52 protein-coding genes, 1 rRNA gene and 1 riboswitch (1 of these 54 running past the window's edge) are annotated in these 57,671 nt (G+C 35.3%); of the genes, 44 read left to right on the top strand and 9 right to left on the bottom strand.

Going from position 1 to position 57,671, the window contains the following annotated elements:
- The 14 genes from BMZ76_RS06760 to metF form a co-directional block, all read left to right on the top strand.
- On the top strand, nt 1-2 hold a 2-nt sliver of the coding sequence (locus tag BMZ76_RS06760; protein WP_091204242.1) for an OsmC family protein. The gene continues 448 nt to the left of window position 1, outside the view; only 2 of the gene's 450 nt are visible here; its start codon lies off the left edge, out of view; only part of the stop codon is in view: it crosses the left edge, with 2 bases visible at nt 1-2.
- An 83-nt stretch (nt 3-85) separates the two neighbouring features.
- On the top strand, nt 86-1,258 hold the full coding sequence (locus tag BMZ76_RS06755) for a trans-sulfuration enzyme family protein (RefSeq protein WP_091204241.1): 1,173 nt from the start codon (nt 86-88) through the stop codon (nt 1,256-1,258).
- Nucleotides 1,259-1,451: 193 nt separating this feature from the next.
- The gene (locus BMZ76_RS06750; RefSeq protein ID WP_091204240.1) at nt 1,452-1,862 is read left to right on the top strand and encodes an RrF2 family transcriptional regulator; all 411 of its coding nucleotides are present in this window, start codon (nt 1,452-1,454) and stop codon (nt 1,860-1,862) included.
- A gap of 116 nt (nt 1,863-1,978) precedes the next feature.
- A complete protein-coding gene (locus BMZ76_RS06745) occupies nt 1,979-2,881 on the top strand; it encodes a sulfite exporter TauE/SafE family protein (RefSeq protein WP_091204239.1) in 903 nt (300 codons plus the stop codon).
- Between the two features lie 14 nt (nt 2,882-2,895).
- Complete coding sequence (locus BMZ76_RS06740; RefSeq protein WP_091204237.1) at nt 2,896-3,600, top strand: phosphoadenylyl-sulfate reductase; 705 nt, start codon at nt 2,896-2,898, stop codon at nt 3,598-3,600.
- A 71-nt stretch (nt 3,601-3,671) separates the two neighbouring features.
- Nucleotides 3,672-4,571, top strand: a complete 900-nt coding sequence (cysD, locus tag BMZ76_RS06735; RefSeq protein WP_091204449.1) for a sulfate adenylyltransferase subunit CysD — start codon at nt 3,672-3,674, stop codon at nt 4,569-4,571.
- A 179-nt stretch (nt 4,572-4,750) separates the two neighbouring features.
- A complete protein-coding gene (locus tag BMZ76_RS06730) occupies nt 4,751-5,995 on the top strand; it encodes a sulfate adenylyltransferase subunit 1 (RefSeq protein ID WP_091204235.1) in 1,245 nt (414 codons plus the stop codon).
- Nucleotides 5,996-6,024: 29 nt separating this feature from the next.
- Entirely contained in the window at nt 6,025-8,115 is a 2,091-nt protein-coding gene (locus BMZ76_RS06725; RefSeq protein ID WP_091204447.1) for a HEPN domain-containing protein, read from the top strand.
- Nucleotides 8,108-8,881: a uroporphyrinogen-III C-methyltransferase gene (gene cobA / locus BMZ76_RS06720; RefSeq protein ID WP_091204233.1), complete on the top strand. Its 774-nt coding sequence runs from the start codon at nt 8,108-8,110 to the stop codon at nt 8,879-8,881. The genes BMZ76_RS06725 and cobA overlap by 8 nt, the downstream gene beginning before the upstream one ends.
- Nucleotides 8,882-8,883: 2 nt before the next feature.
- Entirely contained in the window at nt 8,884-9,465 is a 582-nt protein-coding gene (locus BMZ76_RS06715; protein WP_091204230.1) for a precorrin-2 dehydrogenase/sirohydrochlorin ferrochelatase family protein, read from the top strand.
- A gap of 107 nt (nt 9,466-9,572) precedes the next feature.
- Nucleotides 9,573-10,625: an NAD(P)/FAD-dependent oxidoreductase gene (locus tag BMZ76_RS06710; RefSeq protein WP_091204228.1), complete on the top strand. Its 1,053-nt coding sequence runs from the start codon at nt 9,573-9,575 to the stop codon at nt 10,623-10,625.
- 92 nt (nt 10,626-10,717) lie between these two features.
- A riboswitch (SAM riboswitch) is annotated at nt 10,718-10,837 on the top strand.
- Nucleotides 10,838-11,102: 265 nt separating this feature from the next.
- On the top strand, nt 11,103-12,104 hold the full coding sequence (locus BMZ76_RS06705) for a homocysteine S-methyltransferase family protein (protein WP_091204225.1): 1,002 nt from the start codon (nt 11,103-11,105) through the stop codon (nt 12,102-12,104).
- Between the two features lie 350 nt (nt 12,105-12,454).
- A complete protein-coding gene (gene metH, locus BMZ76_RS06700) occupies nt 12,455-15,130 on the top strand; it encodes a methionine synthase (RefSeq protein ID WP_091204223.1) in 2,676 nt (891 codons plus the stop codon).
- Between the two features lie 81 nt (nt 15,131-15,211).
- Nucleotides 15,212-16,168: a methylenetetrahydrofolate reductase [NAD(P)H] gene (metF, locus tag BMZ76_RS06695; protein ID WP_091204221.1), complete on the top strand. Its 957-nt coding sequence runs from the start codon at nt 15,212-15,214 to the stop codon at nt 16,166-16,168.
- A 260-nt stretch (nt 16,169-16,428) separates the two neighbouring features.
- Here the strand turns inward: metF and gldA are convergent, their stop codons facing one another.
- Nucleotides 16,429-17,328, bottom strand: a complete 900-nt coding sequence (gene gldA / locus BMZ76_RS06690; RefSeq protein ID WP_091204220.1) for a gliding motility-associated ABC transporter ATP-binding subunit GldA — start codon at nt 17,326-17,328, stop codon at nt 16,429-16,431.
- A gap of 145 nt (nt 17,329-17,473) precedes the next feature.
- Between gldA and BMZ76_RS06685 the strand changes: the two genes are divergently transcribed.
- The 15 genes from BMZ76_RS06685 to queA all read left to right on the top strand — a co-directional run bounded on the left by BMZ76_RS06685 (nt 17,474) and on the right by queA (nt 33,652).
- Nucleotides 17,474-18,727: a dicarboxylate/amino acid:cation symporter gene (locus BMZ76_RS06685; protein WP_091204445.1), complete on the top strand. Its 1,254-nt coding sequence runs from the start codon at nt 17,474-17,476 to the stop codon at nt 18,725-18,727.
- A gap of 390 nt (nt 18,728-19,117) precedes the next feature.
- Complete coding sequence (locus BMZ76_RS06680; RefSeq protein ID WP_091204217.1) at nt 19,118-19,945, top strand: prephenate dehydratase; 828 nt, start codon at nt 19,118-19,120, stop codon at nt 19,943-19,945.
- Nucleotides 19,946-19,995: 50 nt separating this feature from the next.
- Nucleotides 19,996-21,144, top strand: a complete 1,149-nt coding sequence (locus BMZ76_RS06675; RefSeq protein ID WP_091204215.1) for a pyridoxal phosphate-dependent aminotransferase — start codon at nt 19,996-19,998, stop codon at nt 21,142-21,144.
- A gap of 165 nt (nt 21,145-21,309) precedes the next feature.
- The gene (locus BMZ76_RS06670) at nt 21,310-22,167 is read left to right on the top strand and encodes a prephenate dehydrogenase (protein WP_091204213.1); all 858 of its coding nucleotides are present in this window, start codon (nt 21,310-21,312) and stop codon (nt 22,165-22,167) included.
- A gap of 61 nt (nt 22,168-22,228) precedes the next feature.
- Complete coding sequence (locus tag BMZ76_RS06665; protein WP_091204211.1) at nt 22,229-23,311, top strand: bifunctional 3-deoxy-7-phosphoheptulonate synthase/chorismate mutase type II; 1,083 nt, start codon at nt 22,229-22,231, stop codon at nt 23,309-23,311.
- A gap of 116 nt (nt 23,312-23,427) precedes the next feature.
- Nucleotides 23,428-24,405, top strand: a complete 978-nt coding sequence (gene rsgA, locus BMZ76_RS06660; protein ID WP_091204210.1) for a ribosome small subunit-dependent GTPase A — start codon at nt 23,428-23,430, stop codon at nt 24,403-24,405.
- Between the two features lie 30 nt (nt 24,406-24,435).
- A complete protein-coding gene (locus BMZ76_RS06655; protein WP_091204209.1) occupies nt 24,436-24,795 on the top strand; it encodes a four helix bundle protein in 360 nt (119 codons plus the stop codon).
- A 49-nt stretch (nt 24,796-24,844) separates the two neighbouring features.
- Complete coding sequence (dtd, locus tag BMZ76_RS06650; protein WP_091204207.1) at nt 24,845-25,297, top strand: D-aminoacyl-tRNA deacylase; 453 nt, start codon at nt 24,845-24,847, stop codon at nt 25,295-25,297.
- A gap of 125 nt (nt 25,298-25,422) precedes the next feature.
- On the top strand, nt 25,423-26,016 hold the full coding sequence (locus tag BMZ76_RS06645) for a Panacea domain-containing protein (protein WP_091204205.1): 594 nt from the start codon (nt 25,423-25,425) through the stop codon (nt 26,014-26,016).
- A 108-nt stretch (nt 26,017-26,124) separates the two neighbouring features.
- On the top strand, nt 26,125-26,451 hold the full coding sequence (locus BMZ76_RS06640) for a hypothetical protein (protein WP_091204203.1): 327 nt from the start codon (nt 26,125-26,127) through the stop codon (nt 26,449-26,451).
- Between the two features lie 65 nt (nt 26,452-26,516).
- Nucleotides 26,517-29,777, top strand: a complete 3,261-nt coding sequence (locus BMZ76_RS06635) for a type ISP restriction/modification enzyme (RefSeq protein ID WP_091204201.1) — start codon at nt 26,517-26,519, stop codon at nt 29,775-29,777.
- Nucleotides 29,778-29,779: 2 nt separating this feature from the next.
- The gene (locus BMZ76_RS06630) at nt 29,780-30,769 is read left to right on the top strand and encodes a virulence RhuM family protein (protein ID WP_091204199.1); all 990 of its coding nucleotides are present in this window, start codon (nt 29,780-29,782) and stop codon (nt 30,767-30,769) included.
- Nucleotides 30,766-31,092, top strand: coding sequence for a nucleotide pyrophosphohydrolase (locus BMZ76_RS06625; RefSeq protein ID WP_035668323.1), 327 nt, complete (start codon nt 30,766-30,768; stop codon nt 31,090-31,092). Before BMZ76_RS06630 ends, BMZ76_RS06625 begins: the two co-directional genes overlap by 4 nt.
- Before the next feature lie 113 nt (nt 31,093-31,205).
- Nucleotides 31,206-32,438, top strand: coding sequence for a 3-phosphoshikimate 1-carboxyvinyltransferase (gene aroA / locus BMZ76_RS06620; protein ID WP_091204196.1), 1,233 nt, complete (start codon nt 31,206-31,208; stop codon nt 32,436-32,438).
- A gap of 164 nt (nt 32,439-32,602) precedes the next feature.
- Nucleotides 32,603-33,652: a tRNA preQ1(34) S-adenosylmethionine ribosyltransferase-isomerase QueA gene (gene queA / locus BMZ76_RS06615; protein ID WP_091204194.1), complete on the top strand. Its 1,050-nt coding sequence runs from the start codon at nt 32,603-32,605 to the stop codon at nt 33,650-33,652.
- Nucleotides 33,653-34,004: 352 nt separating this feature from the next.
- Here queA and BMZ76_RS06610 read toward each other — a convergent pair whose 3' ends face one another.
- Nucleotides 34,005-34,739, bottom strand: coding sequence for an SIMPL domain-containing protein (locus BMZ76_RS06610; protein ID WP_091204191.1), 735 nt, complete (start codon nt 34,737-34,739; stop codon nt 34,005-34,007).
- Between the two features lie 182 nt (nt 34,740-34,921).
- Here BMZ76_RS06610 and kynU point away from each other — a divergent pair, with 182 nt between their 5' ends.
- Nucleotides 34,922-36,208, top strand: a complete 1,287-nt coding sequence (gene kynU / locus BMZ76_RS06605; protein ID WP_091204188.1) for a kynureninase — start codon at nt 34,922-34,924, stop codon at nt 36,206-36,208.
- Nucleotides 36,209-36,298: 90 nt separating this feature from the next.
- Nucleotides 36,299-36,733, top strand: coding sequence for a YMGG-like glycine zipper-containing protein (locus tag BMZ76_RS06600; protein WP_091204185.1), 435 nt, complete (start codon nt 36,299-36,301; stop codon nt 36,731-36,733).
- Nucleotides 36,734-36,811: 78 nt separating this feature from the next.
- Here BMZ76_RS06600 and BMZ76_RS06595 read toward each other — a convergent pair whose 3' ends face one another.
- Nucleotides 36,812-38,344, bottom strand: a complete 1,533-nt coding sequence (locus tag BMZ76_RS06595) for a cryptochrome/photolyase family protein (protein ID WP_091204182.1) — start codon at nt 38,342-38,344, stop codon at nt 36,812-36,814.
- Nucleotides 38,345-38,347: 3 nt separating this feature from the next.
- Complete coding sequence (locus tag BMZ76_RS06590) at nt 38,348-38,989, bottom strand: flavin reductase family protein (RefSeq protein ID WP_091204178.1); 642 nt, start codon at nt 38,987-38,989, stop codon at nt 38,348-38,350.
- A 167-nt stretch (nt 38,990-39,156) separates the two neighbouring features.
- On the opposite strand from BMZ76_RS06590, the gene BMZ76_RS06585 reads away from it, so the two are divergent.
- Nucleotides 39,157-41,547 carry a penicillin acylase family protein gene (locus BMZ76_RS06585; RefSeq protein WP_091204175.1) on the top strand — a complete coding sequence of 797 codons (2,391 nt, stop codon included), beginning with the start codon at nt 39,157-39,159 and terminating at the stop codon, nt 41,545-41,547.
- 62 nt (nt 41,548-41,609) lie between these two features.
- Entirely contained in the window at nt 41,610-42,947 is a 1,338-nt protein-coding gene (locus BMZ76_RS06580) for an FAD-dependent oxidoreductase (RefSeq protein WP_091204173.1), read from the top strand.
- 60 nt (nt 42,948-43,007) lie between these two features.
- Here BMZ76_RS06580 and BMZ76_RS06575 read toward each other — a convergent pair whose 3' ends face one another.
- On the bottom strand, nt 43,008-43,370 hold the full coding sequence (locus BMZ76_RS06575; protein WP_091204171.1) for a cupin domain-containing protein: 363 nt from the start codon (nt 43,368-43,370) through the stop codon (nt 43,008-43,010).
- 8 nt (nt 43,371-43,378) lie between these two features.
- Nucleotides 43,379-44,899, bottom strand: coding sequence for a helicase HerA-like domain-containing protein (locus tag BMZ76_RS06570; protein WP_091204170.1), 1,521 nt, complete (start codon nt 44,897-44,899; stop codon nt 43,379-43,381).
- 373 nt (nt 44,900-45,272) lie between these two features.
- Here BMZ76_RS06570 and BMZ76_RS06565 point away from each other — a divergent pair, with 373 nt between their 5' ends.
- From BMZ76_RS06565 to BMZ76_RS06530, 8 genes are all read left to right on the top strand, one after another.
- Nucleotides 45,273-46,091 carry a MotA/TolQ/ExbB proton channel family protein gene (locus tag BMZ76_RS06565; protein WP_091204168.1) on the top strand — a complete coding sequence of 273 codons (819 nt, stop codon included), beginning with the start codon at nt 45,273-45,275 and terminating at the stop codon, nt 46,089-46,091.
- Nucleotides 46,092-46,179: 88 nt separating this feature from the next.
- Nucleotides 46,180-46,779, top strand: coding sequence for an ExbD/TolR family protein (locus tag BMZ76_RS06560; protein ID WP_396230391.1), 600 nt, complete (start codon nt 46,180-46,182; stop codon nt 46,777-46,779).
- 19 nt (nt 46,780-46,798) lie between these two features.
- Nucleotides 46,799-47,347, top strand: coding sequence for an ExbD/TolR family protein (locus BMZ76_RS06555; RefSeq protein ID WP_091204164.1), 549 nt, complete (start codon nt 46,799-46,801; stop codon nt 47,345-47,347).
- A gap of 38 nt (nt 47,348-47,385) precedes the next feature.
- Nucleotides 47,386-48,180, top strand: coding sequence for an energy transducer TonB (locus BMZ76_RS06550; protein ID WP_091204160.1), 795 nt, complete (start codon nt 47,386-47,388; stop codon nt 48,178-48,180).
- The gene (locus BMZ76_RS06545; protein ID WP_091204157.1) at nt 48,180-48,410 is read left to right on the top strand and encodes a hypothetical protein; all 231 of its coding nucleotides are present in this window, start codon (nt 48,180-48,182) and stop codon (nt 48,408-48,410) included. The genes BMZ76_RS06550 and BMZ76_RS06545 overlap by 1 nt, the downstream gene beginning before the upstream one ends.
- Nucleotides 48,411-48,413: 3 nt before the next feature.
- A complete protein-coding gene (locus BMZ76_RS06540) occupies nt 48,414-49,334 on the top strand; it encodes a PstS family phosphate ABC transporter substrate-binding protein (protein WP_091204155.1) in 921 nt (306 codons plus the stop codon).
- Nucleotides 49,335-49,344: 10 nt separating this feature from the next.
- A complete protein-coding gene (locus BMZ76_RS06535) occupies nt 49,345-51,024 on the top strand; it encodes a tetratricopeptide repeat protein (RefSeq protein WP_317615056.1) in 1,680 nt (559 codons plus the stop codon).
- A gap of 226 nt (nt 51,025-51,250) precedes the next feature.
- Entirely contained in the window at nt 51,251-51,883 is a 633-nt protein-coding gene (locus tag BMZ76_RS06530) for a 7-carboxy-7-deazaguanine synthase QueE (protein ID WP_091204153.1), read from the top strand.
- A gap of 76 nt (nt 51,884-51,959) precedes the next feature.
- On the opposite strand, the gene BMZ76_RS06525 is transcribed toward BMZ76_RS06530, so the two are convergent.
- Nucleotides 51,960-52,502 (bottom strand): YfiT family bacillithiol transferase, encoded by a 543-nt coding sequence (locus tag BMZ76_RS06525; protein WP_091204151.1) that lies wholly within the window; start codon nt 52,500-52,502, stop codon nt 51,960-51,962.
- A 1-nt stretch (nt 52,503) separates the two neighbouring features.
- Entirely contained in the window at nt 52,504-53,235 is a 732-nt protein-coding gene (locus tag BMZ76_RS06520) for a class I SAM-dependent methyltransferase (protein ID WP_091204149.1), read from the bottom strand.
- A gap of 92 nt (nt 53,236-53,327) precedes the next feature.
- On the opposite strand from BMZ76_RS06520, the gene BMZ76_RS06515 reads away from it, so the two are divergent.
- Nucleotides 53,328-53,822, top strand: coding sequence for a YkgJ family cysteine cluster protein (locus BMZ76_RS06515; RefSeq protein WP_091204441.1), 495 nt, complete (start codon nt 53,328-53,330; stop codon nt 53,820-53,822).
- A gap of 49 nt (nt 53,823-53,871) precedes the next feature.
- Here BMZ76_RS06515 and BMZ76_RS06510 read toward each other — a convergent pair whose 3' ends face one another.
- The gene (locus BMZ76_RS06510) at nt 53,872-55,005 is read right to left on the bottom strand and encodes an exo-beta-N-acetylmuramidase NamZ family protein (RefSeq protein ID WP_091204439.1); all 1,134 of its coding nucleotides are present in this window, start codon (nt 55,003-55,005) and stop codon (nt 53,872-53,874) included.
- A gap of 196 nt (nt 55,006-55,201) precedes the next feature.
- Here BMZ76_RS06510 and BMZ76_RS06505 point away from each other — a divergent pair, with 196 nt between their 5' ends.
- Both BMZ76_RS06505 and BMZ76_RS06500 read left to right on the top strand, forming a co-directional pair.
- Nucleotides 55,202-56,428 carry an ABC transporter permease gene (locus BMZ76_RS06505; protein WP_091204146.1) on the top strand — a complete coding sequence of 409 codons (1,227 nt, stop codon included), beginning with the start codon at nt 55,202-55,204 and terminating at the stop codon, nt 56,426-56,428.
- A 1,045-nt stretch (nt 56,429-57,473) separates the two neighbouring features.
- Nucleotides 57,474-57,671 (top strand): 16S ribosomal RNA (locus tag BMZ76_RS06500); the annotation flags it as partial.

Below are 57,671 nucleotides of genomic sequence, written 5' to 3'. Positions count from 1 at the left end.
AATAGCTGTAGGATAAATATTAAATTTAGTAACAAACAAATCGACCCCAATACAATTCCCCCTTCGGGGGTTAGGGGGCTTATTTATGGAAAATGATAATTTTGGTTTTGAAACCTCAGCCATCCGCACGCAATTAGAAAGAACGCAATATTTAGAGCACTCGGTTCCTTTATACTTAACTTCTAGTTTTGTATTTGAGGATGCCGAAGATATGCGTGCTTCTTTTGCCGAAGAGAAAGACAGGAATATTTATAGCCGTTACAGCAACCCAAACACAAACGAATTTGTTGATAAAGTGTGTAAAATGGAAGGTGCTTCCGCTGGTTTTGCCTTCGCATCCGGAATGGCAGCAGTGTATTCAACTTTGGCAGCTTTATTGAAATCTGGAGATCATATAGTTTCTTCCAGTAGTGTTTTTGGAGCGACACATTCTTTATTTATCAATTATTTTCCAAAATGGAATATTGAAACCTCCTATTTTGATATTAATAAGCCGGAAACGATTGAAAGTTTCATCACACCAAACACAAAAATTCTTTTTGCTGAATCACCTACCAATCCGGCTGTTGATATTATCGATTTAGAACTTTTGGGAACGATTGCTAAAAAACACAATTTAATTTTGATAATCGATAACTGCTTTGCCACACCGTATTTGCAACAACCAATTAAATGGGGCGCGCACTTAGTAGTGCATTCTGCTACCAAATTGATGGACGGTCAAGGTCGAGTTTTGGGCGGAATCACTGTGGGAGATACCGAATTGATTCAGAAAATCTACTTATTTTCGAGATTGACGGGTCCAGCTTTATCACCTTTTAATGCATGGGTATTATCTAAAAGTTTAGAAACATTAGCCATTCGATTGGACAGACATTGCGAAAATGCCATGAAAGTAGCAGAGTTTTTAGAAAATCATCCTCAGGTTAATAAAGTGAAATATCCATTCTTGAAATCGCATCCGCAATATGAAATTGCTCAAAAGCAAATGAAGTTGGGCGGAAACATTGTAGCTTTTGAAATTAAAGGCGGGTTAGAAGCAGGAAGAACTTTTCTAGATAAAATTAAATTATGTTCGCTTTCGCCCAATTTGGGAGATACCAGAACTATTGTTACGCATCCAGCCTCAACGACACATAGTAAATTGTCTGTTGAAGAACGTTTGGCAGTTAGCATTACCGATGGTTTAGTGCGTGTTTCAGTAGGATTGGAAACCGTAAAAGATGTAATTGCTGATTTGGAGCAGGCGCTTTCATAAAGATTTTTGAATGTAGATTATCGATCTTTGTCCCAAAGTTATGGGAGCAGATTTTCAATTCAACAATAATCGTTAACCTACATTCATTTTTCTTCATTCAAAAAGTATATTTTTGTTGTTATAAGAACGGTAGGTTTCAGATTGCTTTGAAATCAAAAATCAGTAATCGTTAAATTACAATTAAAAATCAATTATGCTTTCGAAAAAAACAAAATACGGAATAAAAGCACTTACTTTTTTGGCGCGCCAAAAAGACAATTCTCCTGTGCAAATTGCGGAGATAGCCAAGAGCGAGACTATTTCGATCAAATTTTTAGAAAGTATTTTATTGTTACTGCGTCATTCAGGTTTTTTAGGAGCCAAAAAAGGAAAAGGCGGTGGCTATTATTTGATAAAAGATCCCAAAGACATCAATATGGCTCATGTGTATAGAATTCTTGAAGGGCCAATTGCATTACTTCCTTGTGCCAGCCATAATTTTTATGAGCGTTGTGTGGACTGTTCGGATGAAGCTACTTGTGCGGTTCGAAAACTAATGATCGAAGTTCGTGATAACACCCTGAAAATTTTAGAAAGTAACACCTTGGCTGACATTGCATTTTAAAGAATAATCACAAAATAAATTTTGTAGTTACGTTAAAAGTTTTACTTTTGCAAAATAATCTACTACTCCGATGGGGTAATAGATTTATATATTAAAAACAGTTGAATAAAAAAAGCATGAGCCAAGAGTTGAAAGCCATTAATATTGATGTAAAATCGGAAACGACTTTTAAAGAACGCTTATGGGTTATTATTCCGGTTGTTTTATTGGTAGGCTTAATTTCTACATTGGTATACAATCATTATGCAGAATTTTCTTGGGATGGTTTTATAGCGGGATTTAATCAGGAATTTTTAATCTTTTTCTGCATCGGTGTTTTTGCACAATTAGTAGATGGAACTTTAGGAATGGGGTATGGGGCGACTTCAACTTCTTTTTTATTGGCGTATGGAATTCCGCCAGCGATTAGCAGTACAGGGGTTCACGTTGCTGAAATGTTTACAACCGGAGCTTCTGCCATTTCTCATCATCGATTTGGAAATATTAATAAAAAACTGGTCAGACATTTGTTAATCCCAGGTGTTTTAGGCTCTATTGCAGGTGCTTATTTACTATCGGATGTGATTGACGGTGATGCGATAAAGCCGTTTATTGCGGTGTATATGATAGCGTTGGCAATTATAATTATCCGAAAAGCAATGCAAAAAAACATCATTAAAAAGAAAACAAAGCGATTAAATATTCTGGCTTCTTTTGGAGGATTTATGGATTCAGTGGGCGGTGGCGGTTGGGGACCAATTGTGACGTCAACTTTACTTGGTAACGGAAGAAATCCGAGATATACTATAGGTTCAGTGAATGCAGCAGAATTTGCGGTTTCTTTCGCGAGTGGAATAACGTTCATGATTTTTGGAGGAATTCAAGGATGGCAGGTTATTATAGGTTTGATTTTAGGAGGCGTTATTGCTGCGCCAATTGCCGCTATTTTAGTTAATAAAATAAAGAGAAAGCCTATGATGATTTTAGTAGGCGTTTTAATTATTGTTTTGAGTTTAAAAACACTGTCTAAATTATTGTAAAGAGAAACGAAATTATGAGCATAGCGATAACCAATACTTTATTAGAAAAAACAAGAAGCTTATCCATCGAGGAGACGCTTGCTTTTTTGGCTAATGAATTCAAAGATAAAGTTGTTTTTTCTACTTCTTTTGGACAGGAAGATCAAGTGATTACGGCTATAATTGGTCAAAATGATTTACCAATTACTATTTTTACTTTAGATACAGGAAGACTATTTCAAGAAACGTATGATGTTTTTCACAAAACATTGAAAAAGTATAAAAAGGAAATAAAGGTTTATTTTCCGGAGGCTTCTAAGGTAGAAAATTTGTTAAATAAAAAAGGTCCAAACAGTTTCTACGAATCGGTGGAGAATAGAAAAGAATGTTGTTTTATTCGAAAAGTGGCTCCGTTAACTAAGGCATTAAAAGGAAATGAAATTTGGATTACCGGTTTACGTGCGGAACAATCAGAAAACAGAAATGATTTAGACCTTTTTGAATACGATGAAAAATTCGATATTATAAAATTCAATCCATTATTGAAATGGAATTTAGAAGAAGTTCAAAAATATATAGACGATAATAATGTGCCACAAAATGCATTGCACAAACAAGGATTTGTAAGCATAGGATGCGCTCCATGTACCAGAGCAATTACTCCTGATGAAGATATACGAGCGGGCAGATGGTGGTGGGAATCCAGTCATAAAGAGTGTGGTTTGCACCAAAAACAATAGCTTAACCGTTTATTTGTTTTATCGTTCTAACGAATAACCAAATAAACGAATAACCAAATAATTAAAGAATGATGAGTTCAATATTAAAAACAAACGCTTTAGAAAGCGAAGCGATATACATATTTAGAGAAGTTATTTCTCAATTTGACAAGCCGGTTTTACTTTTTTCTGGAGGGAAAGATTCCATTACATTGGTACGTTTAGCGCAGAAAGCATTTTTTCCTGCAAAAATTCCTTTTCCATTGTTGCATGTAGATACGGGACATAACTTTCCGGAAACTATTGCTTTTAGAGATAAACTAGTTGCTGAATTAGGTTTGGAATTAATTGTTCGTAATGTGCAGGATGCTATTGACGAAGGTAAAGTAGTGGAAGAATCAGGAAAATACTCGAGCAGAAATAGTTTGCAAACGACTACACTTTTGGATGCTATCGAAGAATTTAAATTTGATGCTTGTATTGGTGGAGCGCGTCGTGATGAAGAAAAAGCACGGGCTAAGGAACGTATTTTCTCTGTTCGTGATGATTTTGGTCAATGGGACGAAAAAAACCAGCGTCCGGAATTGTTTGATATTTTGAATGGGAAAATTGAAAACGGTCAAAACGTACGTGTGTTCCCAATTTCGAACTGGACAGAGCTAGATGTTTGGAGTTATATCGAAGAAGAGGAAATCGAAATCCCATCGATTTACTTTTCACATAAACGTAAGGTATTCTTGAGAGACGGTATGATCTGGTCCCATTCTCCATTTGTTTACCAAGAAGAAGATGAAGAAATAGAAGAAAGAATTGTTCGTTTTAGAACCGTGGGAGATATGAGTTGTACCGCAGCCGTTGATTCTTTTGCCGCAACGATTCAAGAAGTAGTTGGAGAAATTAGATCTTCAACTATTTCTGAAAGAGGAGCCAGAATTGATGATAAACGTTCCGAAGCTGCAATGGAAAAAAGAAAACAACAAGGGTACTTTTAGAATCCCCACCCCAGCCCTCCCCGAAGGGAAGGGAGCCATAGTTTGATAAAATTATTCAATGGTTAAGTGTTTGGAGGATAAAAATGGAATAAAAAGTAAAATAGTAATATATAAAAATATACCAGACTCGTCTCCCTTCCCTTCGGGGAGGGTCAGGGTGGGGAAAATATAACGGTAATATGGAAGTTTTAAAAATAGCAACAGCAGGAAGTGTAGATGACGGAAAGAGTACCTTAATCGGACGATTACTGTACGATACAAAATCCTTGACTACAGATAAGATTGAAGCAATAGAAAAAAGCAGCAAGCAAAAAGGATACGATTATTTAGATTTTTCTTTGGCTACCGATGGTTTGGTTGCTGAGAGAGAACAAGGGATCACGATTGATGTGGCGCATATTTATTTTTCGACGGCCAAAAAAAGTTACATTATTGCCGATACTCCGGGTCACGTAGAATATACGCGTAATATGGTTACCGGTGCTTCGACTTCACAGGTTTCGATTATATTAATTGATGCCCGTAAAGGCGTTATTGAGCAAACCTACAGACACTTTTTTATCAATAATTTATTGCGAGTAAAAGAAGTGATTGTTGCGGTAAATAAAATGGATTTGGTTGATTATTCTGAAGAAGTATACAATAAAATTAAAGCTGATTTTCAAGCTTTAAATGCAAAAAGTACTTTTAAAGAACAAACAGTTAGTTATATTCCGTTGAGTGCTATCAATGGAGGGAATGTCGTTAACAAATCAGAAAACATGCCTTGGTATGATGGGCAAACAGTTTTGGAACATTTAGAAAATTTAGAGCCAAAAGATGTATACGAAAAAGGACAAGCGCGTTTCCCTGTTCAAACAGTAATTCGGCCAAAAACGGAAGAGTATCATGATTTTAGAGGATACGCCGGAAAATTGTATGGAGACAATATTAAAGTAGGTGATGCGGTAACTGTTCTTCCATCGTTGACCGAATCTACAGTAACAAATATTCATTTTTTTGACAAACAATTTGATGAAGCGACAGCAGGATCTTCTATTACTTTGGAACTGGAAAACGATATCAATGTAACCAGAGGGGATATGATTGTAAAATCGAATGAACTTCCTAAAATTGAAAAAGACATCACAACAACTGTTTGTTGGATGGACAGCAAAAAGTTAGTTCCAGGAACAAAATATTTTATACAGCACAACACGAATCGAGTTTTGGCAAAAATTGAAAGTATTAAAAATGTAATTGCAACAGATTATTCGGGTTCAACTCCGGCAACTCAGTTAGCAATTAATGAAATAGGAGAAGTGAATATTAAGTTGAGTAAAGCTATATATTTTGATGCTTACAACGACAACAAGTCAAACGGTGCTTTTATTTTAATAGATGCCGCAACCAATACAACTGCAGGAGTTGGTTTTATAAACTAAACTTGGCTGTTGCTAAAAATATAACAAATATGCAAAGTTTTAGAACTGAAATAGAAGATCCGATTGTCCAAAGAGAGATTATCGATTTAGAAAAAAAAATTCATTCCTTCAGAAGTGGACAAATTGACGATGAGCGTTTTCGCAGTCTTCGTTTGGCACGTGGTATTTATGGTCAACGTCAAGAAGGTGTGCAAATGATTCGTATTAAATTGCCATACGGAAAAGTGACAAGCGAACAATTGAAGCGTATTACTGAAGTATCAGATAAATATTCGACAGGGCGTTTGCACATTACAACCCGTCAGGATATTCAGATTCACTATGTGAGTTTAGACAGGACACCTGAGCTTTGGTCTGAGCTGGCCAAAAATGATATCACGCTGAGAGAAGCTTGTGGAAACACAGTGCGTAATATTACAGCAAGTGAATTAGCGGGTGTAGATGTAGATGAGCCTTTTGATGTGTCTCCTTATGCACATGCTGTATTTCAGTATTTATTGCGTAACCCAATTTGTCAGGAAATGGGACGTAAATTCAAAATATCATTCTCATCTTCTGATAAAGACACTGCTTTGAGTTATGTGCACGATTTAGGTTTTATTCCAAAAATTGTAAATGGCGAAAAAGGGTTCAAAATAATGTTTGCCGGTGGTTTAGGCTCTCAACCAAGTCATGCTGAATTGCTTTCGGAATTTGTACCGGTGAACCAAATTATTCCAACTGCCGAAGGGATAATCAGGGTTTTTGACCGATTTGGAGAAAGAACAAAACGTTTGAAAGCACGTATGAAATTCTTAATCAAAGACTTGGGCCGTGAGGAGTTTTTACGTTTGGTTGATGAAGAGAAAAAAGCCTTGCCTTTTCATTCTTACGAAATTGACACTACCGCTTTTGAAGGTCCAATTACAGAACCTTTATTGGCAGTGCCAGCAGTAACAATTGATGACGTTGAAGCTTTTGAAGCGTGGAAAAAATCAAATGTGATTGTACAAAAACAAACAGGATATGTAGCTATTGGTATTAAAGTGCTTTTAGGAGATTTTTATACAGATAAAGCAAAATTGTTAGCCGATTTGATTAAAAATTACGGAGCGAATGAATTGCGCTTTTCATTGCGACAAAACATCGTTTTGCGTAATATTAAAGAAGAAAATCTAGCGTTCTTTTACCAGGAATTATCCAAATTGGATTTTGTTGCTTTAGGATATGAAACTATCGGAGACATCACGGCTTGTCCGGGTACTGATACTTGTAATTTAGGTATCGCAAGTAGTACTGGTATTGCAGATGAATTAGAAAGAGTCTTAAAAACGGAATACCCACAATATAGCAACAATCAACAAATCGCCATAAAAATTAGCGGTTGTATGAATGCTTGCGGACAGCATAATATGTCCGAAATAGGTTTTCAGGGAATGTCCATTAATGCAGGAAAACTAGTTGCGCCAGCGCTTCAGGTTTTATTAGGTGGGGGAAATTTAGGAAACGGAAACGGAAGATTTTCGGATAAAGTAATCAAAATTCCAAGTAGAAGAGGACCCGATGCGTTGCGTTATATTTTAAATGATTTTGAATCAAACGGAAACGGACAATCGTTTTTGAATTATTATAATGCCAAAGGGGAGAAATATTTCTACGAATTTTTGAAACCATTAGCTAATATAACAAACCTTACAGAGGCTGATTTTGTAGATTGGGGAAATGCTGATAACTACGTAAAAGCAGTTGGAGTAGGAGAATGCGCCGGAGTTGTTATTGATTTGGTGGCTACTTTAATATTAGAAGCCAAAGATAAAATGACTTTCGCACAAGAAGCTTTCGAAGATAAAAAATGGGCGGATGCGATTTACTTGGCGTACGCAGGTTTTGTAAATGGTGCCAAAGCAATATTATTGGCTGAAAACGAAAAAACAAATCACCACGCTGGAATTATCGATTTATTTGATACTATTTTTATCGAAAGCAAAAAAATAGAATTGGATTCAAGCTTCAAAGATTTGGTTTATCAAATCAAATCGAATGAGCCTTCGGCAGAATTTGCACAAAAATACATCCAACAAGGCGTTGCGTTTTTTGATACAATAGAGAAATATAGAGCAAAAGATTTAGCCGATGCTTAAAAATATACAACCAACAGTTACGCTAGTGGGTGCGGGTCCAGGTGATCCGGATCTGTTGACAATCAAAGGTGCAAAGGCACTGGCTGAGGCCAATGTCGTTTTGTATGATGCCTTGGCAAACGAAGAAATTTTAAGTTATGCACCTAAAAAAGCAATTAAAATATTTGTAGGCAAACGTAAAGGTTGTCATGAATACACGCAAGACCAAATCAACCAATTGATTGTAGATAACGCGCTTACCTACGGACATGTGGTTCGTTTAAAAGGTGGCGATCCATTTATTTTTGGTCGTGGCGGTGAGGAAATAGACTTTGTAGAAAGTTTTGGGATACCTACATTTGTAGTGCCTGGAATTTCATCGTCGATTGCCGTTCCTGCATATCAAGGTATTTCGTTGACCAAAAGAGGTGTTTCGGAAAGTTTTTGGGTAATTACGGGTACAACTTCTGACAGGAAATTGTCAAATGATGTGGCTTTAGCAGCGCAATCATCGGCAACAGTTGTGATTTTAATGGGAATGAGTAAACTGTCACAAATTGTGTCATTATTCCAAAAAGAATCAAAAGGAGAAACCCCCGTTGCAATTATACAAAACGGAACTACCAGTCAGGAGAAAATTGGAGTTGGAACGATTGACACTATCCAACAAGTTGTGGCGGAAAATAAATTAAGTAACCCTGCGATTATTGTCATTGGAGAAGTAGTTAAAGAAAGTAATAAATTAAAAGGATTTTACGAAGAATTTATAGCAAAAGAAATACAATAACATTGGAAAGAAACGAATTATATCCTGTTTTTTTAAAACTACACAACCTTAATGTACTTATTGTAGGTGGAGGAAATGTGGGTTTAGAAAAGTTATCTTTCATGTTGAAATCCAGTCCAAATGCCAATGTTGAGGTGGTGGCACCAAGGTTTCTTCCGGAATTGGAAGGCCTGGCAGCAAAACATTCTTCGGTAAAATTGACTTATAAAAAGTTTAATCGCTGGATGCTTCGCAAGCGACACATGGTAATTGCTTGCACCGATGATTTGAAAGTCAATAAACGAGTATTCGACTTGTGTCGAAAAAGATATTTAATTTGCAATATTGCCGATACACCGCCATTATGTGATTATTATTTGGGCGGAATTGTAACCAAAGGAAATGTAAAAATCGCCATTTCAACCAACGGAAAATCACCGACAACAGCCAAAAGATTACGAGAATTTTTTGAAGAAATAATTCCGGACGATATTAATACAATGGTTGAAAACCTTAATGAATATCGCAAAACACTCAAAGGGAATTTTGAAGAAAAAGTTCAAAAAATGAATGAAATCACTGAGGCGTTAAAAAACAAAGAATAAAAGCATCGCATTATAACGAATGATATTTATCATTTTAAGTTGTAAAAATCAATCGTTAATTTGTATTAAATAGTTTATTACAATTACATTACATAAAGAATAAAAAAATGATTAAAACAGACATACTTATAATAGGAGCCGGACCAACTGGTTTATTTGCCGTTTTTGAAGCTGGATTACTGAAATTAAAATGCCATATTTTAGATGCTTTGCCACAAGCGGGCGGACAGCTTTCAGAATTATATCCTAAAAAACCTATCTATGATATTCCAGGTTTTCCAGAAGTATTAGCAGGTGATTTGGTGGATAATTTAATGGAACAAATCAAGCAATTTGAACCAGGATTTACGCTTGGAGAACGTGCAGAAACGATTGAAAAACAAGAAGACGGAAGTTTTATTGTAACGTCAAATAAAGGAAAAAAATTCCATGCTCCAGTTGTTGCGATTGCTGGTGGATTAGGAAGTTTTGAACCCAGAAAACCATTAATAGAAGACATCGAATTTTACGAAGATAAAGGAATCAAATATTTCATTAAAAACCCGGAAAAATTTAGAGACAAAAGAGTGGTGATTGCAGGCGGTGGTGACTCGGCTTTAGACTGGAGTATTTTCTTGTCGAATATTGCTTCCGAAGTGACTTTAATTCACCGTAGAAATGAATTCAGAGGAGCCTTGGATTCGGTCGAAAAAGTGCAGGAATTAAAAGATTCAGGAAAAATAAAAATGATCACACCGGCGGAAGTAGTTGGTTTAAATGGAGCCGAACATTTAGAATCAATTGATATTGAAGAAAATGGAGCCCATAGAACCATTCCTACTGACTATTTTATTCCGCTTTTTGGATTAACTCCAAAGTTAGGTCCTATCGGAGACTGGGGATTAGACATTGAAAAAAATGCCATCAAAGTAAATAATGCTTTGGATTACCAAACGAATATTCCCGGAATTTTTGCCATTGGTGACGTAAACACTTATCCAGGAAAATTAAAACTGATTCTTTGTGGATTCCACGAAGCGACTATGATGTGTCAGGCAGCCTACCAAATAATCAATCCGGGTAAGAAATATGTATTGAAATATACTACAGTTTCTGGTGTTGACGGATTTGACGGAACCCGTAAAGAAGCTCCAAAAGCCGTGGTTAAAGCCATAGTTTAACAACTTAGTACAAACTAGTTAAAAAATATAGCGCTAATACTTGCAAGTATTGGCGCTATGTCTTTACTTTGCACTGTTCCTATATTTATTGAAAGTTATCACGAAAGGCGGAGGGAAAGACCCAATGAAACCTTAGCAACCCTTTATCTTTAAAGAAGGTGCTACATTCTACTTTATACAGAACCAGTTTCAGTATTTAAGATAGATAACACACAAATACTCACTTAGTATTTCTCAAACCTTTTCTTGACAACATATATTTTTAGCCTACTGAATTATTTTCAGTATCAGGAGCGAACAATTGGCGTTTTTTTGCCAATACCGTTCCCGCTTTACGCTTTATCTTTTTTTCTGAACACCAGAAAAAAAGGATATCGCTTCAATCGGGGCTAAAGAGCTCATATAGTGAACTTTTGTAATTAGTAATCAAAAGTATAAATCCCGAAATGGATCGCGATTTACAAGAAATAAAAAGTTATGTCAAGCATTCAAGAAGCCATTAGAAAAAACATACTCATACTCGATGGAGCTATGGGAACCATGTTGCAACGTTACAATTTCTCTGAAGAAGATTTCCGAGGAGAACGTTTTAAAGATTTTCCACATTCCTTAAAAGGAAACAACGATTTGTTGTCATTAACGCAGCCACAAGCGATTCGAGCAGTTCACGCCGCTTATTTTGAAGCAGGAGCGGATATCGTCGAAACCAATACTTTTTCTGGAACCACCATTGGAATGGCTGATTACCATCTCGAAGATTTGGTCTATGAACTCAACTACGAATCGGCACGAATTGCCCGCGAAGTAGCCGATGAATTTACAGCCAAAAATCCAGATAAACCTCGTTTTGTAGCCGGTTCAATTGGACCAACAAACAGAACTGCGAGTATGTCGCCAGATGTAAATGATCCGGGTTACAGAGCGGTAACTTTTGATGATTTACGCATTGCTTACAAACAACAAGTAGAAGCGTTAATAGACGGAGGAAGTGATTTATTATTGGTGGAAACTATTTTCGACACGCTAAATGCCAAAGCGGCACTTTTCGCCATTGAAGAAGTTAAAGACGAACGCAATATTGATATCCCAATCATGGTTTCGGGAACAATTACAGATGCATCAGGAAGAACACTTTCAGGTCAAACCGTGGAAGCTTTTTTGGTTTCGGTGTCGCACATTCCGTTGTTGAGTGTAGGTTTCAATTGTGCTTTAGGAGCCGATTTGCTGAAACCGTATTTACAAACATTGGCGCAAAACACTTCTTTCAACGTGTCGGCGCATCCGAATGCAGGATTGCCTAACGCTTTTGGCGAGTACGATGAAACGCCCGAACAGATGCAAGCTTTCATCAAAGAATATCTAGACGATAATTTAGTCAATATCATAGGTGGTTGTTGCGGAACAACGCCGGAACATATCAAATTGATTGCAGATATTGCAAAGGAGTATAAACCCAGAGTATCAACGGCGACGATGTAGTTAAATTTCTTACAAGGTTTTTTTCAAACCTTGTAGGTATGTTTGAAAATAGATGATTACGAGATGATACAGTAGTTAAACCTCAGTTATCGCAAGCGCTATGACAAAAAGAAGTATGATGTTTAAGGACTTACTGAATGAGATTGCTTCGTTCCTCGCAATGACATAGAAAGTACAAAACTGCGTGAGGGATAACAGTGAAAAGCCCACAGACAAATGAAGCGAAGCGGAATTAGTCGAGGACTTGTAACGGATAGCCCGACCCTTTTTTGGGTCACGCCCAAATTATAAGAACAATAAGTTACTCCGATACGGTTTTTAAAACCTTTCAGGATCAAATAAAATAGAAAATGGCAAACGAAACTAGAAGAAACCTCGTATTATCGGGATTAGAGCCTTTAATCATTACGCCGGAAAGCGTTTTTGTTAATATTGGTGAACGAACGAATGTTACGGGTTCTAGAAAATTCCTTCGGTTAATCAAGGAAGAAAAATACGAGGAAGCGCTCAGTATCGCTAAAGAGCAAGTAGAAGGTGGCGCGCAAATCATCGATATTAATATGGATGAAGGAATGCTTGATGGCGAATATGCCATGACAAAATTCCTGAATTTAATCGCTGCTGAACCGGATATTTCGAGAGTTCCGATTATGATCGATAGCTCAAAATGGGATATTATCGAAGCGGGTTTAAAAGTGGTGCAAGGAAAGAGTGTGGTAAATTCGATTTCATTGAAAGAAGGCGAAGAACAATTTATTCATCACGCTAAATTGATTAAGCGCTACGGTGCTGCGGCAATTATTATGGCTTTTGACGAAACGGGACAAGCTGATAATTATGAACGCCGGGTAGAAATTTGCCAACGATCGTATGATATTTTGGTAAATAAAGTTGGTTTTCCGGCTCAGGATATTATTTTCGATTTGAATATATTTCCTGTGGCAACAGGAATGGAAGAACACCGTGAAAACGCCTTGGATTTCTTTAGAGGAACCAAATGGGTTAGAGAGAATCTTCCGCATGCACACATTAGTGGTGGGGTAAGTAATGTTTCGTTCTCGTTTAGAGGAAATGATACAGTTCGGGAAGCGATGCACTCGGTATTTTTATATCATGCCATTCAACATGGTATGACGATGGGGATTGTGAATCCTGAAATGCTTTCTATTTACGACGAAATTCCAAAGGAACTTTTGGAACGCGTTGAAGATGTAATTCTAAACAGACGTGATGATGCCACCGAAAGGTTGTTAGACTTTGCCGAAAATGTAAAAGGAGATGTAAAGAATAATGAAAAAGCGGTACAGGAATGGCGTTCAGGCACCATACAAGAACGATTGACACATTCGCTAGTAAAAGGAGTTGATGAATTCATAGAAATTGATGTTGAAGAAGCCCGATTGGCAGCTACAAAACCTATCGAGGTTATCGAAATCAATTTGATGACGGGAATGAATGTCGTTGGGGATTTATTTGGTTCGGGTAAAATGTTTTTGCCGCAAGTGGTAAAATCAGCCCGAGTAATGAAAAAAGCTGTGGCTTATTTACTGCCTTTTATTGAAGCTGAAAAAGATGGAGTCTCCAGTTTTGCAGGTCGTATCTTGATGGCGACTGTCAAAGGAGATGTGCATGATATTGGGAAAAATATTGTTTCGGTTGTTTTAGCCTGTAACAATTATGAAATCATCGATTTAGGTGTAATGGTTGCGCCTGAGAAAATCATTGCAGCAGCAATTGAGCACAATGTTGACATTATTGGATTAAGCGGATTAATAACACCTTCGCTTGACGAAATGGTTTATTTGGCCAAGGAATTAGACAAAAAAAACATAAAAATTCCTGTAATGATTGGTGGAGCAACTACTTCACGAGCGCACACTGCCGTGAAAATTGCACCACAATATAGAGAAACGGTTATTCATGTAAATGATGCTTCGAGAGCTGTAACGGTTGCCGGAAATTTATTGAACAAGGATAGAAAGATATATGCAAGCGACATCAGGGCTGATTACGACGCTTTTAGAGAGACCTTTTTGAACCGTTCACGTGACAAAAACTTCTTGACTATTGAGCAAGCCCGTAAAAATAAATTGCAGTTGGATTGGGATAATTTTACTCCTGTAAAACCAAATGTAATTGGAGAACAAACTATCGAAGTCGATTTAGATGTTTTGGTTCCTTATATCGACTGGACGCCGTTTTTTAGAACATGGGAGTTGTTCGGGAAATATCCAGCGATTTTAACGGATACTGTTGTTGGGGAACAAGCTACTTCCGTTTTTGCAGATGCACAAGAAATGCTGGAAGTTATTTTGAAAGAAAAGAAACTGACAGCCAAAGGAATTTATGGAATTTTCCCTGCCAATCAAGTGAACGATGACGACATTGAGTTAAGTGATGAAAACGGAAAAGTGTTAGAGAAATTTTTGACGTTGCGTCAGCAATCACAAAAAACAAAAGGTGCTCCAAACATTGCCTTGTCGGATTTTATCGCCCCAAAAGACAGTGGTAAAACGGATTATATGGGCGCATTTTGTGTCACGACCGGTTTTGGTGTCGATGAGTGGGCGGCTGAATTCGAAAGAGATTTAGATGATTACAATTCGATTATGGTCAAAGCATTGGCGGATCGTTTTGCAGAGGCTTTTGCGGAATATTTACATGAGAAAGTACGGAAAGAAATTTGGGGCTATTCATCTGATGAAGCTTTGAGTACTGAGGCTATGATTGCCGAAGATTATAAAGGAATTCGTCCCGCTCCAGGATATCCGGCTTGTCCTGACCATTTAGAAAAACCAACGATTTGGAAATTACTGAATGTAGAACAAGAAATTGGAGTGACCTTGACTGAAAGTATGGCAATGTGGCCCGCTTCATCGGTTTCTGGGTACTATTTTGGTAATCCGCAAAGTAAGTATTTTGGACTCGGAAAAATAAAAGAAGACCAAGTTATTGATTATGCGAAACGAAGAAGCGTTTCAACCGAAGTAGCCACGAGATGGTTAAGCCCGAATATAGCAGATTAAAAACACAGTCATAAAGTCAAAAGTCATAAAGTCCAAAGGACGTGACTCTCGACATTTGACATTCAAACTTTAAGACTTAAGATGAAAGTAACTCAACATATAGAAGACGCAAAAAAGAAAACATTATTCTCCTTTGAAATTATTCCGCCGCAAAAGGGGAAAAGTATTCAGGAATTATACGACAATATTGATCCGTTGATGGAGTTTAAACCTCCTTTTATAGATGTAACGACTTCAAGAGAAGAGTTTATTTATATCGACAAAGGCAACGGTTTATTAGACAAAAGACTGACCAGAATGCGCCCCGGAACATTGGGTATTTGTGCATCCATAAAACACAAATACAATGTAGATACGATCCCGCACGTCCTTTGCGGCGGTTTTACCAAAGAAGAAACCGAGTACCTATTGGTTGATTGCCATTATTTGGGTTTAGATAACGTAATGGCTTTGCGTGGTGACGCCATGAAGGATGAACAATATTTTATTCCAAAACAGGGCGGGAATGATTTTGCAGTCGATCTGGTGAAACAAATCAATCAACTGAATCAAGGAAAATATTTGCATGATGTTATGGAAGTCGATAACAAATCCAATTTTTGTATTGGAGTTGCGGGTTATCCGGAGAAACATTTGGAATCTCCTTCTTTGCAATCCGATTTAAAAAGATTGAAAGAAAAAGTGGATGCCGGAGCCGACTATGTGGTAACCCAAATGTTTTTTGACAATGCCAAATACTTCGAGTTTGTTGCCAAAGCCAGAGAAATGGGCATTATGGTTCCTATTATTCCGGGAATCAAACCTATTGCAGTGCAAAGACACTTACAAGTATTGCCACAAATTTTCAGAATTGACTTGCCTGAAGATTTGATTCAAGCAATAGATCAATGCAAAAATAATGCTGACATCAAACAAGTAGGGATCGAATGGGCAATTCAGCAATCATTAGAATTGAAAGCTGCCGGCGTTCCCGTTTTGCATTATTATTCTATGGGAAAATCAGAAAATATCCGTCAAATAGCAAGTAAGATTTTTTAGGAGCTATTTCCAGCTATTCGTTACAATCTTTTCTTGTCTCAAAAAACGAGACAAGAAAAGGATTTTCACTGCTATCCGGGCTAGGGATTTTACGATTATCAAAATCTTTATTCATTTCAAAATCTTGTAATTTTGTCATTCAGGTGGAGCAAGAAATTTATTGTGTAGATTTCTCCTTTGTCGGAATGACAAATCAAACGGTATAAATAGTATAAATGGGTAGTAGTTTTCATCTGCAAACTGCGAATGAACACTGATTACTATTTTTTCGTAATCTCTCTAAAAACAGCCTCTAAATTTTTATTCTTCTGATTCAGTTGTAGCGTTTTCAAGCCATTTGCAGAAGCAAAATCAAAAACAGCGGGGCGCATGTCTTTATCCGCTTTGAAAGTCAATTCCCAAATCATGTCGTGCGTATTTTTATAAGAAACAAGATTTTCTATTTTAGCAATAGCTTGTTCCTCTATTTTATAATCAAATTCTACTTCGATAACTTGCTCGTTGTCCCCGGAAATTAAGTTATCCAGTTTTTTATCGGCAACAATTTTACCGTTATTGATGATGATCACGCGGTCACAAATTGCTTCGACTTCCTGCATAATGTGTGTAGAAAGGAAAACAGTTTTGTCTTTCCCCACATTTTTTATCACGTTACGAATTTCCATTAATTGATTCGGATCTAAACCAGTCGTTGGTTCATCCAAAATCAAAACATCAGGATTGTGTAATAAAGCGTTGGCAAGACCTACACGCTGACGGTATCCTTTGGATAATTGGCCTATTTTTTTATGACTTTCGGTAGTTAAACCGGTAAGCTTAATTACTTCGTCGATACGGGATTTAGCTACTTTATAGACATCGGCATTGAAAGCCAGATATTCTCTCACATACAAATCCAAATACAGCGGATTGTGCTCCGGTAAATAGCCAATTGAAAGTTGAACGGCTTTTTGTTGGGTGTTTACATCGTTTCCATTTACGATTGCTGAACCTTCATCGGCATTAATGTACGTGGTCAATATTTTCATTAACGTTGATTTTCCGGCTCCATTTGGACCCAGGAAACCAACGATTTCTCCTTTTTTTATAGAAAACGAAATGTTATCCAGCGCTTCTTGCGAACCGTAACTTTTTGATATATTGTTAACTTCTATCGACATGGGATTTTATTTGTTGCAAAAGTAAACAGAAAAAGTATTGATTTATTGTTTTTGTAACTCAATAAATAAAAGACCTTCGTCAAAGTTTACTAAGCAAGAGGATATTCTCTTTTAGATTTATATATTTACCATAAACTATATGAATATGAATTTGAAAACTACACAATCAGGCAGTTTCTTGAAAAACTACAAAAGCATTTTATTGCTTCTCGGCGGAATTTTGGCAGGAAGTATATTGGGTTTAGTTTTTGGAAAAGGTGTAGAAGTGATTAAACCTTTGGGCGATATATTTCTAAATTTATTGTTTACCGCAATTATCCCGTTGATATTTTTTACGATTGCATCTTCAATTGCCAATTTAGAAAAATCAGAGAAACTCGGTAAATTGTTTGCAATTGTCATTGGCGTGTTTTTAAGTACAGTATTAATTTCGGCCGTTTTGATGCTCGTTGGCGTATTGTTATTTCCTATTCAGCAAGACATTATAATTTCCAAACTTCCATTGGTAAGCATTCAGGAAAGTTCTGCGGGTTCACAAATTACCCAGTTGCTTACTGCCAGTGACTTTTTTGAACTGTTGTCTCGTAAAAATATGTTAGCACTTATTATATTTTCTTTTTTAATAGGATTTGCCAGTTTGCATTCGGGAGAGAAAGGAAAAGATTTTAGTCGGTTCTTGAATTCAGGAAACGAAGTGATGAAACAATTGCTACATATGATTATGAAAACGGCTCCAATAGGTCTTGGTGCATATTTTGCATATCAGGTTGGAATTTTTGGACCGCAATTATTTGGCGCTTACGCAAAACCTTTGGGGCTGTATTATGCGGTTTGTGCTTTTTACTTTATTGTATTTTTTAGTTTGTACGCTTTTATCGCTGGAGGAAAATTAGGATTTACAGTGTTTTGGAAAAATAACATTACGCCTTCCTTAACGGCATTGGGAACTTGCAGCAGCATTGCAACAATTCCTGCCAATCTGGAAGGTGCCGAAAAAATGAATATTCCTGCACACATCAGAAATGTTGTTATTCCATTGGGTGCGCCTTTGCATAAAGATGGTTCGAGTATGTCGTCTATTATAAAAATTGCGGTTATTTTCGCCATGTTTGGCAAAGATTTCACAGATCCAAATACGTTACTGACGGCGTTGGGAATTACTATAATTGTTTCGGTAGTCGAAGGTGGCATTCCAAATGGAGGTTACATCGGAGAAATTCTGGCGATAACCGTGTATGGATTTCCAATGGAACAGGCACTTCCTGCAGCAATGATCGTGGGAACGCTTGTAGATCCTATGGCAACGTTACTGAATGCGAATGGCGATTTGGTTTCGGCAATGATGGTAACCCGAATTTCTGAAGGAAAAAATTGGCTTACTGAAAAATTAGTAGCTTAATTTGAGTTTGATTTTAAAGATAAATTGTTAAAAATAATCTTTTGTATCTCTAACGTCACAAATGTTGACTAATTAAAAAGGATTTTAAAAGTCTTTTTTTTAAACATTATATAATTAATAAACAGTTTTTTAACGAATCCTATTTTTGTTCAATAAAACCAGCTTTTTCTTTTGGATAGCTGGAAATTATGTATACATTAGCAGAGTAATTAATACAAAAAACAACAACCGTATGTTGAATAACCGATTTTATTTTAGCAATTCTTATTATTTCTTCTGGAAAGCAGAAAGGGATTGTTATATGGTTATTTGATTATAAAATTAAATTAATACTATTAATATACAATCCCGATGAAAATCGGGATTTTTTTTTGCTTAAAAGTTTATATAATGAATGAAATAATCGGAATACAAGGTATAACGGGTTCTTTTCACCATCAGGTGGCACAAGAATATTTTGATCAGGATGTTGTTGTTGATGAATGTTTGTCCTTTGAAGAACTAGTAGATAACCTGCTTTCCGGCAAATCCGATCAGGCGGTTATGGCGATAGAAAATTCTATTGCGGGTCCAATTATCCCGAATTATGCTTTAATTGACAAAAATAATTTGCACATTATAGGAGAACATTATTTAATAATTCATCAAAATTTTATGGCCTTAAAAGGTCAAAAAATGGAAGATATTCAGGAAGTACATTCGCATCCTATGGCTATTTTACAATGTATGGAATTTCTAAAAAAATATCCAAATATAAAATTAGTCGAAGATAAAGATACTGCCGAAACGGCGCGTAGAATTCAGGAAAAGCAGTTGAAAGGAATTGCCGCAATCGCTAGTAAAACAGCTTCTGAAATGTATGATTTAGAAATTTTGGCTCCGGAGATTCAAACGATTAAAAACAACATGACACGTTTTGTGATTATCAAAAAGGAGAATTCATTTGTTCCGGAAAACGAAATCAACAGAGCGTCCATTAAATTTGAATTGGATCACAAACGAGGCAGTTTAGCAGCAGTTTTAAATGTAATGAGCGATTGCAAATTGAATTTGACAAAAATACAATCGTTACCAAAAATAGAAACGCCTTGGAAATATTCGTTTTTTGTGGATGTTACTTTCGAAAAATACGAAGATTATGCAAAAGCAAAGTCACTACTGATCATCATGGCAGAGTATTTCAAAGTATTAGGCGAATATAAAAACACAAAATTATAATTAGCCGAAACTTACAAAATCGAAAGTCAAAAGAATCTTAAAATTTACACATGATTACTACAGCGAAACGTCTCGATATAATTGAAGAATACTATTTCTCCTCAAAACTAAGAGAAGTAAGACAACTGGCTTCTGAGGGTAAACCAATTATCAATATGGGAATTGGAAGTCCGGATTTACAGCCGTCACAAGCGGTTATTGATGCAATGGTTTTGGCAATGCAAGATGAAAATGCACATCAATATCAAAGTTATCAGGGGTTACCGGAATTGCGTCAAGGAATGGCAGATTTTTATCAGAACAACTATCAAGTAGCGTTAAACCCAGCTAACGAAATTTTGCCTTTGATGGGTTCCAAAGAAGGAATTATGCATATTTCACTGGCTTTCTTGAATGAAGGCGATCAGGTGCTGATTCCTAATCCTGGTTATCCAACATATACTTCGGTGACGAATCTTGTGGGAGCCGTTCCAGTTTATTACGATTTAAAAGAAACTAATAATTGGGAGCCTGATTTTGAAGCTTTGGAAAAACTGGATTTATCGAAAGTAAAAATCATGTGGATTGGTTATCCGCACATGCCAACAGGAGCAAGAGGAAGTTTGCAGTTGTTTGAGAAGTTGGTGGCTTTCGCCAAAAAGCATAATATTTTGTTAGTAAATGACAATCCGTATAGTTTTGTTTTGAACGATAATCCGATGAGTTTGCTGCAAGTGGAAGGCGCAAAAGACGTCGCTTTAGAATTAAATTCTTTGAGCAAAACGTTCAACATGGCAGGCTGGAGAGTTGGAATGGTTTTAGGAAATGCAGCATGTATTGATGCTGTACTAAAAGTAAAAAGCAACATGGATAGTGGCATGTTTTATGGGATTCAGAAAGGGGCAATTGAAGCTTTAAAAAGTGACAAAGCTTGGTTTGAATCGATGAATGCGATTTATAAAAAACGCCGAATTCGTACTGAGCAACTGGCGGAGAAATTGGGCTGTAAAGTTTATAAAGAAGGAGTTGGATTATTTGTTTGGGCAAAATTGCCGGACGGAATCTCATCGGCGGAGAATTTCATTGACGAAATTTTATATGACAAATCAATTTTTATTACGCCGGGAACCATTTTTGGAAGTAATGGTGAAGGATATATTCGATTTGCATTGTGTGTAAAAGAAGAAAAAGTACAGGAAGCTATTGACAGATTTGCTTAAAAAACATTTGTTTTAGGAAAAATAAACGTCTGAATTACGAGATGCCTTAGCCCTGATAGTAGTGGAAATCCTTTCTAGTCCTGAACTTGTTTCAGGATCCTGAAACAAGTTCAGGACTAGAAAGATTGAAACGGATAGCAGGATTAGCTACAAAAAAAATAATAAATGAAAGTATTTGTAATAGGAATAGGATTGATAGGTGGTTCGATGGTATTGGACATTAAAACGCTGCATCCGGACGCCAAAATTTATGGAATTGACAACAACGAAAGTCATTTGACGGAAGCCATAGCTTTAGGAGTTGTTGATGTTGGTGCTACAATTGATGATTTAGTGGATGCAGATTTTGTGATTGTTTCGGTTCCTGTTGATGTTGCATTACTAGTTTTACCGAAAGTTTTGGATGTTATTGGGGATAATACGATCGTTTTTGAAGTGGGTTCTACTAAAATGCCTATTTGTGAAGCGGTTGCCAATCACCCCAAAAGGAGAAATTTTATAGCCACGCATCCTATAGCAGGAACGGAGTTTTCAGGGCCTTCGGCGGCGATAAAAGGATTGTTTCAAGGGAAAACAAATATTATTTGTGAGGTGGAGAAAACAACTTTCAAGTTACAGGAAAAGGCGTTGGATTTGTTTAAAGCAATGGGAATGAGAATCCGTTATATGGATCCAAAATCACATGACAAACACATTGCTTATGTGTCGCATTTGTCACATATCAGTGCCTTTATGCTTGGAAAAACGGTGATAGACAAAGAAAAACACGAGCAGGATATTTTTGATATGGCTGGTTCGGGTTTTGAGAGTACGGTTCGTTTGGCCAAAAGTTCCCCGGCGATGTGGACGCCTATTTTTAAACAAAATAGGAAACAGGTTGTCAAAACATTGGAGGAATACATTTCGAATTTGTCAAAATTTAAAGAATTATTAGAAAAGGAAGATTACGATGCTATTTACAATGAAATGCAAAGTGTCAATAAAATAAAAGAAATATTAAACGGAATTAATGTAAAAAAGTGATCAGTGTTCAGTCACAGTTTACAGTAAAAAAGAACAACACAAAAAAATAAAATTAGAAAAGATGGAAAATAAGAAAGAAATGAGAAATTGGTTGAATGAATTCAATTTGACTCATCCATTTGTGATCGCAGGACCTTGTAGTGCTGAAACAGAAGAGCAAGTATTAAAAATTGCACATGAATTGAAAGATTCAGATGTGAGTGTTTTTAGAGCAGGAATTTGGAAACCAAGAACGCGTCCCGGAGGATTTGAAGGAGTTGGAGAAATAGGGTTGAAATGGTTGAAAAAAGCTAAAGAACAAACCGGATTGCTAATGGGAACGGAAGTGGCAAATGCGGCTCACGTAAAATTAGCATTGGAATATGATATCGATGTATTATGGATTGGTGCCAGAACGACCGTAAATCCATTTGCAATGCAGGAAATTGCAGATGCTTTAGCAGGAACTAAAAAAATCGTATTGGTTAAAAATCCGGTAAATCCAGATTTGTCCTTATGGTTGGGTGGAGTTGAGCGCTTGTACAATGCAGGAATTGAGAAATTAGGAGTGATTCACAGAGGTTTTTCTACTTACGAAAAAACAAAATACAGAAACATTCCAGAATGGCAGATTCCTATCGAATTGCAAAATAAATTCCCTGATTTGCCTTTAATTATTGACCCATCTCACATTACAGGAGATCGTAAAATGATTCTTGAAGTAACGCAAGAAGCTTTGGATTTAAATTATGACGGTATGATTATCGAAACACATTATGACCCGGACAATGCCTGGAGTGATGCTGCACAACAAGTGACGCCAGACGCGTTAAAACAAATTTTTATTGATTTGAAAGTAAGAAAAGTAAATGATGCATCTGTAGAATTCACTCAAAAAATGACGAAATTGAGAACGAATATCGACATCTTGGATGAGAATTTGTTAGACTTGCTAGGAAAACGTATGAAAGTGGCGGATGAAATTGGTAAAGTGAAAAAAGACGCTAACGTTGCCATTCTTCAAAATACACGTTGGAATGAAATCTTGGGAAAAATGATTCTTGAAGGAGAGAAAAAAGGATTGACTGAAGAGTTTGTACTAAAAATGTTCAAAGCGATTCATCAGGAAAGTATTGGTCATCAAGAAAAAGTATTGAATGCTTAATTAGTATTTTTTAAAAATAAATAAATCCCTGCAGCTTATTTTTATGTTGTGGGGATTTTCTATTAATAGACAAAAATAAAAACTTTAAACTTAAAACAAAATTTTACCTTTGCACTATGACAGGACTAGTTTACAAATCTACAGGAAGTTGGTACACCGTAAAATCTGAACAAGGGGATTTTATTGAATGCCGTATGAAAGGAAAATTCCGAATTAAAGGAATCAAAAGCACCAATCCTATTGCTGTGGGCGACATTGTTGATTATGAACTGGAAGAATCATCCGATACCGTTACGGGAACCATTCATAAGATTCATGACAGAAAGAATTACATCGTTCGGAAATCAGTGAATTTATCCCATCAGATGCATATTATTGCATCTAATATTGACAGGGTTTTCTTGTTAGTCACCATAAATAATCCGCCAACGACTTTTAATTTTATTGACCGCTTTCTGGTTACTGCCGAAGCGTATGGAATTGAAACGATACTGGTTTTTAATAAAATTGACACTTTTGATGATGCCACGCTGGATGAACAATTGTACATGCAACATGTGTATCAGGAAATTGGATACAAATGTTTGCGCGTTTCTTCGACTGAAATGAAAGGAATTGAGGAATTGAAAGAAATGATGATTGGTAAAGTGAGCATGTTCTCTGGACATTCTGGAGTTGGGAAATCGACTTTAGTAAATGCTATGGAACCTTCTTTACATTTAAAAACAAAGACAATTTCTGAAGCAAGCAAGCAAGGACAACACACGACGACTTTTGCCGAAATGTATGATTTGTCTTTTGATGCTAAAATTATTGATACACCAGGTATCAAAGGTTTTGGAATTGTTGACATGGATGCAGCCGAAATCAGTGGTTATTTTCCGGAATTTTTCAAATTGAAAGAGCAATGTAAATTTAATAATTGTTTGCATAAAGACGAGCCGCATTGCGCCATCAAAGCAGCTTTGGAAAAAGATGAAATTGCTTGGTCCCGTTACAGAAGTTACTTGAAAATTCTGGAAGGTGATGATGAAAATTACCGCACTGATATTCATAATGAAGATCGAATTATAAGTGATAAAACGAGGGAATAATTATGAATTGTAAATGGTGAATTATGAATTATGGCAAGTAATATTATAAAAATAAAATCATTTGATTTTGCTTTACGAATTGTAAAATTATATCAATTTTTAAGTATTGAAAAGAAGGAATTTGTTTTAAGTAAACAATTATTACGTAGTGGTACTTCAATTGGTGCACTAGTAAGAGAGTCAGAACACGCAGAAAGTAAGTCAGATTTTATTCATAAACTCGCTATTGCACAAAAAGAGGCTAATGAGAGTGATTATTGGATTGAATTATTGTTTCAGTCCGAATATTTAAGTGAGTCTCAATTTAAGTCTCTAAATTCTGATATAATGGAGATTAATAAAATCCTAGCTTCTATAATTATTTCAACCAAAAATAATTTAAAAAAATAATTATGAATATTCACCATTCAGAATTCACCATTCATAATTTATAATTATTTTGAAAGTAGTAATCCAAAGAGTTTCCCAAGCCTCCGTAACCATCGATAATAATATTGTTGCCGATATTCAGAAAGGATTACTGGTTTTGGTTGGTATTGAAGATTTAGATAATCAAGAAGACAGTAATTGGTTAGCTTCAAAAATCGCTAATCTGCGTATTTTTGGAGATGAAAACGACGTGATGAACTTATCTGTTAAAGATGTTGATGGTGATATCATTGTGGTAAGTCAATTTACTTTGCATGCTGCTACTAAAAAAGGCAATCGTCCTTCGTATATCAAAGCCTCAAAACCAGAAATCGCCATCCCATTATATGAAAATTTTGTACTTCAGTTGGAAAAAGAAATGGGTAAAAAAGTACAAACTGGCATTTTTGGTGCGGATATGAAAGTACTTTTGTTAAATGATGGTCCTGTAACGATAATAATTGACAGTAAAAATAGAGAGTAAGTTTTGCTGGAATTGAAGCAACTATTTGTATATTTACTCTAATGCTAAAATAAATCACATTATCTTTGCACCCTGATTAAAATTTATGTTTCTGAAAATGAATTCATTAATAAATCATTTTAATTATGACAATCAACGATAAATATTCTCACGATCAGATCGATAAATTAGGCAATGCTTTAATTTATTTGATAGATAAAATGGGGTCTCTTCCTAAAACTAGTTTATTAAAATTAGTTTACATTATTGAAGAGAAATCCATCGAGAAACGTGGTATGCCTTTTTTTAACCTTGATTTCGAGGTTTGGAAATTTGGTCCTGTTTGTCAAAATCTGTATGTAGAATTTTCCGAAGAACCAATTCTTCTCAAAAATTTCATAAAAAAGAGAAATATTAAAAACGGTTTTGTTTTTGATAAAAACGCATGTTTTAATGATGATGAATTTTCTGATTCAGATATTTTTTTAATTGATGAAATTATCAACGAGTTTTCTGGTGCAAATTGCAATGATTTAGTAGCTTATACACATCGTGAAAATTCATTATGGTATAATACTGCTAAAGAAAACGGAGTTTTAGAATTACTTTTAAATGAAGAAATTCCAACAACTAATCTTAAAATTGATTTTACCGAATTAATTAAGAATGAACCTTCAAAGTTGGAATTTTACTATGAACACAAAGAATTTTTAAATTTTGTATCTTCATTAAAGCAGTAATATGTTTGAAGAAAGGAATTTATTATATTTTGAAGAATATTATTTTGAAAACGGTGACCCCGCCAAGCCTAAATATTTCTAGTTTTAAAAAGAGATGAAAATGGTATAATGATAATTTCTTTACCAAGTTCTGTGCAAAACATCTCCGTTCCTGAAAATAAAAAGCACGGTTGCATAAATCTTCCAGTGGTAAATTTTGGATGTTATTTTTTCGAAAATCAAGTTGCAATTACGGAATGTGGTTTTGGTTTTCCATTTGATACTTTTGTGTATGCGTATTGGATAACTGATAAAACTATTGAAACGATTGATTATATTTATAAACCAAAGGATTATAGTTTAATAGGAAGGCTAACTATTCAAGAATATCAAGATGTTCTTACTTGTTTAAAAAACTCTCCAAACATTAAAAGTAAATACCGGAAATTATTATAAGAAACACCTCACTGAAGGTGTTTTTTTAGGTTCCAATTCTTTACATTTGTTCAAATACAATTGAGATGACTTTAGAACAATACATTCAAAATATAAATTCTGCCTACAAAAGAGGAAACGCAACAGAACATACCTATCGTGGTGATTTAAAGCAACTCATTGAAAGTATTGTCACGGATGTTGCCGCAACCAATGAACCCAAACGACAACAATGTGGAGCTCCGGATTATATCATCACTAAAAAAGATATACCGATTGGTTTTATTGAAGCCAAAGATATTGGCGACAAAGATTTATCGGGTGCAAAGAAAACGGGAAACAAAGAACAATTTGACCGCTATAAAAATTCGTTAAATAATTTAATTTTTACGGATTACTTGGATTTTCATCTTTATATCGATGGTGTTTTTATAACAAAGATCGCTATTGCAGAAATCCAAGATGGAACTATTGTTCCTTTGCATGCTAATTTCGCGACTTTTACAAACCTCATTAAAGATTTTTGTGTTCACATCAGTCAATCTATAAAAAGTTCTAAGAAACTGGCAGAAATGATGGCGGGAAAAGCCCGATTGTTATCAGATGTGATTGAACAAGCTTTGACTTCTGACGAAAATAATAGTGAAGACAGTACTTTGAAAGACCAAATGAACGCTTTCAAAGAAATCCTGATTCACGATATTACGCCCAAAGGTTTTGCCGATGTCTATGCACAAACCATTGCATACGGTATGTTTGCCGCGAGATTGCACGACCCAACGTTACCTACTTTTTCCCGACAAGAAGCAGCCGAATTAATCCCAAAATCAAATCCTTTTCTACGCAAATTATTTGGTTATATCGCAGGACCAGATATTGACGACCGTATCAAATGGATTGTAGATTCTTTAGTGGATATTTTCTTGGCATGTAATGTGGAACAAATCCTGAAAAACTACGGAAAGTCAACTAAAATGGAAGATCCAATCATCCATTTTTATGAAACTTTCCTGAGTGAATACGATCCAAAGCTTAGAAAAGCAAGTGGCGTTTGGTACACACCAAAACCTGTAGTGAATTTTATCGTTCGTGCCGTTGATGATATCTTGAAAACGGAATTCGATTTGCCCCAAGGTTTAGCCGACAACAGCAAGACCAAAATAAAAATTGACCTTCAAGGTAAAAAAGTAGATCAAGAAGTGCATCGCGTTCAAATTCTGGATCCGGCAACGGGAACCGGAACTTTTTTGGCGGAAGTAGTCAAACACGTTCACAAAAAATTCAAAGGACAACAAGGCGTTTGGAGCAATTATGTAGAAACGCATTTATTGCCCCGATTGAACGGATTTGAGTTATTGATGGCGAGTTACGCTATGGCGCATTTGCAAATGGATTTACTGCTGACTGAAACCGGATTTAAACCCACTAAAGACCAACGTTTAAAGATTTACTTAACCAACTCTCTTGAAGAAAGTCATCCTGACACTGGAACATTATTTGCCAATTGGTTGAGTTCCGAAGCCAATGAAGCCAATTTCATCAAACGCGATACTCCCGTAATGTGCATTATTGGAAATCCTCCGTATAGTGGCGAAAGCAACAACAAAGGCGAATGGATTATGAAATTGATGGAAGATTACAAAAAAGAACCGGGCGGGAAAGAAAAACTGAAAGAACGGAATCCAAAGTGGATTAATGACGATTATGTAAAATTCCTGCGGTACGGACAACATTATATTGAGAAAAATGGCAGCGGAGTTTTGGCATTCATCAACCCGCACGGATTTCTGGACAATCCCACTTTTAGAGGAATGCGTTGGAATTTATTGAAAACCTACGACACCATTTATACGATAGATTTACACGGAAATAGTACCAAAAAAGAAACTTCGCCTGATGGTTCTGTTGATGTCAATGTTTTCGACATTATGCAAGGAGTTGCCATTACTATTTTTGTAAAAACTGGAAAGAAAAAACCAACTGATTTAGGGCAGGTTTTTCATTATAATTTATATGGGAAAAGAGATTTTAAATATGATTTTCTTTCAGATAATTCTTTGAAAACAATTCAATACGTTGAATTAGAGAATATTGCTCCGAATTATTGCTTCATTCAAAAGAATTTCAAAGAACAAAAGATATACGATGAAGGGTTTCAAATAACACAATTATTTTCAATAAATAGTGTTGCAATTGTAACGGCAAGAGATAGTTTTACGATACATAACTCAAAAAAGGAAGTAATAAATACAATTGAGGAATTTCTAACCTTAGATGATGAGACAGCTAGAAGAAAATTCAATTTGGGAAAAGACGCAAGAGATTGGCAAGTGAATTACGCTAGAAAAGATTTGCAAAATCATTTTCCAAACGCAAAAAGAGTTGTTGAAATATCTTATCGACCATTTGATAATAGATCAACTTTTTATACGGGAAAATCAAAAGGTTTTCATTGTTATCCACGAAATGAGGTAATGAAAAATTTTATCAATGGAAAAAATATAGGATTAGTCTTTAGAAGGCAACAACCCGAAGCATTAGATTTTTATATTTTTTGTTCAGATAAAATTATTGCAGATGGCTATATTCGTTCTGATAATAAAGGAGGAGAAAGCATTGCTCCATTATATCTTTACCCCGAAACGAACGGACAACAACAATCTTTGTCAGGGTTGAACGAACCTACCGAAATTTTAAAAAGAATCCCCAATCTTAACGCAGAAATCGTCAATCAAATCACCAAACAATTAGGATTGACTTTTGTTGCTGAAAAAGAACCCGAAGGCAATGTTTGTATGGCAAACAATCATGAAGTTCGTCCTGAATTCAGAGAAACATTTGCTCCGATCGATATTCTAGATTACATATACGCCGTGTTACATTCGCCAACCTACAGAGAAAAATACAAAGAATTTTTAAAGATAGATTTTCCAAAAATCCCATATCCAAAAGACACAAAAACCTTCTGGGAATTGGTCGAATTAGGTTCACAAATCCGAGAAATTCATTTGCTGGAAAGCGCAACGGTAGAAGAATTTATTACAGAATTTAATATTGATGGCGATTGTGTGGTAAACAAACCACGATTTGAAATTAGCCCTATCGGGGTTCAAAACCCTGTTAAAGTTGGAATGGTCTGGATCAACGAAACCCAATATTTCGAAAATGTTCCCGAAGTAGCCTGGAATTTCTACATTGGCGGATATCAACCCGCTCAAAAATGGCTCAAAGACCGTAAGGAACGCAAACTGGAATTTGACGATATTGCACATTATCAAAAAATCATAGTTGCCTTGACCGAAACCGATCGCTTAATGAAAGCAATTGATACAATAGCAATAGAATAGTTATGGAAGAAAATGTAAAAAAATTTATTTTATACACCGCACCAAGCGGAGAAATCCGTGTTGATGTTTTGTTGCAGAATGAAACGATATGGCTTTCACAAAAAGCAATGGCATTATTGTTTGACTGCAGTGCAGACAATGTTTCATTACACTTAAAAAATATTTTTGAAAGTAAGGAATTAGAAGAAAATGCAGTTACCGAGGTTTTCTCGGCAACTGCATCAGATGGCAAAACCTACAAAGTAAAACATTACAGTCTTGACGCAATAATTTCTGTTGGTTACAGAGTAAACTCTACCAAAGCTACACAATTCAGGATTTGGGCAACCCAGACTTTAAAAGAGTACATTATAAAAGGGTTTGTTCTTGACGACAATCGTTTAAAACAAGGTCAAGCAATTTTTGGTAAAGATTATTTTAAAGAATTACTGCAAAGAGTTCGTTCGATTCGCGCAAGTGAAAGAAGGATTTACCAGCAAGTAACGGATATTTTTGCTGAGTGCAGTATTGACTATGACAGCAATGCCGAAATAACTAAAAATTTCTATGCAACAGTTCAGAATAAATTTCATTTTGCTATAACGGGTAAAACAGCTGCAGAAATTATTTTTAAAACTGTCGATGCAAAAAAGGAAAATATGGGATTAACGACTTGGAAAAACAGTCCAAATGGAAGAGTTTTAAAATCGGATGTGGTAGTTGCCAAAAATTATTTGCAAGAAAAAGAAATTAAGCAACTGGAACGTACTGTAACGGGTTACTTTGATTACGTAGAAGGATTGATAGAGCGGGAGAATACCTTTACGATGAGTCAATTGGCAACAAGTGTGAATAAATTTCTAAACTTTAATGATTATAAGGTTTTGGATGGTAAAGGGAAAATTTCTAAAATACAAGCTGATAAAAAAGCAATCGCTGCCTATGAAGCCTTTAATAAAACACAGAAAATAATTTCTGATTTTGATAAAGAAATAAAAAAACTAAAAAAATGAACCTAAAAAATTCCCAACTAGACGTTGACACTTGGATCAAAGAACACGGCGTTCGCTACTTTAATGAATTGACCAATATGGCACAACTTACTGAAGAAGTAGGGGAAGTAGCCCGTATTATAGCCCGTCGTTATGGAGAACAATCCGAGAAAGAAAGCGACAAAAACAAAGATCTTGGCGAAGAATTAGCCGATGTGGTTTTTGTGGTGTTGTGTCTGGCGAATCAAACCGGAATCGATTTACAAGCTGCTTTCGATAAAAAGATGGATTTAAAATCTATTCGCGACAAAGACCGTCACAAAAACAATGAAAAACTCAAATAAATTGTGAACCATAAATTATGAATTATAAATGCGGAGTAGTAAATTGCGACTCAAAATTATTTGAGTAGAAAGCTACAGCAACATTTCACAACTCATAACTCACAATTACAAAAATGAATTTAAAATTAAGCACGAATTCACAATTCACAATTGATAATTCACAATTAAATATCACCGGCTCAAAAAGCGAAACCAACCGACTATTATTATTACAAGCGTTGTTCCCCAATATCACTTTAGCGAATACTTCAAATTCTGATGATAGTGAAGTAATGCTAAAAGCATTGAAAGGAAACGAGGAAATAGTTGATATTCATCATGCTGGAACGGCGATGCGTTTCTTAACAGCTTATTTTGCGGTAAACGAAGGTAGAGAAGTGGTTTTGACAGGTTCACCAAGAATGCAGGAACGCCCCATCAAAGTTTTGGTGGAAGCCTTGGAACAATTGGGTGCGACAATCTCTTACGAGAAAGAAATTGGTTATCCGCCTATTCGAATCATTGGACAAAAAATTACAGCTTCTAAAGTGTCTATTCCGGCAAATGTAAGCAGTCAATACATATCGGCGTTATTATTAGTGGCGCCAAAACTGGAAAATGGTATCGAAATCACTTTGGTTGGCGACATCACTTCGGTTCCTTATATCCAAATGACATTGGCTTTATTGAATGATCTGGATATTAAAACCAGTTTTGAAGGAAATGTAATTACGGTTTATCCAAAACAGGAAGTAAATTCGAAAGTAATGACCGTAGAATCCGATTGGAGTTCTGCTTCATACTTTTTTAGTTTGGCTGCTTTGTCCGAAAATGCCAAGATTTCACTGACCAGTTATAAAAAAACCAGTTTACAAGGTGATTCCGCTTTAGTTGAAATCTATAAACAAATGGGCGTCGATACACATTTTGAAGGAAACAAAATGACTTTGATTAAACAGTCTGACTTTAAACCTAAAACTTTAAACTTAGAATTAAATAATACGCCCGATATCGCCCAAACAATAGTGGTTACTTGTCTTGGATTAGGAATTGGCTGCCATCTTACTGGACTTCACACCTTGAAAATAAAAGAAACGGACCGACTTGAAGCACTACGAATAGAACTATCAAAACTAGGAGCGAATATATCGGTTACCAATGATAGCTTAACGCTTGTGGCTTCAGAAAAAATTAATCCTAATATTAAAATCGCCACTTATAACGACCATAGGATGGCGATGGCCTTTGCACCATTAGCTTTAAAAGTACCAATAATCATCGAAAATGCAGAAGTAGTTTCTAAATCATACCCAGATTTTTGGGAAGACATGAAGAAGTTAGGATATAATGTGTCTGAAATTTTGTAAATTAAATTTTACGTAGTGCCTTCGCGCCTTTGTGGCAGAGGACTTTTAAAAATAAACAGTAAAACACTTGACAACGCCTATCTCACAATCGTATATTTGCAAACTATTATAATTTATTGAGGCTTAACTCATAACTTATAATTCATAACTTATAACTTTTTAAGATGAAATTATCACATTTTCAATTCGACTTGCCAAAAGAACTTCTTGCCGAATATCCTGCTGAAAACAGAGACGAAGCACGTTTAATGGTTATTGATCGTAAGAAAGGAACTATAGAACACAAAATGTTCAAAGATGTTATCGATTATTTTGATGAAGGCGATGTTTTAATTTTGAATAACACCAAAGTTTTTCCAGCGCGTTTGTACGGTAATAAGGAGAAAACAGGAGCAAGAATCGAAGTTTTTTTACTTAGAGAATTAAATTCTGAGCAAAGACTTTGGGATGTTTTAGTTGATCCGGCACGTAAAATCAGAATTGGAAACAAATTATATTTTGGAGATGACGACTCATTAGTTGCTGAGGTAATTGATAATACCACTTCTCGTGGTAGAACATTGCGTTTCCTTTACGACGGTTCTTACGAAGAATTCAGAAATAAATTAACGGAACTTGGAGAAACTCCAATACCAAAATACATTTCTAGAGATGTAACTCCCGAAGATGCGGAACGTTACCAAACTATTTATGCCAAAGAAGAAGGATCTGTTGCGGCACCAACTGCAGGATTGCATTTCTCGAAACATTTATTGAAAAAACTGGAAATCAAAGGAATTAAATTTGCCGAAGTAACTCTTCACGTAGGTTTAGGAACTTTTAATCCGGTTGAGGTTGAGGATTTATCAAAACACAAAATGGATTCTGAGGAATTAAAAATCACTCAGGAAGCGTGTGATATTGTAAATGAAGCCAAAGCTAAAAAGAAACGTATTTGTACCGTAGGGACAACTTCTATGCGTGCGGTAGAAAGTTCAGTATCTTCACACAACACCATGAATCCTTTTGACGGATGGACAAACAAATTTGTGTTTCCTCCTCATGAATTTACGATTCCAACATGTATGATTACTAATTTCCATACACCAAAATCGACTTTATTAATGATGGTTTCAGCATTTTGCGGACATGATTTAATGAAAAAAGCATACGCCGAAGCAATCGAAGAAGGATACAAATTCTATTCTTACGGTGATGCGATGTTGATCATCTAATCTGAATTCAGTTCAGATTCTAAATAACAAAATCTCGTCAGTAATGGCGAGATTTTTTTGTTTTAAGCTAAGCCTAATGAGGGTGTGCCCCGCTGAAAAAGCGGGTCGGGCTGTACGCTGTATCTTTATTTTCTTAAAGAAAGAAAATAAAGGATGTCGCTTCCATCCCTCACACAAAACGTCTTGGATATTTGAGCACTTTTTATATTTAATAAAGAATTTTAAAACTGTATTTCAATTTTATAGTTGAAATGTATTGTATAAGTCGTTCGCTTTGTCAATCGAGCGCAGTCGAGACTCAATAGGGAGTCTAGACTGCGCTCGACTTATCATATATTCTGAAACCTTAAATCTAATTCACTTGATACACCAATCGCACCGTGATATTAGCTGTTTTGTTTTTGGATTGCGTATTAAACGAACCGCCATAAGAAAAATCTTCCGATGAGTTTTGTCCCGTAATCTGAAAAACTCCCATATCCGATTTTTTTAAGTTCCCTAAACTCGCATCTGCATTTTCAGCGATACTTTTTGCTCTGATGCTGGCGTCTTTTGTGGCTTCGGCAATCATTTTTATTTTTAACTCGGCTAGTTTTGTATAATAATATTCTGGCGGAGACGAATAGAATTCCACCCCTGAGTTGATCAACTCACTTGATTGTCGGGATAATTCTTCAATTTTATTTACTTCCTTAGATTGGATGCTTACACTTTGTGTCAAAGTAAATCCAGTAAAAATTTGCTGTCTTGTTGTTCCGTTTTCGTTAAAGGTGGTTTCAAAATCCTTATTGAAATTTACCGCAGAGAAAACCATTTCATTCGACGCAATTCCTTTGCCTGATAAATAACTTTTTATTTTTTCTCTATCAGCATCAAGTGCCGCGTACGCTTCTTTCAACGTCATGCTTTTTTTAGAAAAAGAGCCGCTCCAAACAATCAAATCCGATACAAAATCCTTCTTTCCGGAACCGGTTACACTTATAGTATCGTTACTTTTATTTCGATTCTGAAAAGCATTCGAAAATAAATAGGAGGAAATTACCACTGCGATGGCAATAATAATGACGTTTAAACTGTTTTTAAGCATGGCTAAAAATATTAAATTCAATCAAATATAGTCAAATATCGAGTTGTTTCTTAATTCCGGATAGTATTCGATTACTATTTTTTGACACTCGGAATTTTAATTCTTTTATGAGTTGTCAATCGCCTAAAAGTCTTTTATCTATCGGTCATTTTTCACTACTTTTACAAATCAAAATACAAATCATGACATTCGAAAATACCTTTGAATTTGCAAAAAAACTTGATTCACAAGATCAATTACATAAATACCAAGATGAATTTATTTTCCCGCAGGTAAATGGAAAAAAGGTGATTTATTTCACTGGAAATTCTTTAGGATTACAACCCAAACGAACTAAGGCGTATGTAGACGAAGTAATGGATGATTGGGCAAACCTCGCTGTTGAAGGACATTTTTACAGTGAAAAACCTTGGTGGGATTATCATGAACGATTTGCTATTCCGTTGAGTAAAATTGTGGGTGCTTTACCAAGCGAAGTTACGGTGATGAATACATTGACAGTAAATCTTCATTTGCTGATGGTTTCTTTTTATAGACCTACAAAAACCAGATATAAAATTATTTGTGAAGAAAAGGCATTTCCTTCGGACCAATATATGTTTCAAAGTCAGGTTCATTTCCATGGTTACAAACCTGAGGATGCAATTGTTGAAATCAAGCGTCGCAACGGCGAACATAACATTCGTTTAGAAGATGTTTTGGCGAAAATCGAAGAAGTAGGCGATGAGTTGGCCTTGGTTTTAATTGGCGGTGTCAATTACTACACGGGACAGGTTTTTGATATGAAAACCATAACGGCAGCTGGTCATAAAGTTGGCGCAAAAGTGGGTTGGGATTTGGCGCATGCTGCAGGAAATGTAAAACTGGAATTGCACGATTGGAATATCGATTTTGCAGCCTGGTGCAGTTATAAATACATGAATTCAGGTCCTGGAAATGCTTCTGGATGTTTTATTCATGAAAAACACCACAACGATAACGATTTGCCAAGATTTGCGGGTTGGTGGGGACATAATAAAGAACGTCGTTTCAAAATGGAACAGACTTTTGATCCCGTACATGGAGCCGATGGTTGGCAAATCAGTAATCTTCCGGTACTTTCTCTAGCACCGTATTTAGCATCAGTAAACATGTTTGACGAAATAGGAATGGACGCTTTAATTGCAAAGAGAGATACGATTACTTCCTATTTAGAATTTATTTTGCATGAAATAGACAAAGAAGTCGATAGTAGTTTCGAAATTATAACGCCTGCGAATCCTGCTGAAAGAGCTTCGCAATTATCAGTATTACTTCATGGGGAAGGGCGTAGTCTTTTTGATTATCTGATGAAAAATGGTGTAATTACAGATTGGCGTGAACCTAATGTAATCAGGTTGGCGCCGGTACCATTATACACTTCTTTTGAAGATATGTATATATTTGGTCAAATTTTGAAAGCAGGGATTTTAGAAAAAGCACGTCTTTAAGTACTGTAAATAATAATTGGAAAAATGTAATTACATTTTACCGATTTAGCCGTTCCTTTATTGAATTACAAATTATAAATAAATAAAATTATGAAAGCATTATATTTTATCATTATTGCTGCAGTTATTGTTTCTTGTCAAAATCAAGGTAAAATGGAAATTGAAAAAGCAAAATTAGCCACCGTAGATTCCATGAAAGTTGAAATGGAGAAGCAAAGAATTATTGATTCTATGCAGGTTGAAATGGCTAAAATTGAAGAGGCCAAAATAGAAACTCAAAAAGAAATTGTTGTAGTTAATCGCCAATCGCCAAGTTCTACCACAACGACTACAAGTTCTACTACTACAAAAAAGAAAGGGTGGAGCAGCACCGCTAAAGGAGCTGTAATTGGTGCAGGAGTTGGAGCTGCAACAGGAGCGATAATCAGCAAGAAAAAAGTGCAAGGAGCTATAATTGGTGGTGTTGCAGGTGCCGGAATTGGTGCCGGGACTGGAGCAATTATAGACGGAAGCAAAAAAGAATAGATTTATTTTTTCTAAATAGTGAAGAGTGTTTAAGTTCATGTAGAATTTAAACACTCTTTTTTTTTGGCTGGTTTTCGTTTAATAGGAATCCATGTTTTCAATAATTTCGTTTGCCTTTACTTTGATTTTATACAATTCTTCGGGATTTATTTTTTTTAATAAATTCAGCATCATTCCCATGCGTTGATTTCCTTTGAAATACTCTTTTTTCTCATCCAGAAAATTCCAGTACAGCGTATTGAAAGGACACGCATTATCACCAAATTTTTCCTTTACATTGTAGTGGCATTTGGAACAATTATTACTCATTTTATTGATGTAACTTCCAGAGGAAACGTACGGTTTTGTGGCAATAATTCCACCATCAGCATATTGTGACATGCCGCGGGTGTTGGGCATTTCGACCCACTCAATCGCATCGATATACACTCCCAGATACCATGCGTCTACTTCATCAGGATGAATTTGTGTCAATAACGTAAAATTTCCTATCACCATAAGGCGTTGAATGTGATGAGCGTAAGCTTCGTCTAAACTTTGATTGATTGCGTGGCTCATGCAACTCATTTTGGTTTTACCCGTCCAGAAAAAATCAGGTAGCTTGTTTGTGTTTTTTAAGACGTTCTTTTGAGCGTAATTGGGCATTTCTTTCCAATATATTCCCCGAATGTATTCGCGCCACCCCAGAATTTGGCGCACAAATCCTTCTACTTGTGAGAGTGTTATTTCAGCTTCATTTGCATGATAAAATGAAGTAACCGTCTCGATTACTTCTTTTGGCGAAAGCATTTTACTATTCATGGCAAAAGACAAACGGGAATGGAAAAGGAATTTTTCATCGGTGTGCATCGCGTCTTCATAATCACCAAAATGCTTCAACAGATTTTTACAGAAATATTTTAAAACTTCCAAAGATTGCTCGCGGGAAGTAGGCCAGCTAAAATTATCAAGATTGATGTTTCCAAAAGTGATTATTCCGGCTTCTTTTATTTGGGCGACAATTCCGGAAACATTGGTGTGGAAACTTTTTTCCGTCGGAATTGGAACTTCCCCTTTGTATTTTTTGCGATTATCAGCGTCAAAGTTCCATTGATTGCCCTCTGGAATTGCCCCATCCATCAAAACATGATGTTTTTTACGCATGCTGCGATAAAAATTCTCCATCAGTAACAACTTTTTTCCCTCAAAAAAATCGGATAATTCGTGGCGTGTGGTATAAAAATGTTCCGAGTCAAAAGCTTCTGATTCAATTTTCAAATTGGAACAAATCGTTTTTAATTGCTGGTCAAGGCGATATTCATCAGGTAATTGGTATTCGAATTTTTCAATATCATATTTTTCAATGCAAGCGGAAATTAATTTTTCTAAATCCTGCGGATTCTCTGCATCGGTAATTTGAAAATAGACGGCTTGGTGGCCATTTGCTTTTACAGTCGAATAAAAATTTCTCATCGACATGAAAAATGCCACTACTTTTTGAATGTGATGTTTTACATAATCCGTTTCCTGACGCATTTCTGCCAGAAGATAAATCGTGCCCTTATCAGATTCCTGAAACCATGAATGTTCTGTATTTAATTGATCGCCAAGGATTAATCGTAATTTTTGCATTTACTATTTTTTAAAAAATGAAGTAGTGGGGATTTCTTTTCGGGCATATTGAAAACGATCCACTAATTTTGGCAAACAATATCCATCAAGTCCGTTTAATGCTACAACATTTCCTCTGTCAATTTGTAACCAGCCGTCTTTATGTTCTAATTCTTCTTCAAAAAATAGATTTTCAATCGAAGCAATCACATGAATTGTGTCGTTTTCTTTAATGTAATATTCATTTAAATATTTGCAATACAATTGCACCGGACTTCCTTTGACGAAAGGGATTTTAATATCATTTTTATATTCTTCTTCCAGATTTGTTTTGTCAAATTCGGAAATACCCAGTTCATAATTTGCAGAAGTGTGGTGCGCATCCTCAATCATATCAACCGTTATGTGGTTTACGGTAAAGTATCCTGTGTCTTTGATATTCTTGTATGTATCTCTGGGAACAGTTGTGGGGCGCATGATAAATCCGATCATGGCAGGATTGCTTCCCAAATGGGTCACGCTGCTAAAAATGGCAACATTTGATTTCCCATCAAGGGATTTTGTGGCAAGCAAATTAGCCGATTTATAACCAGTGCAGGAATTGATTAAATTTAATCTTTCGATTTTTTCCATTTGAGAAATAGCGTCTCTAGAAATGTGTTTCATGTGTAGTCATATTTGAAACAAATATACTTTTTGTTTAATTAAATAAGAAATAAATTAAACAAAATATTATAATAATTTATTGACATCGATTTTGAAATAGTACATTGAAATAAATAGTTTTAATTCACTTCCAAATCCTATATATTTGTTTTTCAATTTATCCAATGATGAAAATACTTAAAAAATTACTTCTCGTTTTAGTCTCGTTAGTTTTTGTTTTAGTGGTAACGGTTCTTATCTATGGTTTTTATTTAAAACCAAAATATGAAGGTGAGTTGCGCTTGAAAAATATTCAAAATGAAACTACCGTATATTTCGATGAATTTGGCGTTCCCCATATTTATGCGGTTTCTTCAAAGGATGCAATGGTGGCTTTGGGTTATGTGCACGCGCAAGATCGATTGTGGCAAATGGAATTGATGCGGCGTATTGCGCCGGGACGATTATCAGAAATATTTGGTTCGGTTGCACTGAAAAGCGACAAATTCTTTGCGGGATTGGGAATCGAAGAAGCTTCCACAAAAGCAATCGCGGCTTTGGATAAAAACAGTCCAAGTTACCAATTGACAATGGCTTATTTAGATGGGATCAATCAATATATGGATGAAGGAACAACGCCAATAGAGTTCAGTTTAGTGGGCGTTAAAAAAGAAAAATTTACGATTAAAGACGTTTATAATATTTTTGGATACATGTCTTTTAGTTTTGCGATGGCTCAAAAATCTGATCCGTTATTGACTGATATTCGAAACAAATATGGAATGGAATACCTCAAGGATTTTGGAATTGATGGTTCTTTCAATACGACAAAAATTAAAAATGCTAAAGACAGACCACAAGAATATGCTGCTATCTCAAAATCTGTAGCACAACTTTTAGAGCAGTCGCCAATTTCGCCTTTTATAGGAAGTAATAGTTGGGTTATTGCTCCAAAGAAAACAAAAAACGGAAAAGTTATTTTTGCTAATGACCCACATATTGGTTTTTCGCAGCCGGGAACTTGGTATGAAGCGCACATTGTTACTCCGGAATTCGAGTTGTACGGGTCCTACTTAGCGGGAACTCCGTATCCGCTTTTGGGGCACAACAGAGAATATGCATATGGTTTGACTATGTTTGAAAATGATGATATTGATTTGTACCAAGAAGAGAATAATACAGCTGATGCCAATTCTTACAAAACACCCAATGGCTTCAGTGCCTATGAAATACGAAAAAAAACAATCAAAGTAAAAGATTCAGCTGACGTTGTTTTGAATGTGAAAATTACGCGTCATGGACCTGTTATGAACGACTTGATTGATGGCTTACATCAAGACAAACCTGTTGCAATGTCATGGATTTATACGCAACAACCCATTCAAATTCTCGATGCGGTGTATGCACTTTCGCATGCTAAAAACAAAGCGGATTTTCACAAAGGAGTTTCACTAATCGCTGCGCCAGGATTGAATGTGATGTATGGCGATGCCAAAGGAAATGTGGCTTGGTGGGCAACAGGAAAATTATACAAGCACAAAGAAGGAGTGAATCCTAATTTTATTCTGGATGGAGCCAGTGGCAACGATGATATAAAAGAATTTTTAGATTTCTCCAAAAATCCTTCGGCGGTGAACCCAAGATGGAATTATGTGTATTCCGCCAACAATCAGCCAGAACCTATTGACGGTTTCTTATATCCCGGTTATTATCTTCCAGAAGATCGTGCCAAACGAATCACGCAATTATTAAATCCAAAATCAGATTGGGATATGGTTGCGGTTGGAAAAATGATTTTCGATAATACATCTTCTGTGGCTCCAAAAGTTGTTAAGGATTTAATTTTAAATATAAATCAGCAATCCCTTTCTGCAAATGAAAAACAGGCTCTTATCGTTTTAAAGGACTGGAAAGGATCTAATAATCTCAATGATGTGGCTCCAACAATTTATAATAAATGGATTTTTAATTATTTAAAAAATACTTTTGAAGATGAACTTGGTGCTGAAAATTTCAAGATGTTTTTAGGAACACACATCATGAAGCAAATTATCGCAAAACAAATCACGAATGAAAAATCACTTTGGTGGGATAATGTTAATACTAAAAAGGAGAAAGAAACGAGAAGCCAGATTGTCTCAAAATCATTCAAAGAATCGATAATAGCGTTAGAAAAACAATTGGGAAGTTCTGTTTCGGATTGGACTTGGAATAAAGTGCATACTGTCGAACATCAGCATCCGTTGGGAAAAATAGCGGCCTTAAAAAGTATCTTCAATGTTGGCCCTTTTGAAGTTTCTGGTTCTACGGAAGTAATCAATAACCTGTTTTTTGATTTTACGGATGATGGGAATTACATCGTAAAAGGAGGCCCTTCAACAAGAAGAATTATAGATTTCTCTGACATAGAAAACAGCTGGAGCATACTACCAACTGGACAGTCCGGGAACCCAATGAGCGCGCATTACAGCGATCAAGCGGAGTTGTATAATGCCGGTAAATTCAGGAGGATGAAGCTAAATAAAGAAGAGATTGTCAGAACTGCAACAAAATTGGTTTTTACCCCACGTAAAAAATAATTGTTTTTAAAGTGCCGAAGATAATAATTCAGTAATTTTGCCTAACTTTTTATAAAAAAATAATGCAAACTCCCATAAAAATAGCGGTTGTAGGTTCTGGGTTAGTCGGATCTTTATTAGCTATTTATCTTCGTAAATCAGGTCATACAGTTCATGTTTACGATAGAAGTCCAGATATTCGTAAAATAGAGTTTTCAGGTCGTTCCATCAATTTAGCGATGTCTAACCGCGGCTGGAAAGCTTTAGATGGAGTTGAAATAGGAAATGAGGTTCGCAAAATCGCTATTCCTATGGAAAAACGCGCGATTCACTTGGTAGACAAACTTAATTTCCAAAATTACGGTCAAGAGGGAGAATCAATTTATTCTATTTCTAGAGGGCTTCTGAACAGGAAAATGATTGATTTGGCGGAAGCCGCAGGCGCTGAATTCTTTTTTGAGCATAAAATATGGGATGTAACCCTTGATGATGCTACACTTCATATTGGTGAAACAGAACGTGGCGCTTGGGAAGATAAAAAATACGATATGGTTTTTGGCGCTGACGGTGCTTTCTCAAGAATTCGTCACCGTATGCAGCGCCAGAGTATGTTTGATTATTCACAAGAATTCTTGCCTATTGGTTACAAAGAATTAAACATTCCTGCAAATCCTGACGGAACACATAAATTAGATAAAAATTCCTTTCATATCTGGCCTCGTGGAGAATATATGTTGATCGCATTGCCTAATTTAGACGGTAGTTTTACCTGTACTTTGTTTATGCCGTTTGAAGGAGAAAATTCTTTTGCATCATTAAAAGACATAAAATTAGTAGAGGCTTTTTTTGAAAAAAACTTACCGGATACTATTGATGTAATTCCAAAATTAGCGGAAGATTTCTTAAAGAATCCTACCAGTACGCTGGTGACGATGAAATGTTATCCATGGACGTACGAAGATAAAATTGCACTTATTGGTGATGCCAGTCATGCAATTGTTCCTTTTTATGGTCAAGGAATGAATGCTGGTTTTGAAGATATTTCGGTGCTTTATGAAATGATGGAAAAGTATGGTGATGACTGGAAATCCATTTTCTCTGAATATCAAAAATCCCGCAAACCTAACGCAGATGCTATTGCGGAACTTTCGTATCGTAATTTTTTAGAAATGAGTTCGAAAACAGCTGATGAAAATTTCCTTTTACAAAAGAAAATTGAAAAAGCATTCTCAGATAAATACCCTGAAAAATGGATTCCGCTTTACAGCAGAGTTACTTTTAGTGATCGTCCTTATGCTGAAGCCTTGGCTATAGGAGATTATCAAAATGCCATTATGGAAGAAGTTTTGAAAATGGAAAACATTAACGAAATATGGGATTCAGAAGCCGTTGAAAATAAAATTCACGAGCTCTTGCAATAATTTTGTAGGCGTTATTGACTTGAATATATTTAGATAATGTTTTCCTTTTATTGAAGTTGTTTATTCCTCGCGATGTACTTTAGTAAAATCGAAGGCAGGTTTGCAGATCGCAATGTATTCACAAGGTTCGTCAAACGGGTTGGAGTACTGAACGCGCGTATTTTTCTCGATTTTTATCGATTGTCCAGCTTTCAAAATGATAATTTCCTCTTCAATGATGAATTGCTTTTTACCTTTTATGACATAGGTGTACTCTTCAAATTCAGGAGTTTGAAACGGTTCACTCCATTTAGGTGGTGCAACCATGTGAGCTATGGAGATTTCCGCATTATCTGTCGAAGCCTTTCCGTGATGTTCTTCGATTAGTTTTCCATCGTTAGTCGGAACAATGAAAGGAGTATTTTGAATGAAATATTTTTTCATGATTGATCTTATTTTTTAAACATTTTTGTTAACACACCAAATGCACCTCTGATGAACGTAGCGCTAGTCAATACTTTCAAAACTGATTTTCCTACTACGCTCGCTGTACTTGGCTGTTGGTTTTGTTGTTTTTGAGATTCCTGTTTTTGCTCTTGTTCGGAATCTTCTTGTTCTATAATGGTGATTTTTTTATTTAGCATTTCATACGCACTTTCGCGGTCAATCAGTTCGCTATATTTTTTTACCAATTTCGATTTATTGTTGATTTCCTGAATTTCGCTTTCGGTCAAAACATCCATCCTGCTCATTGGGGCACGCATCATCGTTGCAGCAAGCGGTGTAGGAATTCCTTTTTCGTTTAATGCAGTAACGAGTGCTTCGCCAATTCCAAGGCTGGTTAGGATTTCATCAGTTTTGTAATAATCGGATGTTGGATAATTGTCTGCAGTTTGTTTGATGGCTTTTCGGTCATTTGCTGTAAATGCTCGCAAAGCGTGTTGTATTTTTAAGCCTAATTGTGCCAAGACGCCGTTTGGGATATCTATCGGATTTTGTGTTATGAAATAAATTCCGATACCCTTCGAACGAATTAATTTTACAATGGTCTCAATTTGTTCTAATAAAGTTTTGCTGGCTTCATTGAAAATTAGATGAGCTTCATCAATAAAGATTACCAATTCAGGTTGGTCAGAATCTCCTTTTTCAGGCATTTGTTGGTAAATTTCAGCTAATAAACTCAACATAAAGGTCGAGAATAACTTTGGCTTATCTTGTATATCAGTCAATTGTAGGATGTTGATGTATCCTTTTCCATTTTCATCAATTCGAATTAAATCTTCCACATCAAATGACATCTCACCAAAGAATAAATCGGCACCTTGTTGCTCTAACTCAATTATTTTTCGAAGAATAGTGCCAGTTGTGGAAGTAGAAATTTTGCCATAATGTTCTTCTATTTCGTCTTTTCCTTCTTCCGTAATATAATTGATTACTTTTTTGATGTCTTTTAAATCTAATAAAGGCATTTTATTATCATCACAATATTTGAAGATAACTGAAACGACGCCAGCTTGAGTATCGTTTAAGTTAAGGATTCTAGAGAATAATACTGGTCCGAATTCAGATATTGTTGCGCGTAGCCGAACTCCGTTTTGTTCTGATAATGTCATTAATTCAACAGGGAATCGAGCAGTTGAATAAGGAATGTTGATTTTAGTGTGGCGCTCCGTTATAAACGGTTTTTCTTCGCCTTCTTTTGCAATTCCGCTAAAATCGCCTTTGATATCCATCATTAAAACAGGAATTCCAAAAGTTGATAATTGTTCGGACAGGACTTGAATGGTTTTGGTTTTCCCGGTTCCGGTGGCACCAGCAATTAATCCATGGCGATTAAAGGTTTTCAGTGGGATCTTCACGTGAGCATCTGGGATGGCTTCTCCATCTAAAATAGCACCGCCCAAAATAATGCTTTGTCCTTTAAAAAAGTATCCTTCAGAGATATGCTTGGTGAAGTCTTCTTTTCTGCTCATAATAAGTTTGTATTTAAAACATTTGTAAGATATTATATTTTTCTAAAATGAACAAATTTAGTGCATACCGCAGTTTTCCTGCTTTTTTATTGTTAATATCACAAAATAATAGTTTTCCTGCTAAACAGGCTGGAAATGAAATATTGTGTTAATTTTTCTTAAAAAAATATGTTATTTTTTATAAAACGTGCTATTTGTTTGCGTATATTGATATAAATGCAAGCGGGTAATCTGTAAATATGTTTTTGAAATAAATTTAAATATAATATAATAAAAAAAAGTTTTTTTATTTGAACTAAAAATATAAATTTGCTCCACTACAAGTTTAATATAACTAAGATAATTTATTTAAAACTATTAAAATTAAAAAAAAATGGCAAACGTTAAAAAAGAAAAAGCAGCAAACGGAGGAGGAATGATTTCAGGAATCATTATTGTAGCATGTATTTTTGTTGGATGGTTAATTTGGAATTTTATAATGGGTAATGGCGCTAATTTCGAAGGCGGAGTTAATACAGGTCATCCATTGCCAGGGAATATGTTAGCAATGGTTTACAAAGGAGGTCCAATTGTACCGGTATTGTTAGGGTTATTATTAATGGTTGTTGTGTTTTCATTTGAGCGTTATGCTGTAATTTCAAAAGCGGCAGGTACAGGAAATCTTGATCAATTTATGACAAGCGTACAAAATGATATCAAAAGCGGTAATATTGAAGGAGCTATTGCTTCATGTGACAAACAAAAAGGTTCTGTTGCAAACCCAATAAAATCAGCTTTATTGAAATATCAAGAAGTGAAAAGAGAAGGTTTAGATAGCGAAGCTGCTGCTGAAACAATTCACAAAGAAATAGAAGAAGTTACTTCATTGGAAATGCCAATGCTAGAAAAACACATGACAATTCTTTCAACTATGGTTTCATTAGGAACACTTGCAGGTTTGTTAGGAACGGTTACAGGTATGATTAAAGCATTTAGTGCTTTGTCTGCTGCTGGTACTCCTGATCAAGCTGCACTTGCAAATGGTATATCTGAAGCTTTGATTAATACAGCCACAGGTATCTCAACTTCTGCTTTAGCAATTGTTGCTTACAACTTCTTTACGTCTAAAATTGATACTTTGACTTATTCTATTGATGAGGCAGGTAACACAATTGTAAATACTTACAGACACTTCAGAAGTACACAAAAATAATTAATAATTTAATTTACAAGAAAGTAGTTTCTCTTAATTGGCTTCTATTTTCTTGTAAATTTAAAAAAGAATATTGATGGCTATAAAAATGAAGAAAAAAGCAGGGTCTACGGATATGACTGCTATGTGTGACGTCGCTTTTCTTTTGTTGTCGTTCTTTGTAATGACTGCAACAGCTAAGATACCGGAAGCATTGCCGGTAGATACGCCTGCGTCAACGGTTCAATCTAAGTTGCCAGAAGATAATTTAGCTACTATAACTGTTGGAAAAGGAAAAGTGTTTTATGACTTAAAAGGTAGAGAAGTTCGTAAGGAAGCTCTACAATTAATGGGACAGAAATACGGTGTTGAATTTACTGAAAGTGAAGTTGAAACTTTTGCTTTAATGGAAGGTGTTGGTGTACCAATTTCTAATTTGAAACAATTGATTGGAATGAAAACTTCTGACAGAAATAAAGCTGGTGTTCAACCGGGTGTGCCAAAAGATTCTCTCGACAATCAGTTGAAAGAGTGGATTTACAATTCTCGTATTGCAAACATAAAAGTGAACGATAAAGAATTGCAAATCGCAATCAAAGGTGATGCAAAAGAAGAATATCCTGCAATTAAACAAGTAATGGATATCTTGCAAGATCAGAAAATCAATAGCTTCAATCTAGTTACTGGTTTAAGAGCAACAGAAAAATAACTAAAAAAAATACACTAAAATGGCTGAATTAAATACTGGCGACGGTGATGGCAAAAAAAGTGGTAAAGTAAGAAGTAAAAAATCAAACTCAAAAGTAGATTTAACTGCTATGGTTGATTTAGCTTTCTTGTTGATTACTTTCTTTATGCTAACTACTACGTTGTCTAAACCACAATCCATGCCTTTGGGTTTACCAGATAAGGATGATGACCCTTCTAAAAATAAAGATATTAAAGTTGATGAAAATCGTACTTTAACAGTTTTATTAGGGGATAATGATAAGATGGTATACTACATGGGATTGTTAGCAACTCCTATTGCAGGTCCAAAAGATATTTCTTATGGTAAAGAAGGGATTCGTAAAGAGTTGCTGAAAAGAAAAAAGTCAGTAGTTGAGTATACGGGTAATAAAGATAAAGGTTTAATAGTTATCATCAAACCAAGTAAAAAATCAAATTACCGTAACTTAGTTGATATACTTGATGAAATGGCAATAGTAGGAGTGCCTACGAATGCTATTGTAAATGATTTTTCACCAGAGGAACTAAAATTGTTAGAAGGTAAATAAGGATTTCTTATTACTCAATAACCTAATAATTAAGAAAAATGAAATTAGATATATTCACAAACCAATGGCTTGATATTGTGTTCGAGGGTCGTAACAAAGCTTATGGAGCTTACGAGTTAAGAAAGTCAAATAACAAGACTGCAGTTAGAGCACTTATTTTTGGTGCAATTGTATTTGCAGTAGCAGTAAGTATGCCATTAATATTAAGTTTACTTCCTGATTCTACAGAGGCAGATGAAACTTTAGATACTAAAATCGTTAGTATCAAGTTACCACCAAAAGAAGAAATTAAGAAAAATATACCACCTCCGCCACCACCACCACCAAAAGTGGATCAGGTAAAATTTGTTAAACCTGTGGTTGCAAAAGCAGATGAAGTTACTGAAGAACCGCCAAAAACTGTCGAAATTAAAGATAAGAAATTAGGTGCTGAAACTATAAAAGGAGATCCAGATGCTGTTTTAACTGTTGAACCAGTTGGTACTGGAACTGCCGCAGTAGTAGAAGAGGTTGATAACCAGATTTATAACACTGCTGGTATTGAAGTTAAACCTGATTTTCCTGGAGGTATCGAGAAATTTTACAAATTTGTAGGTAGTAATTATGTAACTCCTGAAGAAGAAGGGTTGAAAGGTAAAGTTTATGTAACTTTTGTAGTTGAAAAAGACGGCTCCTTAACTGACATTAAAGTAATTAGAGATATTGGTTACGGAACTGGAAAAGAAGCTATTCGTGTCTTGAAAAAATCACCAAGATGGTCTCCTGGGGTACAAAATGGTAAACCGGTTCGAGTACTTTATTCGTTACCAATAACCATTCAATCTGCAGAGTAATGCTGAGTAACATACTTAATAATATTAAGAAGAAATCGCTCAGAGAGCGATTTCTTCTTGTTTTAGGAATTTTGTTTTTTCTGGTTTATCTTGTTTTAGGTTTATTCATTATCTTTATGAAGAATTTTCCTTTAGATATGCAGCCTATTTATAGAGTCGCTTTTGGTGTTCTGCTGATTGCTTATGCTTCGTTTAGATTCTTTAGGATTATTAATGATAATAATGATTAGGTTATGAAAAATTCTGCTAAACTTCCGTATTTGATTTTCTTCTTAGCAATCGCTTTTGTAGTTTCTTGTAATCAAGGAAATAAATCAAAAGAAGAAGAAACTATTTTGAAAGGCTCAGCATCTATCTATGTAGATGAAACTTTAACTCCAATTATTGAGGATCAAGTTGCAGTATTCGAGAATAAATATGAGGCTAAAATTAGCCTGATCTCAAAATCAGAATCGGAAACAGTTAATTCTTTATTTAATAAAAAAGGTGTAATAGCAATTTTATCCAGAAACTTGACGCCTGAAGAACTTGAAATTTTTAAACAAAGAAAAATTAACCCTAAGATTACACCTTTTGGTACCGATGCAGTTGCTTTTGTTGCTAATAGAAATAGTCAAAACTCTCTTATAGCTTTAAATGATGTTATCAGTTTTATGCAAGGAAATCCAGTTTCCTCAATTAAAGGTTTAGTTTTTGATAACTTAAATTCAAGTACGGTTCGTTATTTGAAATCGTTGGCAGGGATTAAAACGATTCCTGAAAAGGGTGTTTTTTCATTTAAGACAAATGATGAAGTTATAAAGCATGTTTCAGCCAATGACGGAATGATAGGTGTGGTGGGCGTCAATTGGCTTTCTCAGCCAAAACCGGATATGCAAAAGTATGTTGATAACGTAAATACTTTAAGTGTAAAAGGAGTGAACGGAGATAACTACTATTTGCCTTCACAAAACAATATCGCAGAAAAAAAATACCCTTTGGCACGTGATTTGTATATAATAAATTGTCAAGGATACTCTGGATTAGGAATGGGGTTTGCCTCATTTGTTGGTGGAGATATCGGGCAAAGGATAATTTTAAAATCTGGATTGTTACCTGTACGTATTCCTACAAGAAAATTTACAATAACGAAAAGTCAAAATGATGAAAAATAAATTAACTACAATGAAAATGAATAAATTTACAACTTTTAGCGTTGCCTTAATGGCCTCTGCTTTTACGACACAAGCACAAGATATTAATCAAGCTAGAAAAGCTATCGACGCGGAGCAGTTTGAAAGTTCAAAATCGATTTTAAAATCAATTATTAAAGCAAAACCTTCTAATGGAGCGGCTTTCTTTACTTTAGGAAATGTTTACCTTACTCAAAGTGTAGAGGATTCGGCTAAAATTTATTTTCAAGAAGGATTGAATGCGTCTGAGAATGCTAAACTAAATTATATCGGTTTAGGTCAGATGGATTTAAATAAAAATGATCTTACTGGTGCACAAGCTAAATTTGCATTGGCCACCAAAGACATGAGAAAAAAAGATGTTCAAGAATTTGTTTATGTAGCCAGAGCATATATGAATGCAAACAAACCTGATTATAAAGGGGCTATTGCAATTTTGACTCGTGCAGCAATAAACAATTCTCAAGATGCACAATTGCAACTTGCATTAGGTGATGCATATTATGGTGATGGGAAACAAAATGAAGCTTACGTAGCGTATAGAAGTGCTTTTCAATTAGATAATACTTTATTGAGAGCTAAAATGCAATTAGGTGTTTTGTTAAAAGGTGCTAAATCTTATGATGAAGCTTCAAAAGCGTACAATGAAGTAATTGCTATAAATCCCAATTATGGTCCAGTTTACAGAGAATTAGCTGAGACCTATTATAAAATAGCACGTAATAAGCCATCTCAAGCTGCTGTTAATTATAAAACGGCACTAGGGTATTATGATAAATACATGTCATTAACTGATTACTCTATTAATTCTAGAATGCGTCGTGCCGATTTTCTTATTTTGATAGAAGATTATGTGGCTCTTGAAGCTGAAGCTAATAAAATGATTGAGTTAGACAAAGTTAATCCAAGGATTTACCGTTATTTAGGTTATGCAGCTTATAAAAATGGAAATGTGGATGTTGCTATTAAATCTTTAGAGAGTTTTATCAATGCTCCAGCGAATAAACCGATTGCTTTAGATTATTTATATTTAGGATTAACAAAAATCAAAAAAGGAACAAGTGCTGATGGTTTATCAATTGATCCAGCTGCTTTTAGTGCAGGTTTGACAGATGTGAAAAAAGCCATTGAAATGGAACCTCTAGCGGTACAAGATTTAAGTGAAGTTGGTAAAAAATTATTTACACAAAAACTTTATAATGAAGCTGCAGCAATATTTGAATTTGGAGCAAATACTAAAGAATCTTCAAATTTACTTGATGACAATGTGTATTATGGTTTAGCAAATTATTATGCGAACACTAACAAAGGAAAAGATGTAAAAGTTGATGTTGTCGCTTTACAAAAAGCAGATGCAGCTTTCGAAAAAGTTTTGGTAGCTTCACCAAGCTACCTAGAAGCTTATCTATACAGAGCAAGAACAAATAGATTGCTTGAAAAAGATGATGCAATGGTAAAAAATTATGAAGATTATGTTGCCAAAACGACTGAGTTAGGAGCAGCGGAGTTAGCAAAACCAGCAGTTAAGACGAAGTTTATCGAATCTTATAATAATATGGCCGCAAGTTTCGCTAACACTGATACAACTAAAGCTAAAGAATATTTTAAAAAAACATTAGCATTAGACCCGGCGAATAGTTATGCTTTAGAATCTTTAAAAATTTTAAAATAATAAAGATTTAAACATTTAAAATGGAAAACCGATAGTCTAGTGGCTATCGGTTTTTTTGTGATTAGTATTTGAAGGCAGTAATTTTTTGCGATGATTTATATTCTCGTAACTATTGATTTCATTAAGTTGGTAAACTTTTTCGGTGCTTTCAAAGTTTCTTATATTAGTCACTGTTTTCAAATTATCTCTTTTCAAATTAACTATCTTTGCACTTTAAAATAATAGAATGTTATCAAAAGAAATACAGTTAGAAGTTAATAAAGGCGCCATGCTGCCATTAATGGAAGAGTTCTATACCATTCAAGGAGAAGGGTTTCATACAGGTACTGCTGCATACTTCATTAGAATAGGTGGATGTGATGTGGGTTGCCACTGGTGCGATGTGAAAGAAAGTTGGAATGCAGAATTACACCTACCGACAGCAATTGACTTAATTGTAGCAAATGCCAGTAAATATTCAGAAACTGTTGTGGTAACTGGTGGTGAACCATTAATGTGGGACATGTCTTTGCTGACGCAAAAGTTAAAAGAAAACAATAGAAAAGTTCATATAGAAACTTCTGGGGCGTATCCTCTTACTGGATATTGGGATTGGATTTGTTTGTCTCCCAAAAAAAATAAATTACCAACACAAACGGTTTACGATAACGCACATGAGTTGAAAGTGATTATTTTCAACAAGCATGATTTTATTTTTGCCGAAGAGCAAGCGGAAAAAGTGAATAATAATGCGATTTTATTCTTGCAGCCAGAATGGAGTAAAAAAGAAGAAATGACACCGCTTATAGTAGACTATGTAATGAACAATCCCAAATGGCGCGTTTCATTGCAGACTCATAAATATTTGAATATTCCTTAAAAAATAAAAAATCCCAAATGCTGTTTAAAACTGTATTTGGGATTTTTCTTTTAAAGTAAAAATGTAGACATGAGAATCACCAGCCTTTGTTTTTTTTTAATTCCGTGATATGTGCTAAATGATGGTTGCCATGCCATGCATATGTTCCAATTATTTCCTTTATTTGAAATACCGCGTTTGCATCAGGGTGAATAAAAGATTTTTGTAGATCAGCTTCTGATAATCCATTCATTAAATACGCCAAGCGAAAGTGTAAACCTTCCAGAAAAGAAAGAGTAGGTTGGATAGGCATGGTTAAATTATCATCTAATTCAGCCCAACGATCTTCATGATAAAATTTTATTATGGGATGATCCTCGGTCAGCGTCCATTTAATTCTAATAAAACAATTCATGTGACTGTCAGCGCAATGATGAATCACTTGTCGAATTGTCCAACCACCTTGACGATAAGGTGTTTCGAGTTGGGCCTCGGTTAAATGAATCACTTCCTTTTTCAATTGTTCAGGGAAACTTGCAATTTCAGCTATTTTAGCAGTGAGATACGTGGTGGAGTAACTTTCCGGTACGATAAATTTTCCGATTGGATATCGTAATTTTTCTAATGTAATATTTTCCATACTATAAAATATTGTTTATAATCGAAAGTCTTGCTAAATAGTCATAATGTTCCCCTTCGAGAATTAACTCGCTTTGTAATCCATTGGCGAAAGCCGCGTTTTGCAAAGTGTTGTAATCCATGTAAAGCCAAGGAAATTGGTCCTCTTTTTCGTTTTTATAACGTATTGTAAAAGTCAATTCGCCATAATAACCACTGCTGGGAATCCATTTGCCACCATCTTCATCATTATCAAACATGTAAATGATATCCGAAGAATCTATAAGAATTTGTCCGTTTGGATTAAGTAAGCTTCTTAGTTTTATTAAAAATTTAGTGGTATCTTTTAGTGTTCCAAATATGCCTGTACCATTCATTAATAATAAAATAGTGTCAAATTTATTTTGAGGATTAGTAGAATCCATTTCAAGAATATTTTGAACTTGAACATTTTTCAATCCACGAAGTTTACAGGCTTCAACTGCATTTTGAGAAATATCAATCGAATGAACATCGAAATTCCTTTCGTTTTGTAAATACAAACTATGACTTCCGGCGCCACAGCCTACATCTAAAATTTTCCCCTTCGCAAGTATTAAGGCTTTCTGTTCTAGTTTTGGCATTTCGGCATAAGAACGAAATAAATATTCAACGCTCATTTCATCTTCTTCTGAAATTGAGGTTTCCGTGATTAAATCTTCTGGGGAATTATTAGTTTGAAAATCAAGTATGGCTTTGCCAAAAAGGTCTTTCATTATAGTTGATGTGTTAATTTAGTTATTTGTTGATTTGTTTTAAGTAATTTCGCGACATGTTTTATCGAATAAACGAAAAAACAAACCTGCGAATGAACACTATTTTAAACAATCTTCCTAAAGAAGCCAAAGATAAGCATATCGAAAATAAAAAGTATTTTGATAAGCTGAAAAAGAAGACGCCAAAGAATTTGGATTACATAATGGAAGATTTGCATATCGCCGAATTCAAGAAAACAGATTGTTTAAAGTGTGCGAACTGCTGTAAAACCACAGGACCATTGTTTACAGATGCAGATATTGAACGTGTTTCAAAATATTTGCGTCAAAAACCAAAAAAGTTTATTGAGCAATATCTTCGCATCGATGAAGACAGGGATTATGTGTTACAAAGTGTGCCTTGTACTTTTTTGGATAAGGAAAATGCCTGTTTGATCTATGATGTTCGCCCAAAAGCATGCAGAGAGTTCCCGCATACGGATAGAAAAAAGTTTCAACAAATCACGGACTTAACATTGAAAAACGTAGCTATATGTCCAGCTGCTTTTAATATTGTCGAAGAAATGAAAAAGAAGTTGATTCTTTAAAAATTTTATACATCGTATTCCTCTTCTTTGAAGAGTACTGGGATGAGGATTAATAAATCAAATATTTCGATCTCATTTCCTTAAACTGAACTGACCCGTTCCTCCAACTTTCTCTTATTTTATTTTCCGGCATTCTTGCTTCGATTTGCAGTTGTAATTTTTTAGTTCCTGCGAGTTTTGTAAAAAAAGGATTGAAGAATTTTGATTTGTCAGTTGTCGACCTGTAGGCTTCAATCAACCATTTTAGTTCCAGTCGATTTACCTTCGTAGTCGCAGATAAATCTTCTCCGTAACATTCGATGCCATTGTAAACGGGATTTTGTGCGCCAAAATTTGGTTTCGGAATAAAACTAAAAGTACTTTTCGGTAAATATGGAGAGCCATAAATTTGAAACTGTAGTTCAGTTCCTCGTCCTACACTTACATTTGTACCTTCAAAAAGACATAAACTTGCATATAAATTAACGGCTTGATCATTTGGAAGATTTGGTGAAGGTTTTACAGGTAAATTATATTTCATTTCTCGTGTGTATTCAATGCATGGAATAACAGTCAACCTGCATTGTATACTATTTTTCAGCCATCTCTCACCATTAACCATTTTTCCATATTCTCCAATTGTCATTCCATGAAGTAAAGGAACTGGATGCATTCCCACGAAACTGGTGAATGATTGTTCAAGAATTGGACCGTCAACAATACTTCCGTTAGGATTTGGTCGGTCAAGAATCAAAAGCGGAATATTATTTTCAGCACAGGCTTCCATTATATAATGTAACGAAGAGATATAAGTGTAAAATCGTGCGCCTACGTCTTGCAAATCAAAAACCATAATGTCGATTCCTGAAAGTTGTTGTGGTTTTGGTTTTTTATTGTCACCATAAAGCGAAATAATTGAAAGTCCAGTTTTAGAATCTTTACCGTCAACGACATGTTCGCCCGCATCAGCAGTTCCGCGAAAACCGTGTTCTGGTGCAAATATTTTTTGGATGGTTATGTTTTTTTCTAAAAGAAAATCTACTAAATGTATTTTATTAGAGAGAATACCGGTTTGATTTGTTACAATTCCAATTTTCTTGTTTTTTAACAATGGTAAATAGTTATTATAATTATCTGCTCCGGTTTTTGTCCTTATTTGTAAATTGGTATCAGCCTTGTCTAAATTCGATTTTATATTTCCCATTGTATCGGTTTTATTGGCAGAACAGGAAGTTGAAATGATTATCAGAAATATTAAACGAAAAGATATTTTAAAAAATGAGTTCATATATAGGTTCAAATAAAATTAAGGTCAATTAGTGTAATTCGTGTTTTAGCTGTATTTTTGGCTTAAGCAACGCAGACTGGCGAAGCAAATCCAAATTAGAAAAGTAATTAAATTGAATTTAGAATATTTCATCGCCAAACGTCTTATTACTGCTAAAGATTATAAAAGTAGCATTTCTGCTCCAATTATAAAAATCGCTATTTCAGCAATTGCCATCGGTATGATTATGATGATTGTTTCAGTAGCAACCGGAATTGGGCTGCAGCAAAAAATTCGAGAGAAAGTTTCGGCTTTCAATGGACATATCATTATTTCAAATTACGATAACAATCAATCTGAAGTGACATTAGTTCCAATTTCTAAAAAACAGGATTTTTATCCAAAGTTTACGTCAGTTCGTGGAGTAGAACATATTCAGGCCATTGCCAGTAAAGCTGGTATTATTAGAACCGAAACCACTTTCGAAGGAATTGTCTTCAAAGGCGTGGGAACTGATTATAAGTGGGACAATATTAAGGAATACATTGTTGAAGGTAGAATTCCAAATAACAAAGGAAAGTTAAATGAAGAAGTTGTGATATCTCAGTTTATTGCAAATCGGTTGAATTTAAAAGTTGGTGATGCATTCAACACTTTCTTTATGAAAGAGAAAGGGTATAACCTGAGGTATTTTGATGTTGTTGGGATTTTCAATTCTGGTTTTCAAGAATTCGATGCTACCTATATAATAGGAGATATTCGTCACATGCAGCGTATCAATAAATGGACCCCTGATCAAATAGGTGCTTTCGAGATTTTTGTGGATGATTTTAATGCTATAGAATCAATTGGTGAGCAGGTTTATGCACAAACAGCATCAACGTTGGATACTAAAACTATAATCGAGAAATACAGTTATATATTTGAATGGCTGCAACTATTCGATTTCAACATCTTTGTTATATTAGTAGTTATGATTCTTGTCGCCACAATCAATATGGTAGTAGCTTTATTAGTGCTGATTCTCGAGCGAACCCAAATGATTGGAATTCTAAAAGCGTTAGGGGCTAATAATTGGTTAGTACGAAAAATATTTCTGTACAACGCCTTCTATCTTATAGTAAGAGGACTCTTCTGGGGAAACCTAATCGGTATCTCATTATTGTTAATCCAACAACAATTTGGTATAATCCAACTTCCACCAGAGAACTATTACGTCAATCAAGCGCCAGTTTATCTAAATTGGGGATACATTCTTTTATTAAACCTGCTTACCGTGACCGTTTGTTTCCTGATACTATTAATTCCTTCCTATATAATAACCAAAATTTCACCAGTCAAAGCCATACGTTTCGATTAGATTTTTATTTGGGCGTTACCGTTTATAAAAAAGAGGCTATTATCGATATCGATAATAGCCTCTTTTTTATAAACGGTCGGGCTATTCACTGCAAGTCCTCGCAAAACTCCATTTCATTTCGTTTTCCTGTGGGCTTTTCGCTGCTATCCCTAACGCGAACCTCGGTAATCTATAACTTGTTGTTGTTTTTACGAATATTATGATACCTTACATATAGGAGTGAAAAAGTAACAGTACAATTTAGCACTATATAAGGTATGGGACAAAACCATTAGTTAGTTTAATCAATGTTCGAATAATGGCACGAAAGTAACATCTGTAGGAGCAAAGTATACTGATGAGCTATAAATAGTGCAATAATGCTTGAATTCATCAAGATTCTATAAATAGGAAAGGATAGTAAAAAGCGATCTATCCGCAATGAAATTGGCTATTTTGACAAGAAAACGAGTTTAAGGTATATTTGATTGTAGATTTGTTTAAAAAACTTGTTCTTTCAAAAAACATGATATCAGTTAGTTAAAGATAAAGTTAAGAAAAGGTCAAAAAAAAGTGTTTAAAAAGCTTGAATAACCCAATAAAGGGTGTAGTTTTGCACCCGCAATGACGCAGACGTTCTTTTACAGACTGGCAAGTACAACGAATTAGATTAGAGAATTTATTTTCTAAAAAAGATTCGATAAAGCTTGTGAGAATAGAAAACGGATGTTACATTTGCACCCCGCAAAACAAGCAAAGTTCCTTGACAGATTGATAAGAAAAGCAGAAGCAAATGAGATAAAAATTATTTCAAAAAAACTTCAAATTTTTCTTGTCAGTTAAAAAGAAAGTTGTACTTTTGCACCCGCTTCCAGAGAGACACAATGTGAATCAAACGAAGAGAAAAGCAGATAAGAACACGTTCCTAGACATATTGAATTGACAGCCGTTTTAAGAGAGATCTTAGAACAAAAGAATAAGAGTAATAGAATCGAGAGATTTGAAAAAACCACTAGAATTTAGTCGAATAAACAAAGAGAACAGATTTATCTGAACTCAACAATATACGATGAAGAGTTTGATCCTGGCTCAGGATGAACGCTAGCGGCAGGCTTAACACATGCAAGTCGAGGGGTATGCTTCTTCGGAAGCAGAGACCGGCGCACGGGTGCGTAACGCGTATGCAATCTACCTTTCACAGAGGGATAGCCCAGAGAAATTTGGATTAATACCTCATAGTATAGCAGTTTCGCATGAAACCACT

The sequence above is a fragment of the Flavobacterium xueshanense genome (genome assembly GCF_900112975.1).
Taxonomy (GTDB): Bacteria; Bacteroidota; Bacteroidia; order Flavobacteriales; family Flavobacteriaceae; genus Flavobacterium; species Flavobacterium xueshanense.
This window is presented reverse-complemented; position numbering and strand designations above follow the sequence as displayed.

Coding starts and splice junctions, on each gene's coding strand:
- BMZ76_RS06755 (WP_091204241.1), top strand. CDS start 86: ATGGAAAATGATAATTTTGGTTTTGAAACCTCAGCCATCCGCACGCAA.
- BMZ76_RS06750 (WP_091204240.1), top strand. CDS start 1,452: ATGCTTTCGAAAAAAACAAAATACGGAATAAAAGCACTTACTTTTTTG.
- BMZ76_RS06745 (WP_091204239.1), top strand. CDS start 1,979: ATGAGCCAAGAGTTGAAAGCCATTAATATTGATGTAAAATCGGAAACG.
- BMZ76_RS06740 (WP_091204237.1), top strand. CDS start 2,896: ATGAGCATAGCGATAACCAATACTTTATTAGAAAAAACAAGAAGCTTA.
- cysD (WP_091204449.1), top strand. CDS start 3,672: ATGAGTTCAATATTAAAAACAAACGCTTTAGAAAGCGAAGCGATATAC.
- BMZ76_RS06730 (WP_091204235.1), top strand. CDS start 4,751: ATGGAAGTTTTAAAAATAGCAACAGCAGGAAGTGTAGATGACGGAAAG.
- BMZ76_RS06725 (WP_091204447.1), top strand. CDS start 6,025: ATGCAAAGTTTTAGAACTGAAATAGAAGATCCGATTGTCCAAAGAGAG.
- cobA (WP_091204233.1), top strand. CDS start 8,108: ATGCTTAAAAATATACAACCAACAGTTACGCTAGTGGGTGCGGGTCCA.
- BMZ76_RS06710 (WP_091204228.1), top strand. CDS start 9,573: ATGATTAAAACAGACATACTTATAATAGGAGCCGGACCAACTGGTTTA.
- BMZ76_RS06705 (WP_091204225.1), top strand. CDS start 11,103: ATGTCAAGCATTCAAGAAGCCATTAGAAAAAACATACTCATACTCGAT.
- metH (WP_091204223.1), top strand. CDS start 12,455: ATGGCAAACGAAACTAGAAGAAACCTCGTATTATCGGGATTAGAGCCT.
- metF (WP_091204221.1), top strand. CDS start 15,212: ATGAAAGTAACTCAACATATAGAAGACGCAAAAAAGAAAACATTATTC.
- gldA (WP_091204220.1), bottom strand. CDS start 17,328: ATGTCGATAGAAGTTAACAATATATCAAAAAGTTACGGTTCGCAAGAA.
- BMZ76_RS06685 (WP_091204445.1), top strand. CDS start 17,474: ATGAATTTGAAAACTACACAATCAGGCAGTTTCTTGAAAAACTACAAA.
- BMZ76_RS06680 (WP_091204217.1), top strand. CDS start 19,118: ATGAATGAAATAATCGGAATACAAGGTATAACGGGTTCTTTTCACCAT.
- BMZ76_RS06675 (WP_091204215.1), top strand. CDS start 19,996: ATGATTACTACAGCGAAACGTCTCGATATAATTGAAGAATACTATTTC.
- BMZ76_RS06670 (WP_091204213.1), top strand. CDS start 21,310: ATGAAAGTATTTGTAATAGGAATAGGATTGATAGGTGGTTCGATGGTA.
- BMZ76_RS06665 (WP_091204211.1), top strand. CDS start 22,229: ATGGAAAATAAGAAAGAAATGAGAAATTGGTTGAATGAATTCAATTTG.
- rsgA (WP_091204210.1), top strand. CDS start 23,428: ATGACAGGACTAGTTTACAAATCTACAGGAAGTTGGTACACCGTAAAA.
- BMZ76_RS06655 (WP_091204209.1), top strand. CDS start 24,436: ATGGCAAGTAATATTATAAAAATAAAATCATTTGATTTTGCTTTACGA.
- BMZ76_RS06645 (WP_091204205.1), top strand. CDS start 25,423: ATGACAATCAACGATAAATATTCTCACGATCAGATCGATAAATTAGGC.
- BMZ76_RS06640 (WP_091204203.1), top strand. CDS start 26,125: ATGATAATTTCTTTACCAAGTTCTGTGCAAAACATCTCCGTTCCTGAA.
- BMZ76_RS06635 (WP_091204201.1), top strand. CDS start 26,517: ATGACTTTAGAACAATACATTCAAAATATAAATTCTGCCTACAAAAGA.
- BMZ76_RS06630 (WP_091204199.1), top strand. CDS start 29,780: ATGGAAGAAAATGTAAAAAAATTTATTTTATACACCGCACCAAGCGGA.
- BMZ76_RS06625 (WP_035668323.1), top strand. CDS start 30,766: ATGAACCTAAAAAATTCCCAACTAGACGTTGACACTTGGATCAAAGAA.
- aroA (WP_091204196.1), top strand. CDS start 31,206: ATGAATTTAAAATTAAGCACGAATTCACAATTCACAATTGATAATTCA.
- queA (WP_091204194.1), top strand. CDS start 32,603: ATGAAATTATCACATTTTCAATTCGACTTGCCAAAAGAACTTCTTGCC.
- BMZ76_RS06610 (WP_091204191.1), bottom strand. CDS start 34,739: ATGCTTAAAAACAGTTTAAACGTCATTATTATTGCCATCGCAGTGGTA.
- kynU (WP_091204188.1), top strand. CDS start 34,922: ATGACATTCGAAAATACCTTTGAATTTGCAAAAAAACTTGATTCACAA.
- BMZ76_RS06600 (WP_091204185.1), top strand. CDS start 36,299: ATGAAAGCATTATATTTTATCATTATTGCTGCAGTTATTGTTTCTTGT.
- BMZ76_RS06595 (WP_091204182.1), bottom strand. CDS start 38,344: ATGCAAAAATTACGATTAATCCTTGGCGATCAATTAAATACAGAACAT.
- BMZ76_RS06590 (WP_091204178.1), bottom strand. CDS start 38,989: ATGAAACACATTTCTAGAGACGCTATTTCTCAAATGGAAAAAATCGAA.
- BMZ76_RS06585 (WP_091204175.1), top strand. CDS start 39,157: ATGAAAATACTTAAAAAATTACTTCTCGTTTTAGTCTCGTTAGTTTTT.
- BMZ76_RS06580 (WP_091204173.1), top strand. CDS start 41,610: ATGCAAACTCCCATAAAAATAGCGGTTGTAGGTTCTGGGTTAGTCGGA.
- BMZ76_RS06575 (WP_091204171.1), bottom strand. CDS start 43,370: ATGAAAAAATATTTCATTCAAAATACTCCTTTCATTGTTCCGACTAAC.
- BMZ76_RS06570 (WP_091204170.1), bottom strand. CDS start 44,899: ATGAGCAGAAAAGAAGACTTCACCAAGCATATCTCTGAAGGATACTTT.
- BMZ76_RS06565 (WP_091204168.1), top strand. CDS start 45,273: ATGGCAAACGTTAAAAAAGAAAAAGCAGCAAACGGAGGAGGAATGATT.
- BMZ76_RS06560 (WP_396230391.1), top strand. CDS start 46,180: ATGAAGAAAAAAGCAGGGTCTACGGATATGACTGCTATGTGTGACGTC.
- BMZ76_RS06555 (WP_091204164.1), top strand. CDS start 46,799: ATGGCTGAATTAAATACTGGCGACGGTGATGGCAAAAAAAGTGGTAAA.
- BMZ76_RS06550 (WP_091204160.1), top strand. CDS start 47,386: ATGAAATTAGATATATTCACAAACCAATGGCTTGATATTGTGTTCGAG.
- BMZ76_RS06545 (WP_091204157.1), top strand. CDS start 48,180: ATGCTGAGTAACATACTTAATAATATTAAGAAGAAATCGCTCAGAGAG.
- BMZ76_RS06540 (WP_091204155.1), top strand. CDS start 48,414: ATGAAAAATTCTGCTAAACTTCCGTATTTGATTTTCTTCTTAGCAATC.
- BMZ76_RS06535 (WP_317615056.1), top strand. CDS start 49,345: ATGAAAATGAATAAATTTACAACTTTTAGCGTTGCCTTAATGGCCTCT.
- BMZ76_RS06530 (WP_091204153.1), top strand. CDS start 51,251: ATGTTATCAAAAGAAATACAGTTAGAAGTTAATAAAGGCGCCATGCTG.
- BMZ76_RS06525 (WP_091204151.1), bottom strand. CDS start 52,502: ATGGAAAATATTACATTAGAAAAATTACGATATCCAATCGGAAAATTT.
- BMZ76_RS06520 (WP_091204149.1), bottom strand. CDS start 53,235: ATGAAAGACCTTTTTGGCAAAGCCATACTTGATTTTCAAACTAATAAT.
- BMZ76_RS06515 (WP_091204441.1), top strand. CDS start 53,328: ATGAACACTATTTTAAACAATCTTCCTAAAGAAGCCAAAGATAAGCAT.
- BMZ76_RS06510 (WP_091204439.1), bottom strand. CDS start 55,005: ATGGGAAATATAAAATCGAATTTAGACAAGGCTGATACCAATTTACAA.